Source organism: Neorhizobium populisoli, assembly GCF_019430945.1.
Lineage (GTDB): Bacteria > Pseudomonadota > Alphaproteobacteria > Rhizobiales > Rhizobiaceae > Neorhizobium > Neorhizobium populisoli.
The window spans coordinates 1-57,671 of the sequence record NZ_JAHYCB010000009.1; the positions used below are offsets into that span (position 1 = coordinate 1).

A 57,671-nucleotide genomic window follows, 5' to 3' on the forward strand; every position below is an offset into this window, starting at 1 on the left:
CCAATCCGTGACTAATCACTTTGTTCTGAATCGACGAGAACTCACTCGGTACCAACCGCATCACTGCGCCAGGTACCTGGTGTTCTCATATCAAAACGTGACCGTCACTTTGTCTTCTAGAAGATCCTCGCTAGAGGATCCGCGAGACGCCGCCGACCACGTTTCTCTTTCTTCTCATATTCAATTGTCAAATAACCGACGATCATTCTGCATCAGCAAAAACCGTCTCTATAATCAGCAAAACCACTAAGACAGAGTTACCTTCGAGACCAAACCGTAATCCGGTCCCAGCAGCATCTCAGCCAACTTTTTAGCGATTTTTCCAGAACGAAAGAAGTCGTCGCCTGCAGCGCCGCCGCCCTCGTTCTGTGAAGCGGGTTATAAGGGCCACTCCACACAACGTCAACAACGAAGATTCATAAAACTGAAAAAATTAGATAAGTGCCTGAAATGGAAGAGTTATTCTGATTTTTTTGGGTTTTGGCTGCATTAATAATCGTTAACGACGCGATGCTTGGCATATGTATATAATGTCAATCAAGCCGATCATGCTGAAATGCTCTTCGCCTGGCATTCTTGTGCATCCACGGGGAAACATGCGATAGCGGAGGCATTCCGAAACTCTTCCGAAAGTGGCTGCCGTGCGCGTACTCTCCGATGCCTTCATCCCTGAATTGCCGAACGCCTATCGCGGCAAGGTACGTGAGAATTACGATCTGCCGGACGGCAACCGCATCATTATCGCAACCGATCGCCTGAGCGCATTTGACCGTATCCTGACGTCCATCCCTGACAAGGGCCACATCCTGACCCAGACTGCCCGCTACTGGTTTGAAGCGACGAAGGACATCTGCCCCAATCACGTCGTCGCTTATCCCGATCCGAATGTCGTGATCGGCAAGCGACTGGACATCCTGCCGGTCGAGATCGTCGTGCGTGGTTATCTAGCCGGCACGACAGGCACCTCGCTTCTCACCCTCTATAAGAAGGGAGAGCGCAACATGTATGGCCTGCATCTGCCAGACGGGCTGAAGGACAACCAGATTCTCCTGCAGCCGGTGATCACGCCGACCAGCAAGGCGTTCGACGGTAGCCATGACGAACCGCTCACACCCCAGGAGATCATCGACCACAAGCTGCTGACGGCTGAACAATGGGAGACGTTGTCCCGTTATGCGCTCGCATTGTTCGCGCGTGGCCAGGAACTTGCCGCCAAGCGTGGCCTGATCCTCGTGGATACCAAATACGAGTTCGGCACCGACGAGACAGGCAAGATCATTCTTGCCGACGAGATCCATACGCCCGACAGCAGCCGCTACTGGATTGCCGACGGCTATGACGAGGCCTTCCGCGCCGGCAGCCGGCCGAAAAGCTTTGACAAGGATTTCATTCGTGCCTGGGTCGTCGAGCGATGCGACCCTTATAAGGATGACATTCCGGAAATTCCGGCCGAGCTCGTCGAGGAAACCGCCGAGGTCTATCGCACCGCTTATGAGACGATCACCGGCGAGACCTTTATACCGGATCAAAGCGGCGAAACGGTTCTCGATCGTATCCGCACAAATCTCGCGCCCTATTTCAACGTCCGTTGAAGCGCGATCCCGCAATCCTATCTGGCAAAAAAACACGAGGCGATAGTGCGTAGACCACGGCGCAAGGCGGAAGAGACACGGGAGGATATCCTCTCGACGGCCGAGACCCTGTTTCGCGAACAGGGCATCGCCAAATGCTCGATCGCCGACGTCGCCCATGCGCTTCACATGTCGCCGGCCAATATTTTCAAGCATTTTCATTCCAAGGCGGCCTTGGCGGATGCGATCTGCGATCGGCATATCAACCGCATGATCGGCCGATTCGGCACGCTGGACGAGGTGGCGCCGGCGCCGGAGCGCCTAGTGATCGTCGTGCGCAAGCTGATGGAAGCGCATCTCCAGGACATCAAGGACAACCCTTATCTTTTCGAGATGATCTTCCTGATGTCGGAAGCGGATCTACCGAGCGGCCGGCACTACAAGGAGCTGATCGAGGGGCTTTTCATCAAGCTCGTCCGCCATGGCGTCGAGAGCGGCATCTACAAATGCCGCGACATCGAATCGACCAGCCGGCACGTCTCCGCGGCCTTTGCGAGCGTGCTTCACCCGGTGCTTCTGGTGAAATCCGATGAGGCTGAATTGCACGAGCGATGCGATGGTCTTGCCGAACTTGTGAATGCTGCGCTGCAAAACCCGCTTGCAAAGTGACGATTTGTAATTTACGTCACTTTTAACACATGTGACGCTGGCCGAAGCTTCTCGGCCGGCCGCCACTGTTCTGTCTGCTTAAGACGGGTTAACCTCCTGCATTTCGCCCCGGCAAACGGCCTGGGCGACTATCCCCGACGCTTTGCCTTGGATGAACGCCATGACCGGACGCAAACTGATCCTGCCCCTGATTTTCTCCGTGGCGCTCGCCGCCTGCAGCGATTCGGGCCAGAAGGCCGCCGGTAACGGCCAGGCGGGAGGCGTACCGGCCCGACCGCCGCAGCCGGTCAGCGTTATCGTGATGAAGAAGTCCGATTATCCGATCACCTCGATCCTGCCGGGGCGTGCATCGGCATTCCAGATCGCCGATATCCGGCCCCGGGTGGCGGGCGAAATCAAGGAAATCGCCTTCAAGCAGGGCAACGAGGTAAAGGCCGGCGATCTTCTCTACAAGATCGAAGACAGTACCTATGCGGCCGAAGTTGCGCAGGCTAAGGCTACAGTTTCCAAGGCGGAAGTCAGCATTCCGGCCGCCCAGGCCAACCTCAATCGCTATGAGCGGCTGGTCAACAGCGGCGCGACGCAGATCGAATATGAGAACGCCCGTGTGACGCTCCTGCAGGCGCAGGCGGATGTCGAGCAGGCGAATGCCGCCCTCAACGCTGCACAGATTAATCTGAACCTCACCGAAGTTCGCGCGCCTTTCGACGGCGTGACGTCGATTTCGAATGTCAGCATCGGCAATATCGTTACCGCCAACCAGACGACGGCGCTGACGACGCTGCGCAAGATCGACCCGATCTATATCGACCTGATCGATTCGAGCACCAACCTGCTGGAATTGCGCGCCGCAATGGCGTCGGGCCGTCTCAGCGGTGATCCGCGCAAGGCCGATATCCGCCTTTCGCTGGAGGACGGCACCGAATACAAGCAGACCGGCAAGCTCGACATGTCCGATATGGCCGTCAGCGAAACGACCGGTACCTACCAGATCCGTGCCCTTTTCGATAATCCGAACGACATGATCCTGCCGGGCACCTATGTCCGCGCCACCGTGACGCTCGGCAACGAGAACGGCTACCTCATCCCGCAACGCGCCGCGACCCGCAATGCGCGCGGCGAGCTATCCGCCAAGTTCGTAACCGCCGAAAACAAGGTCGAGACCCGCATTTTCCCAGCCAGCACGGTATCCAACAACAACTGGCTGGTGACGCAGGGCATCAATGACGGCGACAAGCTGATCGTCGATGGTTTCCAGTGGATCGCCGACGGCGCGACGACCGCTCCGGTGGAAGTGACGATCGATGCCAAGGGCCTGGTCGTCGAACCGCCGAAGCCGTGATCATCAGGCACAACAGATAAAAGACGAAACGCGGCAAGGAATTTATTGAATGGCCAAGTTCTTCATTCGGCGACCGGTCTTCGCCTGGGTCATCGCGATCGTCATCATGCTGGGCGGCGCGCTTGCCATCGCGACGCTCTCCATTTCGCAATATCCGGACATCGCGCCCACCACGGTGCGCATCACGGCAAGCTATAATGGTGCGAGCGCCGAGACCGTCGAGAAATCGGTGACATCGATCATCGAGGACGGCATGACCGGCCTCGACGACCTCACCTATATGACCTCGGCTTCCTCGACCGGCCGCGCGACCGTGTCGCTGACCTTCGGCACCAGCATCATGCCCGATATTGCGCAGGTGCAGGTGCAGAACAAGCTGCAGCTCGTGCAATCGCAGCTTCCGGATGTCGTCCAGCAGGCCGGCATTGAGGTTGCGCGCTCGACATCCAGCATCCTGATGGTCGGTGCGCTGGTCTCGACCGACGGCAAGCGCTCTTCCGTCGATCTCGGCGATGTCTTTTCGACCAGCATCGAAGACCAGGTAAAGCGTCTCGAAGGCGTCGGCAGCATCGATATCTTCGGTTCCGGCTACGCCATGCGTGTCTGGCTCGATCCCTACAAGCTGCAGAAATACCAGTTGACGGCGGCCGACGTGACTTCTGCGATCCAGTCGCAGAACACCCAGGTTTCGGTCGGTTCGCTCGGCGGGCTTCCGGCCGTCGAAGGTCAGCAGCTCAACATCACCATGACCGCCCAGAGCCAGCTGACGACGGTCGACGAATTTGAGCGAATCATCCTGAAGGTCGAGCAGGACGGCGCGACCGTGCGTCTTTCCGATGTCGCCCGCGTCGAGATCGGCCAGGAAAGTTACGGTGGCAATTCGCGCCAAAACGGCCTGCCGTCAACGGGTTTTGCCGTCAACCTCGCAACCGGTGCCAATGCACTCGATACCGCCGCGCTCGTTCGCGCCCAGCTGACAAAGCTGGCGCCGAACCTGCCGCAAGGCGTCGAGATTACTTACCCCTACGACACCACGCCGTTCGTCGAACTGTCGATCGAAAAGGTCGTTCACACGCTGATCGAGGCGATCATCCTTGTCTTCGTGGTTCTTCTCATCTTCCTGCAGAACCTGCGTGCGACGATCATCCCGATGATCGCCGTTCCGGTCGTTCTGCTCGGCACGTTCGGCATCCTCGCGGTCGCGGGATATTCGATCAATACGCTCACCATGTTCGCGATGGTTCTGGCAATCGGCCTGCTTGTCGACGACGCGATCGTCGTGGTCGAAAACGTTGAGCGAATCATGGACGATGAGGGATTGAGCCCTCTCGAGGCGACCGAAAAGTCGATGGACGAAATCACCGGCGCCATCATCGGCATCGCGCTGGTTCTGACCGCCGTGTTCATTCCGATGGCCTTTTTCGGTGGCTCGACCGGCATCATCTATCGCCAGTTCTCGATCACCATCGTCTCCGCCATGCTTCTCTCCGCGCTGGTGGCGATCGTGCTGACGCCGGCGCTTTGCGCCACGATGTTGAAGCCGATCAACCACGAGAAGAAGCGCCGCGGCATCGGCGCGATGTTCAACCGCGGATTCGACAAGACCACCAAGGGCTATACCTCGACGGTCGGTTTTCTTCTCAAGTGGCCCCTGCCGGTCATGGTGCTGTTTGCGATCGTCGTCGGCGGTTGCGCCTGGTTCTTCACCAAACTGCCGAGCTCTTTCCTGCCGCAAGAAGACCAGGGCGTTCTACTGACGATCATCCAGACGCCGGTCGGCGCCACGACGCCGCGTACCGACGAAGCCGTCAAGAAGGTCGAGACCTATTTCCGCGAGCAGGAAAAGGACAATGTCGAGACAGTGTTCGGCGTCCTCGGGTTCAGCTTTGGCGGCAGCGGCCAGAACAACGCAATCGTCTTCACCAAGCTGAAGGACTTTGCGCTGCGCACCAAGCCTGAACAGGGGGCGGCAGCCGTCGTGCAGCGCGCCAGCCGTTACTTCTTCACGATCCGCGATGCGCAAGTCTTCGCTCTTCTGCCACCGGCCATCCAAGGCCTCGGCACGTCGAGCGGCTTCTCCATGTATCTGGTCGACAGCGGCAATAACGGCAATGCGGCGCTGACCCAGGCTTCCCAGCAGCTGATGCAGGCAGGCGCGACCAATCCGAACATCAGTTCGCTGCGCAGCAGCACCCAGCGTTCGGAAACCCAGCTGAAGATCCTGCTCGATCAGGAGAAGCTCGGCGCCATGGGTGTCGATCTCGCCTCCGTCAACTCGATGCTGGCAACGATCTTTGCCGGCCGCGACGTCAACGACTTCACGCTGAACAACGAGCTGAAGCCCGTCTATGTTCAGGGGGACGCCCCCTTCCGCATGCAGCCGGACGACCTGAAGCACTGGTTTGCCCGCAACAATGCCGGCGAGATGGTGCCCTTCTCCTCGTTCAGCACGGTGCAATGGATCAGCGGCACACCGCAGCTCGCCCGCTACAACGGAACGAGCGCCATCCCGCTCGACGGCGCGGCAGGCCCCGGCGTCAGCACCGGTCAGGCCATGGACGAGATGGAGCGCCTGACGGCGCAGTTGCCGGGCGGTTATACCGTCGCCTGGCAGGGCATCTCCTATCAGGAGCGGCTGTCCGGCTCGCAGGCTCCGATGCTTTACGCCCTGTCCGTCCTGATCGTCTTCCTTTGCCTGGCGGCACTTTACGAAAGCTGGTCGGTGCCCTTCTCGGTCATTCTGGCTGTGCCTGTTGGCGTGCTCGGCGCACTGACGGCTGCGCATTTCTTCGGGCAGGCGAACGACGTTTATTTCAAGGTCGGCCTGCTGACGACGATCGGGCTAGCGGCGAAAAACGCCATCCTGATCGTCGAATTCGCCAAGGACCGGCAGGAGGTGAACGGGCTGAGCCTGATCGATGCGACGCTGGAAGCGGCCCGCCTACGTCTTCGCCCGATCGTGATGACCTCACTGGCCTTCATTCTCGGCGTGGTGCCCTTGGCAATCGCCACGGGTGCCGGCTCCGCGGCGCAAAACGCGATCGGTATCGGCGTGCTGGGTGGTATGCTTTCTGCAACACTCCTCGGAATTTTCTTTGTACCGTCCTTCTTTGTTGTTGTCCGCCGGTTATCAAACCGTAAAAAACAGACAATATCAGGTTAACGCCGGTCGCCTGACCGGTCACCTATCAGCACCCTGCCAGTTTGGTTCGCTGGCCGGGGCGGAGCGCAAGCGACGCGATCATGACGGTCGTGCTCAAGAACCACCGAAGTGTTTGATCGGACATATGGAATAAGATGATGTTATTCGTTCGTGTTGTGGCTCCCCTTACTACCGCTCTTTTGCTCTCGGGCTGCGTCCTCGGCCCGGACAATTCCCCTCCGGAAATCGCTCTTCCGGGCAAGTTTGCCGAAGCCGGCAAGACCAGCAATGGCGACGTTTCGCAGGTTGCCTGGTGGAAGGCGTTTAACGACAGCCGTTTGAACGGCTACATGCAGCAGGGCGTCGGCCAGAATCTTGACGTGCAGCAGGCGGCCGAACGCATCAATCAGGCCAAGGCGGCTGTCATTTCGGCGGGCGCGGGCGGGCTTCCGTCACTCGATCTCGGAGCTTCCGCCGATCGCAGCGGCACAAAGGGCATCGGCGATACGGCCGACCCGGTCAATGGCCGTCCTGCAACCAACGTGTCCGGCCAGCTGAGCGCCGCCTGGTTCCTCGATCTCTTCGGCCTCTACAAGCGGTCGAGAGAGGCGGCAAACGCCAATCTCGATGCGGCCTATGCCAGTGTCGATGTGGCGCGCCTGTCGCTGCTGTCGCAGGTCGCCTCTGCTTATATCGACGTCCGTTATTACCAGGAGCGCATCGCAATCGCGAATGCGAACCTCAACTCCCGCCGCGAGACGCTCAACCTCACCAAGCTGCAGCTTGATGCCGGCGCGGCTTCCCGCCTGGATGTCGTCCAGTCCGAAGGTCTGGTGAATTCGACGCTGGCCGAACTGCCGGGTCTCGAAACCCAGTTCCGCCGGGCGGCGCATCGCATCGCAACGCTGCTCGGCATGCCGGCTTCGTCGCTCGTCGCCGAGCTTCAGCGCGCTTCTCACCAGCCGACTGCCCGCTTCAACTCCTCCGCGGGCGTTCCTGCAGACCTGATCCGCAACCGTCCGGACATCCGCGCTGCAGAACGTCAGCTCGCCGCAGCCGGCGCCCAGATCGGCGTTGCGGAGGCCCAGCTCTACCCGGCGATCTCGCTCGGTGGATCGATCACGCCTTCCTTCACCAAGACGGCTTCCGGCAAGACCAGCCTCTTCAGCTGGTCCTTCGGCCCGCAGCTGAGCCTGCCGATCTTCGACGGTGGCGCACTCAAGGCAAACCTTTCCTCGCGTGAATCTGAGGCTCGCGAAGCCTATCTGGCCTGGAAGCAAACCGTTCTCAGCGCCGTCGAAGAGGTCGAGAACGCGTTGGCTGCCGTCAACCGCGATCGCCGCACGGTCAGCGCCCTCCAGGCAACCGTCAAGTCCTACGGGGAAGCCCTGCAGCTCGCCACCGCCAGTTATCGCGATGGTGCGTCTTCGCTGCTCGACGTCCTCGACGCCCAGCGCCAGGTCTCGACGGCTCAGGCAAGCCTTGCCCAGGCAGTCCAGCAGGTTGCACAGGATTACGTTGCGCTCAACGTCGCCATCGGCGGCGGTTACGGCTGGGGCGCCACCGCTCCCGCCAAGGCAGCCAACACCAAGCTCGTCCTCAAGGATTGAAACCATGGCCGGGTTTCCTGGCCATCCTTCTTCCTTTTATCCAAAGAAAAACCCTCCGAAGCATCGCTCCGGAGGGTTTTTTATGGATTGAACGCGAATGAACCGATGATCAGTTCTTGGCGCGTTCGACATAGGAATTGTCTTCGGTCGCGATGACCACGCGGGTGCCGGCATCGATATGCGGCGGAACCGCCGTACGAATGCCGTTCGACAGCATGGCCGGCTTGTAGGAGGACGACGCCGTCTGGCCCTTCACGACCGGTTCGGTTTCGACGATCTCGAGCGTGACGTGGCGCGGCAGCTGGATTGCCAGCGCAATACCTTCATGCATCGAAAGGATGCAGGTCATGCCTTCCTGGAGATAGGCCTTCTGATCACCCATCGTATCGACATCCACGACAATCTGGTCGTAGTTTTCCGGGTTCATGAAGTGGAAGCCTTCGCCGTCTTCATAAAGGAACTGGTGGTTGACGTCTTCGACGAACGCGCGTTCGACCTGCTCGGTGGTGCGCCAGCGCTCCGACACCTTTACGCCGTCAACGATGCGGCGCATGTTGACCTGAGTGACCGGGGTGCCCTTGCCAGGGTGGAAGTTCTCGGCGGTGAGAACCACGTAGAGCTTTCCGTCGACGTCGATGACGTTGCCCTTGCGGACAGAAGAAGCGATGATCTTGACCATGGGTTTCCTTATGTGCCTGACGGCTTGTCACTGCCGAAAATGCGTCGTAGAGGACCGAATGATAACCGGCCCAAGGGACGACCCTCGGGATTCAATGTCTGTTTTCCGGGCGCACGTATCCTAAAATCGCGCAAAGTGGAAGCCTTGCCGGGCAGAACCGGCGAAGAAAGCCATAAATGAGTTCCTCTCGCCCTGCCCAATCCCGCTCGCCCTGGTGGCAGACGGATAGCCATGCAGACCGCCGGCCATTCCTGATGGGCCGCAATGCGGTGCAGACGGCGCTGCGCGGATTCTTCAGCACGCAGGATTTCATCGAGGTCTACACCGCGACACTGCAGGTCTCGCCCGGTAACGAAACCCATCTGCATGCTTTCACCACGGAGGCCATCGCGATCGATGGTGGGCGGGCACCGCTCTATCTGCATACGTCGCCTGAATTCGCCTGCAAGAAACTGCTGGCTGCCGGCGAGCAACGCATCTTCACCTTTGCGCACGTCTATCGAAACCGCGAGCGCGGTCCGTTGCACCATCCGGAATTCACCATGCTCGAATGGTATCGGGTCGGCGAAAACTACGAGCAGCTGATGGCAGACTGCGCCGCGATGCTGGCACTTGCCGCCGAGACCGCCAAGACCAAGCGCTTTGCCTTTCGCGGCATGGAAACAGACCCGTTGGCCGAGCCACAGCGCATCACCTTGGCGGAAGCGTTTGACCGCTACGCAGGCATCGATCTGCTGTCTTCCATCGCCGATAATGGCGAAACCGATCGCGACCTGCTCGCGGCCGGCCTTGCCAAAGCTGGGCTCCGTGTCTCCTCTGACGACACATGGGCCGATCTCTTCAGCAAGGTGCTGGTCGAAAAGATTGAACCGCATCTCGGCCAGGGCCGCGCGACAATTCTATGCGAATATCCGGTTTCCGAAGCAGCCCTTGCCCGTCCCTCGGCCCGGGACCCTCGCGTCGCCGAACGTTTCGAGCTTTATGCCTGCGGTGTCGAGCTTGCGAACGCATTTGGCGAACTGACCGATGCCGGCGAGCAGCGCCGCCGCTTCGAGCATGAGATGAGCGAGAAAGCCCGCATCTACGGCGAACGTTATCCGATCGACGAGGATTTCCTCGATGCGCTTTCGGCGATGCCCGAGGCAAGCGGTGCTGCTCTCGGCTTTGACCGGCTCGCCATGCTGGCAACAGGCGCCAGCCGAATCGACCAGGTCATGTGGGCACCGGTAGCAGAGGTGTTCCCATGAGCGCGGCCCGATCCTTGAAGACGGCCGACGACCTGGCATCTGCCGGGCTGGTAACGCCGGACCGGCTCGACAGCATTCGAGACGTTGCCGACCGTTATGCGGTGGCGCTGACGCCGACCGTCGTATCGCTGATCGAACCTTCCGACGAAAGCGATCCGATCGCGCGCCAATTCGTGCCGGATCCGGCCGAATTGCTGACGACACCGGAAGAACGTGCCGATCCGATCGGCGATCACGCCCACACCCAGGTCAAGGGCATCGTCCATCGCTATCCCGATCGCGTCCTGCTGAAGGCCGTGCATATCTGCCCGGTCTATTGCCGTTTCTGCTTCCGACGCGAGATGGTCGGCCCGCAGGGGGATGGCACGCTGGCGGCCGACGAACTGGCTGCTGCCCTCGCCTATATCCGCGACCATTCCGAAATCTGGGAAGTGATCCTTACCGGCGGCGATCCGCTTGTGCTTTCACCGCGCCGGCTCGGCGCGATCATGCGCGGCATTGCGGAAATCCCGCATGTAAAGATCGTCCGCTTCCACAGCCGCGTGCCGGTGGTCGATCCGGCCCATATCGACGCGGCGCTGATTTCGGCACTGAAGGAAAGCGGCAAGGTCGTCTATATAGCCCTCCATGCAAATCATGCCCGCGAGTTGACGCAGGAAGCCCGCACCGCCTGTGCCCGACTGATCGATGCCGGCTTCCCGATGATCAGCCAGACGGTGCTGCTGCGCGGCGTCAACGACGATCCGGCCGTGCTGGGCGAACTGATGAAGGCGTTCGTGGAGACGCGGATCAAGCCTTATTATTTGCACCATCCCGACCTCGCCCCCGGCACAGCGCATTTCCGGCTGGATATTGCCGAAGGACAGAAGATCGTTTCCGCGTTGCGGGGTAATATTTCCGGCCTTTGCCAGCCGACCTATGTCCTGGATATTCCCGGCGGTCACGGCAAGGCGGTCATCGGTAAGAGTGCTGTCAGAACCGAAGGCGGCTGTTATTCCGTCAGCGATTTCCGGGGCGAAGAGCATTGTTATCCTCCGCAATAAACCGGCTTCCGGCCCATGTTGTCGATGCCGGTATGGCTGAAAAACTGATTGTATAGCGGATTTCCGATAGCAAACACCTTGTTATGACAACAATCGCTTGAGGGATTTTACGTAGCCGTTGCTTGTTTAGAGAAACCGGTACACAATCCTCGCACAATAGTTCATCGCAATAATTGAGTATCACGGTGTATCCGAAGGGCGCAGCTCTTTGATTCGCGCTCCTTTTTTACGCACCTATTCCGGACGGTGTAATGCGATCACCAGGCCAGTCCCGTATTGCCGATGCCGAACAACCCTCGAATTCACCCGAGGATGACCATCTGAGACGATTGTCCGTTGCCTATCAGGTAGCGAGCTTCTGCCTGATTGGTCTTGGAGCGCTCTGGCTCACGTGGATGTCGGTCGAGCGTCAATGGCCGCTGGTTTTTTTGAACATCGCCTATCTGATCGCCGGCATCTATCTCTGGCTTCGCATCCGCAGCGGCCGGTTTCGCGTTGCCGCCGGGCTCGTGCACGTCTTCCTGTTTTTCGTCATCACCGAGATCTGCCTTCTCTATGACATTCCCGATCCGGCAGCGCCTCGGGTCACCCATATCTATTTTCTGGCTATGGCTTTCCTTTTTTATGTGACATTCCGGGATATCAAGCCGCGGATGACCTATGCCGGCGTACTGATCTACATCGCCGGCTTCATCATTTTCTCCAGCACGACGTTTGCGGGACCGTTCGCCAGCCCCCTTCCCGATGAATTGCGCGTTTTCGGCGCCTGGATGCATAGCAGCATCGCCGTGGCCATCATGTGCGCCAGCGTCTACATTATGCAGGCCGACCACGCGACGCGCTCCCGTATCGGTGGCCAGCTCGCCGCCGCGCTGGCTGAAGATCAGTTCGAACTGCATTTTCAGCCGCAGGTGACCAAGGAAGGTTCAATCAGCGGCGCCGAGGCCTTGTTGCGATGGAAACATCCCAAACGCGGCATGGTACCGCCCGGGGAGTTCATCCCTGCCGCCGAACAGCTCGGGATCATGACGCTCATCGGCAAATGGGTTCTGGACAGCGCCTGCGCTCAGTTGGCTGCCTGGCATCAAGATCCCAACAAAAGCCGCCTCAGGCTCGCCATCAATGTCAGCCCGCAGCAGTTTCGCGATGAGAACTTCGTTTCCGACGTAACCGGGATTGTCCGCCACCATGGGGTCGATCCCGGCAGTCTGGATCTTGAACTGACGGAAAGCATCGTCGTCGAGGATATCGAAGATGTCATCGCTAAGATGAAGATCCTCGTCGACCTCGGCTTCACGCTGTCGCTCGACGACTTCGGCACCGGCTATTCGTCGCTTCGTTACCTGAAACGCATGCCGGTTTCGCAGGTCAAGATCGATCAGACCTTCGTCCGCGACATGCTGTCCGACGAGCGGGATGCCGTGATCGTCAAGGGCATCATCCAGCTCGGCCACGAGTTGAACCTGTCCGTCATCGCCGAAGGCGTCGAGATCGAAAAACAGCGTGAGTTTCTCATCGAGCTCGGCTGCACGGACTTTCAGGGCTATCTCTTCAGCCGCCCGCTGCCTGCTCCGGAATTTACAAAGCTGCTGGAGGCACGCGCCACTCTTCCCTGAAGAACGTCGGCAAGATCACGCCGCCATAGTCCCGTCGCGGAAATGAACGCATCCGGCCGCGTCGGCCAGCCCGAGTATATCGACCCGATGATCGCTTCGCTGGATCAACGGCCAGCGCCTCGAAGTGCGTGGCGGCATGTCATCCTGAGCTGGAGAACCGCCGAACCGGGGCTTCCGCCGTATTGCCAGCGGAGGCTTTCTGTATCGGCCTGAAGCAGGAAAATCCTTGTTCCTGCGTCCACTGCCCTGCATCCGGCCGATCGTTCGAATTTTACAGAATCCCGCAGCCCTAACTTCAACACGTTTCTTACCGGAATCTTATGCTTTCCGGCGTAGGCATGTTCCCAGCGATGAACGCTTGAGTTCCAACCATCGGGAGATGTCGAGATGAACGAGACCATTCGCGAACTGCTGGCAAAAGTCGGCGGCCTTCCGGTCGCCGTGGAGACGCTGGAAGACGGCGCCGATCTGTATGCGGCTGGCCTTTCCTCTTTCGCATCCGTACAGCTGATGCTCGCCATCGAAGAAAAATTCGACATCGAGTTTCCGGACAATCTGCTGAATCGCAAATCTTTCGCCAGCATCTCGGCGATCGAAGCGACCGTTGCTCAGATCCTGAAAGCTCGCGAGGCCGCGTGATGAGCCTTCCAGCCTTTGCCGCAGACATGACGCTGGGCGCTCGTGCCCACCGCGTCGCAGCGGTGGCGGCGGAGTTCGCCGACCGCGTCGATCGCGACGGCCGCTTCCCGCGCGAAGCCACCGACGCCATGAAGGCCGAGCGCCTGCTCGGCATCCAGATTCCGACCGCTTTCGGCGGCGAGAGCGCTTCGATCCAGGAAATCGCCGAGGTTTGCTCGATTCTCGGTCAGGCCTGCGCCGCCAGCGCCATGGTTTTCGCCATGCATCAGATCAAGGTGTCCAGCCTGGTCGAGCACGGCAGCGAAAGCGAATGGCACAAGGATTTCATGCGGGAGCTCGCCTCTCGCCAGCTTCTCGTTGCGTCTGCAACCACGGAAGCCGGTATCGGCGGCAATATGCGCAATTCGATCTGTGCGATCGAGATTGATGGCGGCACGTGCCGGCTGACCAAGGACGCAACCGTCATTTCCTATGGCGCCCATGCTGATGCGATCATGGTCACCTCCCGCTCCAGCGAAAAGGCTGCGCCGACCGACCAGGTCATGACCGTGTTCAAGCGCGGCCAGTACACGATCGACAAGACGGTCGACTGGGACACGCTCGGCATGCGCGGCACCTGCTCCGACGGTTTCCTGTTCAAGGGCGAAGCGCCGGCAGTACAGATCTTCCCGAAACCGTTTGCCGAGATCGCGGCGCAGTCCATGCTCGCCACCTCGCATCTTTGGTGGAGTTCGGTCTGGTATGGCATCGCCGCCGATGCGGTTCAGCGCGCGCAATCCTTCGTGCGGGCAGCCGCCCGCAAGAGCAATGGCGCCGTGCCGCCCGGTGCGACCCGTCTGGCAGAAGCCTCCAACCTGCTGCAGCTCCTGAAGGCCAATATCGTCGCCGGCCTGAAGACCTATGCGGATGCCAAGGCAGACCCGGACCAGCTGTCCTCCATGGCCTTCTCGATCGCCATGAACAACGTCAAGCTCGCCTCGTCGGAAACCATCCTTGTGATCATCAACCAGGCGATGATCATCTGCGGCATCATGGGTTACAAGAACGGCACGCCTTACAGCCTCGGCCGTCACCTTCGCGACGCGCACTCCGCTCAGCTGATGATTTCCAACGATCGCATTCTCGGCAATACGTCGACCATGCTGCTCGTGCAGAAACCGGACACCAGCCTCATCGGCTGACGCCCCTCAATCTTCAAGTAATTGTCCGTCAAATGAATTGAATGAGGTGAAAGCCATGGACATGCAAGTTTCCTTTCTCGACCGCCTGTTCGATGCAGGCCTGCTGATCGATACCGGCGTCGACGGCCTTTACGGCCGCAGCGGCCAGTTCGAAGACGTCATCGCCGCTTTTGAACGCCTGATCGACAACGTCGGCGGTGCCGATGGCGCGGAAGCCATGCGCTTTCCGCCGGGCATGAACCGCGCCTTCTTCGAGCAGAGCGGTTATATGAAAAGCTTTCCGCAGCTCGCCGGCACCGTTCATTCCTTCTGTGGCAACGAACTCGACCACATGAGCCTCTTGAAATGCATGGAAGTCGGCGAGGAGGACTGGACCGCGGACCAGAAGGCGACCGACATCGTCCTGACGCCGGCCGCCTGCTATCCGCTCTATCCGACCGTCGCGCGCCGCGGCAATCTGCCGAAATCCGGCGGCCTCTTCGACTTGCAGAGCTATTGCTTCCGCCATGAGCCTTCCAAGGATCCAGCCCGCCAGCAGCTGTTCCGTATGCGCGAATATGTCTGCATGGGCACCGAGCAGCACGTCACCGACTTCCGTCAGCTCTGGATGGATCGCGGCGTCGAAATGATGAAATCCGTCGGCCTCGACGTGACGATCGATGTCGCCAACGATCCGTTCTTCGGCCGCGCCGGCAAGATGATGGTCAACAATCAACGTGACCAGAACCTGAAGTTCGAGCTGTTGATCCCGATCACCTCGACCACGAACCCGACCGCCTGCATGAGCTTCAACTATCACCAGGATTCATTCGGCACCAAATGGGGCCTGAATCTCGAGGACGGAAGCGTCGCCCACACGGCCTGCGTCGGCTTCGGCCTGGAACGCATTGCACTGGCGCTGTTCCACACCCACGGGCTCGACACTAAGGCCTGGCCGGAAAGCGTTCGCGCCACGCTCTGGGGATGATCCGATGAAGGTTTTCGCTAACCTCGATCCCGGCGGCTACCAGCCGCATCCGCTGCATTCCGCAGAACGGATATGGCCGGAAACCAATTGTTACGTCGATCTGTGGATCGAAGTGCTTTCGGCTCAAAAACTGCCCCCGGAAGCCATGCTGGGCTTCACGCTCACCCAGGATTTCGAGGGCGACCAGTTCACCTTTTTCAAGGTGCCGCTGGAAGATCTCGAAGCGCTCTACGGTATCCGGGTGACCGAGCTGGCGATCTTCGACCGGCCGGAGCGCCATGTAACCGAGCAGATCGGCCGCGGCCGCCTGAGCCTGCTTGAGCTCGACAGCTATTACCTTCCGGACACCCGTGGCCTTACCTATCGCCAGCAACATGGCAAGACGACGGTAGCCATCAATCGGCTCGACCTCGAAACCCGCGAGCTCGATTATTTCCATAATGGCGGCTTCTTCCATCTGGCCGGCGAGGATTTTGACGGGCTGTTCCAGACGAATGCGGCGCCCAACGCTCTTCCATTCCTGCCTTACACGGAGTTCGCCAAATTCCCGGCGGGTTATCCGGGTTCCAAGGAACTGCGCGAAACCGCATGGAAACTGCTGCGCCACCACTTCATCCGGCGGCCTGCCAAAAACCCGATTCGTGCTTTCGCCGAGGTTTTTCCGGCTCAGGTCGAGAAGGTGGCCGAGCGCGATTTCAGCTTTTTCCACAAATACGCCTTCAACACGCTGCGGCAGTTTGGTGCGAATTTCGAGCTTCTCGCCAGCCATCTCGCCTGGTTGAACAGCAAAAGCTTCTCCGATGCCGAAAAGCAGGCGCTGCGGATTTCCGAGGTCGCAAAATCCACTCAGTTCCAGCTTGCACGTGCGGTAACGCGCAAGAAGTTCGAACCGCTCGCAACGGCGCTCGATCCGGCGGCGGAAGCCTGGGACCTGCTGATGGCTGATCTTGCCGTGACACTTGGACAAGCACGCGAGGCCGCGTGAGCATTCTTTCCCTGATCGATAGCCAGACCAGCCGTCTCGATGATGGCTGGTCTTTGCTTTTGAGCGAACCGGGAACCTATGCATTGCCGGGCAATATTCCGGCCGAAGCGGAAACAATTCCGGCGATCGTACCGGGAACGGTTGCTGCTGCCCTGAAAGCTGCGGGCCGCTTCGACCGCGACAACCCCGAACCGCTGATCGACAAGGATATCTGGTATTGCCGCGCGCTGACAGGTGAAGCGCCGGGACCCGCTGTACTTCGCTTCGAAGGACTGGCGACCATCGCCGAAGTCTATCTGGATGACCGCTTGATTCTGTCTTCGCACAGCATGTTCGAAAGCCACGATATTCCCGTGGAACTGACCGGCATGGAAACCCTGTCGATCTGCTTGCGAGCTTTGAAACCGCATCTGGAGAAAACAGGCCCTCGCGCCCGCTGGCGGCCACGGTTGATGAACAATCAGGGACTACGACTGATCCGGACCACTGCGCTTGGCTTCATGCCGGGATGGAGCCCGGAAATTCAGGCCGTTGGGCCATGGCGACCTGTTTCGATGATCAGAAGCGCACCGCCGCTCTCCCGTGAGGCGCGGGAGATTGGACGGAGCACCATCCCCGCCGACAACCACTTCTCAGCTGGAAAAGAAGGAGGCTTTCGCCTTTCGGCTTCCCTTGGCGAAAATGGCGAAGGCATCCTGAAGGTCATCTTAGCCGGTGAGCAGCCGAGCGACGACCTTCACCTCCTCTGCGCGGGCCAGAAGACCCTCTTCACCTACTCCGAAGAGCGCTATTCCGCCGAACTCCGCATACCGGACGTCGCCCCGTGGTGGCCGCATACACACGGTGAACCGGCCCTCTACGAGGTCATCCTCCGTATCGACGGCAGAGACATGCCCCTCGCCTGCACCGGATTCCGCAATATCTCGATCGACCGTGGTCTCGACGGCAACGACTTCGCGCTCATCGTCAACGGCGAGAAAATCTTTTGCCGCGGCTCGGTCTGGACCACAGCCGATATGGCCAGCCTCCCTGGCGATCGCGCAAGTTACGAACCATGGCTCAGGCTGGCAAAAGACGCCGGCATGAACATGATCCGCATCCCCGGCATCGCCACCTATGAAAGCCCGGAATTCTTTGCGCTTTGCGACGAACTCGGCCTGCTGGTCTGGCAGGACCTGATGTTCGCCAATTTTGATTATCCGGTCGCCGATCCGGATTTCGTGATTCACGTGAAAACCGAGATCGGTCAATTCCTGCAGAGAACGCAGGCCAATCCATCGCTGGCTGTCGTCTGTGGCGGCAGCGAAATCTGGCAGCAGGGCGCCATGCTCGGCCTGCCGGAGCGCATCTGGAAAGGTCCGCTCTGCACGGAAATCCTGCCTGGTGTCGTCGCTGAAAGCCGCTCGGACCTGGCCTATGTCGCAAACTCGCCCTCCGGCGGAGCGCTGCCTTTCTACCCGAATGCGGGTGTCGCGCATTATTACGGCGTCGGCGCCTATAAACGCCCCCTCGAAGATGCCCGCCGGGCGAATATACGTTTTGCCGCCGAATGCCTTGCTTTTTCCAATCTCTCGGACACTGAAACACTAAGCGGCGGCAAGGTCGGCATTCCGCGGGATGCCGGAGCCGACTGGGATTTCGAGGATGTACGCGATCACTATCTAGGCGAACTTTACTGCGTCGATCCACATCAGCTGCGTATTACCGATTTCGAGCGCTATCTGACGCTCTCGCAGACCGTGACCGGCGAGGTGATGGAAGCAACCTTTGCCGAATGGAGAAGACCCGCTTCCACATGCAACGGCGCCCTCACTTTCACATTCCAGGATGTCATGTCCGGTCCCGGCTGGGGCATCGTCGATATGAACGGCCGGCCGAAACTCTCATGGTTTGCGTTGAAACGCGCTTTCCGTCCGGTGCAGGTGTTTTTCGCAGATGAGGGGACCAACGGCCTCGATATCCATCTGCTCAACGAGACTTCGGTAGCCATGCCGATAATGCTGGAAATCGCCTGTCTGCGTGATGGCAAGCTGCCGGTCGTTTCCGGCCGCCGTGATCTCACGCTGTCTCCGCGCAGCACGCAGAGCATCGCCTGCACTGATCTCTTCGGCGCCTTTTTCGACACCAATCATGCCTATCGCTTCGGTCCGCCATCGCATGACTTGACCGTTGCGCGCTTACTGCACGCAGAAACCGGCGCGATCATTGCCGAGGCGTTCCATTTCCCGCTTGGCCGGGCCAATGCAATGCATGACGCGGATATCGCGGTGGCGCTTGTCGAAGATAGTGGGCGGTTCTGGCTGGAGCTTTCGACCGATCTTTTTGCCCAGTCCGTCTCGATCGCCGTCGATGGGTATCGGCCCTCGGACAACGGCTTCCATCTGGCGCCCGGCGCGGTGAAACGTGTCGACCTCACGGCTCTGTTCGGCAAGGTGGCACGTCCAACCGGTTTCGTCCGATCACTCGGCGGCGACCGCAGCACGCGGTTTTGACGTCACCGCATCGTCCAGCACGAAACGAAAGGCCATCTGCCGAAGGGCATTGAAATAGATGTCGCGCGCATGTTCCGGCGTCAGATTATGGTCCGCATCCGGGATGATAGCCGGCAGGACGTTCGGGAAGCGCGCAAGGCCTGCCCCATCATGGCCGAAATAGAAATCGTATTGCTCAATCCCCAGATCGTGCTCGCTATAAAGCAGGCAGACGGGCGTGCCGCGTTCGTTGAGCGTGCGGAATGCGCTGTAGATCGCCCGGCCTTCGGGCATGAAGCCACGGAATATATGCAGCACCTTGTTACGAACCCGCGCGCCGATCCCACCGATGACATTGCGCATCGCTGCAGTCAGGTTGACTTCGCCTCGGACGATGCGCCGGAAGGTTTCGAGCCGCAGCGCCCGGCGGGTATAATCCTCAAGGCTGCGCGAACCATTGACAATCGCCTCGTCCACCGAGCGCCCCGGCTTCCAGCGGAATACGATCGGATTGACCAGGACTTCGCCGGCGATACGGGGTTCGCCAAGTGAGGTCTGGAACGCGAGATAGGCGCCACTGCACCGCCCTGCCGCCACGACCGGCGTCAACCGTCGCGACTCCAGGAAATCGATCGCTTCCGTCACGTCGGCATTTTGCGTGGAATGATACAGAACCTGTTCCGGCCGGCCGGGAACAGGCGGGCTGTCGCCGGCGCTTGCCGTATCGAAACGCAGCGAGGCAATGCCCGAACGGGCGAGCGCCCTCGCCATTTTAACAGTCGCGCGGCCCCAGCCGGCATGGCGATCATAAGCGGATGTTAGAAAAAGCACGGTCGCACCCTTGCGGCCATGCGACGGCTCGCAAAGCATGCCGGAAAGGCGATTGCGGCTACCGAAACGGACCGGGGTCTCGGAAAACCCGTTACCTTCCAAGGGTTCGGCGACGATGGCGCGGCGCACCGGCGACTGATCGGCGGCAAACGGCAGGCCCGCCACCCAATCGGCGAGGTTTTCGGCAACATCGACCGGCAACCGGGCGATGGCCGGGTTGGACACCAATTGCTGGTAACCGCCAAAAGGCTGCTCTTCGACATTGACGCCGAGCGCCTTGAGGTAGATCGCGAACTCCTTGTCTGCCGGCCGATCGGGACGGGCCACGACGAGGGCACGCCTTGCCGGCGCGCGGTCGAGAGACATCAGGTTGAACCTGCGCACTTCCTCAGTGATTTCCGCCGGCAGGGTCAGCGAGGCGATGGAAGCACTATCCTTGCTGCGATATTCTTCACCGAGGCCGAGATTTTCATCCACAACCCGTGACCAGACGGCAAGCTCGCGCAGATGCATACGACCGGAAACGACGGGAGCAAGATAGGCGATCGCCTCAAGCCCTTCGATCCGGTCGGCAGCACCGGTCGCCACGGCGGCACCGAGGCCCTGCGCGATCACGACGATCCGGGAGCAGCCGGAAAAGGCACGAAGCCGCTCGCCCGCCTGGACCAGGCTATCGCCCCAAACGGAAAGACCGGCGTGGAAATCGACCTCGTCCAGCGCGTCGCCCGTGCCGGGATAGTCGAAACGCAGGCTGGCTATGCCTCGATCTGCCAGATTTTCAGCGATGATCCGCCAGAATTTCCGAGTACACATTTCCTCCAGCCCCCAGGGGCTGGCGAAGAGCACCGCGACGGATGAGGGTTTGACACCGGCTGAAGGCGGCGTGAACAGCCCGACGGTCCCGCCAAACGTCAGCGGCTCCGCCGCCGAACGGGGCGGCAAAGGCAGGGCATTACTGCTCAGGCTGATTGTGCTACGGGCGTCCGTCATCGGTGTGTCGGGTTTCCAATCGATGTTCCAGCTTTACGCCGGTCTTCCTTCCGGAACCTTAAGCGAATACCGACAATTTTAGCGGCTGCAGGTCGATTGTTCCGAAAAGACGCGAGAAAGCGTCTGCATTTGTGGACGATCCGCCAGCTTGCCATTCTTCTCGACGGGCTGGATGTTGAGCGGCTCGTCCTCGGGCCACCAGGCACCTCCCGCCCAGTAGGACCAACCCAGCCAGACATCGGCATTCTGCTCGACCGCACGAACCATGTCCACCAACGCAGGCTGGCAGGTTTCATCGGTCGGAACCGCGAATTCACCCAGAAATCCCCTCTGGTGGTTGTCCCTCAGCCAGCTAGCTACATGGCCGACCGCCTTCACCGCATCCGCCGCGCGGGTGCATTCGGCGTTCTTGCCGGAAAAATCGATGTCCAGATATTGGTGAAGCTCATAGGCATAATTGTCTTTCGGATCCGTGACGCCGAGCATGACGGACCCGTTCGGCGTTCCATAGTCACCGGCAACCCAGCTATGGGCACCGGTCCAGGCCGTACCGGGGACCAGAACGAGATTGGCAGCACCCGTCTGACGGATCGCGCCGATCGCGCTGTTGGCCGCTGAAAGCCAATCCTCTGCAGAAATATCGTAAGGTTCGTTCATCAACCCGAAGGCGACGCCATCGACGCCCTGGAAAGCGCCTGCGAGCTTGCGCCAGAAATCCGCAAATGCGCTTTGCGGCACGGCTTCCGAGCCGATCAGTTCGCCGCGAAAACGGGCATAATTGTGCGGATCGAGAATGACGGCCATGCCCTTGGCGCGAATGATCTTCACCGTATCGCGCAACCGCTTCAGCTCCGCCGCATCTAGTCCCTTGTAGAGCTGCGGCTGCAGCCGCTCCCACAGGAACGGCAAACGGACGATATTGAACCCTTTTTCCGCGAAATAGGCGATCGTCGCCTGCGAGGGATAGACGTATCCCTTCTCGTATCGGTCGCCGAGCTTCCCGAATTCCGCACCGGCGAGATTGACGCCGCGAAGACAATCGGTCGCCGCCATTGCCGGTTCGCCAACAAGGCCGAAACAGACAAGGGCACCTGCAAACTGTCGCCCATAACGCCCAGAATTTCGCGATTTCTGAATCAAGACATTCTCCGCATTAGAAATCGCTAACGTTTATTTCGACTTTGAAACAACCTTTGAAGGCGCGAAAGGTTCTCCAAAAGCGGCCCGACGACGGCTATACGCGCCAGAACGGCGTTCTGGGAACGGAATTTTACATCACCCGGCTTAAGGTCAAGCCCCAACAGGTATCGATATTGCAAGTTCGGCAACGGCCTGTACACACAGCGGTGAACAAGCCTATTTAGGCAGCGGCATTTTTCCTGCAAAATCCGGCCTAGATATTGTTCGGTCCTGTTTTTATGTATACACGAAATGGCCACTGAATGGCGGAGGAGGGAGATTTTTGATGAAGAGCTATGTCCTGACCGTTTCCTGCAAGACGACGCGCGGCATCGTCGCGGCGATTTCCGGCTTCCTGGCGGAAAAGGGTTGCAACATCATCGATAGTTCGCAGTTCGACGATCTCGACACGGGCAAGTTTTTCACGCGCGTTTCCTTTATCTCCGAGGAAGGTGTCGATCGCACCGGCTTGACGGAAGGCTTCAAGCCGATTGCTGAGAAGTTCTCTATGGAATGGGACGTTTTCGACACCGACGAGCGCATGAAAGTGCTGCTGATGGTTTCACGTTTCGGTCACTGCCTGAACGACCTCCTCTACCGCTGGAAGATCGGCGCGCTGCCGATCGATATCGTTGGCGTCGTCTCGAACCATTTCGACTACCAGAAACAGGTCGTCAATAACGACATCCCCTTCCACCACATCAGGGTGACGAAGGAAAACAAGCCGCAGGCCGAAGCCCAGCTGATGGACGTCGTCGAGTCGAGCGGCACCGAGCTCGTCGTGCTCGCCCGCTACATGCAGGTTCTCTCCGACCAGCTCTGCCAGAAGATGTCGGGCAAGATCATCAATATCCATCACTCCTTCCTGCCGAGCTTCAAGGGCGCAAACCCTTACAAACAGGCTTATACGCGTGGCGTGAAGCTTATCGGCGCGACGGCACATTACGTCACTGCCGATCTCGATGAAGGCCCGATCATCGAGCAGGACACGGTGCGGATCACGCATGCGCAATCGGCGGACGATTACGTTTCACTCGGCCGCGATGTTGAGAGCCAGGTTCTGGCTCGCGCCATCCATGCGCATATCCATCACCGTACTTTCATCAACGGCAACCGTACCGTCGTCTTCCCGCCAAGCCCGGGCTCATACGCTTCCGAGCGGATGGGCTGACAGACAGCGGGACCTCAAATGAAAAGGCCGGACAAAAACGCCCGGCCTTTTTCATTGCAGGTTGTTTCGGGATCGTCCGAGGATCAGAACTCGGTCCACTCGTTTTCCTTCGCTGCCGCCTGTGCGCCGCCGCCGAACGCGCCGGCCAGCTTCTGGCCAAGAGCACGGGCAGGCGAAGCTGCCGGCCGCGTGGTCGGGGTAGCCGGACGAACGGCTGCACGTACCACAGTATCGCGCGCGGGGGCTGCGGAATACGACATATGCTCGGCGCCGGCAGCCAGCCGGAACTGAGACAGAAGGCCGTTCAGCGCAGTCGCCTCGGTAGCAAGTCCATGGCTTGCAGCGGTGGTCTGCTCGACCATTGCGGCATTCTGCTGCGTGCCCTGGTCCATGGTGTTCACTGCCGTATTGATCTCCTGCAGACCGATCGACTGTTCGCGGGCCGCTTCTGCAATAGCATGAACGTGACGGTTGATCTCCTGGACCTGCGCGACGATCGCTTCCAGAGCCGTGCCGGTCTCTCCGACCAGATCGACGCCGGTCTGCACTTGCGCTCCGGAGGCGTGGATCAGTGCCTTGATTTCCTTGGCAGCATTCGCGGAACGCTGGGCGAGCTCGCGAACTTCCTGTGCGACGACAGCAAAACCCTTGCCTGCCTCACCGGCACGCGCAGCTTCGACACCGGCGTTGAGCGCCAGAAGGTTCGTCTGGAAGGCGATGTCATCGATGACGCCGATGATATTGCCGATTTCGCCGGACGACTTTTCGATCTGCTGCATGGCTGAAACCGCCTTGCGAACGACTTCGCCGGAATGCTCGGCACCCTTGCGGGTACTGGCCACCAGTTCACTGGCTTCTTCAGCACGCTTTGCTGCGTCGCGCACCGTCGTGGTGATCTCTTCGAGTGCCGCTGCCGTTTCTTCGATTGAAGCGGCCTGCTGTTCGGTCCGGCGGGAAAGATCGTCGGCCGAAGAGCGGATTTCATTGGCGCCGGCATTGATCGCCCGCGCATTGACGCCGACGGCGCTCATTGCCTCGTTCAGCTTGTTGACGGAGTTGTTGAAGTCGCTGCGCAGACCATCAAGATCGCCACCGAAAGACACGTTGATACGGCTTGCGAGATCGCCCGAAGCAAGTCGTCCAAGGCCCGCGGCAAGCTCATCGACGGCGCTTTTCAGGACGGCCGCTTCGGCAGACTTGCTGCGTTCGCGATCAGCCCGTTCGGATTCGGTCAGCTGACGATCCTCGGTTGCTTTCGCTTCAAGCCGCACCCGGTCGACTGCATTCTCGCGGAAGACGGCAACAGCGGTCGCCATCTTGCCGATTTCATCGCCGCGATCGAGACCTTCGACTTCGCCCGACGTATCGCCAGCCGCAAGCGTATCCATGCGTGCCCGTAGACGCGCCATCGGCAGCGTAATCCCGGCATGAGCCATGAAAATCGCAAACCCGAGCGCAAGCACGATACCGGCGGTGATCGAAATCGCACTGACGAGAATGATATTGGCCACCGAAATGGTGAGTGCCTTGTTACCCTCGACGATAAGATCCGTCATCGCGGTATTGTTGGCACCTGTTTTCGGCGAAAGCTGTGCCAGCGCATCATCCATCTTCAGCAGCAATGCACGGGCGCCCTGCTGATCGCCAGCCTTCAGCGCCTTGATGACGGCTTCCTGAGATACTCTCAGATTGTCCATCGTGACGCTGATATCCTTGAGCGCTTCCGCGCGGCTCGGAACGAGAGCCGAAACCTGCTGAATCTTCAGTTTTGCGCCATCGTAGTTGCTGGCGACGATCTTTTCAGCGTTTTCGAACTCGGGCGTGCCGGGCTGGATGGCGAGCATACGAAGGCCCCAACCAACCGCAGTCCAGGCACCAGCGGCTGCACGTGCGCCAAGAATGCCGCCCTGCGCTTCACGCTCGATGAAGCTGCCATAGGTCGTGGCTGTATTGCGGAACTGTACGATGACATAGCCGATGCCGGCGAAGGCAATCAGGCCAAGCAGGAAAAAGGCAGAGAGAATTTTGGTTTTGATGCTCAATTGCTTCAGCATGGATGACGCTTCCATAATTTTGCTGCGCGGCAGCAGCAGGGCCGATCAGGCCCTGCATTCGACGGTGGAGATTTGGATGATGGGCGCGTCATGCGCCGGGAGCGTGAGCGGGCTCGCGCTTTGGTTACGGAACCTGAATCAAATTTATTAAACCTTCACTTACCTATGGGTCCCTTATATTCATCATTAAATTTATCTTTTGCTCGCGCTGATGTGAGCGGCCGGGGATCCGAATTCTGCTCCCCGCCTCTTGCTACGAATTGCCGAATGCCTATTTAAGTTCACGGCGAAATGGCGCCCGAAAGCGAATGAATTTTCACAGTTCCGCCTTCTTCTTGTCATCAGCCAGAAAAAAATTCTAGATATACCGATTTTCGTTGATCGAATCGTGACTTTCGTCTAGAGACGATCATCGTCCGGTTTCAGCTCAGTCTGGCCGGGTTGTTGCGCAATGCCAGAAAGGGAGTGTGACATTGTTTAAATTTGTTTCCGTCGCCGCTTTCGGTGAGATTGCGTCCAAAATGATCAGCACGGATCGCCGCTCCCTTCCGTGCTGTCGAATGTAACGCTTTCAGTTTCAATCGTTCCTGAAAAATTTCATTCGCCAGTGCTGCCTTAATTGGCCAGCCAATGCGGGAGTCTGCCATGCAGAAGCAAGTTATTGAATTCGGCGGAGAGCCCGTCGGTATCGTTATCCCGGATGCGGATCGGCTGAAGTTCATCGCCGTGAAGTATCATGTCATAGACCTGGACGAACAGCGTTTCGACACGCCGGACCAGGTACGATTAGCCATTCGCGACCTTGTCCGCTCGCGCAACACGGCGCCTTCGGCACATGTTTGATATCTTTAAGGTATTCGCAAAAAAGCCGCCCATCAGGCGGCTTTTTTGTTGAATGCATTCCAACGGAATTGCACGAAGAACAATAGCGCGAAAGGCTCAGAAAGCGGTGAACGTCATCGTCGTCAGCGAGCGTTCGATACCGGGGATCGACGCGATCTTTTCGTTGACGAAGCGGCCGATCTCGTCATTGTCCTTGATATAGACCTTGAGCAACAGGTCCCAGTCGCCGCTGGTTGAATAGAGCTCGGATGCAAGCTCGGTCTTGTAGATCGCATCGGCAACCTCATAGGTCTTGCCTGGCTTGCAGCGGAGCTGGACGAAAATGGGTTTCATGGACGTCTTCCCGTCGGTCGGACCGCAATCACGGTCGAAATACACATGAGCGACTATTGGCCGATGCGGCCATTATTCGCAAGCTTATCGTCCTCGATCTCTTTCACGATCCAGTTCCGAAACGCAGCAAGGGGCGGATAATTGGCGCGATCCGGCGGACAGGCGAGGTGATATTGACCGGTCTGCATCGACAAACCTTCCACCGCCGGCACCAGCAATCCTTCGCCAAGTTCGCGGCCGATCAGGAAACGCGGCAAGAGCGCCACACCGATCCCGGCGCTCGCCGCTTCGACCATGGTAATGAACTGGTCAAACAACATGCCATGCAATGCGTCGAACGGAATCTGATTCGCTGAAAACCACATCTCCCAAGCGTCCGGTCGGGTATTAAGATGCAGCAGCGGCGCATTCAATATATCAGCCGGCTTTTCCAACCCGTGCCGCGCCTTGAAATCCGGGCTGCAAGCCGGAACCACCTCTTCATCCATCAAAAATGTCAGCGCTGCCCCCGGCCATCGCGCCGCGCCGAAATGGATTGCCGCATCCAGCGTATCGAAGCGGAAATCGAACGGCTCGAGCCGGGTGATGAGGTTTACCACCATGCCCGGATAGGCATCGAGAAACCGGCCGATGCGCGGGGTTAGCCAACGGGTGCCGAAAAACGGCAGGATCGCAAGGTTGAGCGTGCCACCAGCTGGATTGGCTTTCAGGTTGAGCGAAGCATTGGAGATACGCCGCAATGCCTCGCGCACTTCGCGGGCATAGGTATCGCCGGCGATCGTCAGACGAATCGTCTGCCTCTCTCGCAGGAAAAGCGCCACGCCGAGCTGCTTTTCCAAAGCCGAGATCTGCCGGCTCACCGCGCTCTGGGTCAGCCCAAGCTCGTTTGCCGCCGCCGTAACGCTGCCGGTGCGCGCTGCGGCTTCGAAAGCTGAGAGCAGCGAAAAGGATGGCAGAAAGCGCCGGGGCGGCAGCATGTCATTCCTCCTGCGCCAATCATTCCGTTACAGAATGACCTGTTGAGAACAAGTCGATATTCATGGAAGCTATCGCCTTGTAAAGAGTCGAGATACGCCATTTCCGGACAATCCAAGGTGCAGGCCAAATGCTGAACGATCCCCGCTCCCACGGCCTCTGGGAAAAGACCGCGCCTGCCCCGCCCGCAACCCCGCGGCTGACCGCAAAGGTAGCAGCGGACGTGGTGATTGTCGGCGGTGGTTATACCGGCCTTTCCGCAGCACTTCATCTGGCGGAAGCCGGCGTCGATGTGCGGCTGCTCGAAGCAACCGAAATCGGCTTCGGCGGCGCCGGCCGCAATGTCGGCCTCATCAACGCCGGCATGTGGGTCATGCCCGACGATTTCCCCAAGGAACTCGGCCCCGTCTACGGTGAAAAGCTGCTCGATTTCCTCGGCAACGCCCCTTACGTCGTCCGCGAACTGATCGAAAAACACGGCATTGCCTGCGAACTGCAAAAGAACGGCACATTGCATTGCGCCGTCGGCGCCGAGGGCATGACGGAACTGGAAGAACGCGCCCGCCAATGGCAGAAGCGCGGCGCTGCCGTGACCATTCTGGACGCCGCGGAAACCGAACGCCGAGTTGGCACGAAAGCCTATGCCGGCTCGTTGCTCGACATGCGCGCCGGAACCCTCCAGCCGCTCGCCTATGCCCGTGGCCTTGCCCATGCGGCCGCGAAAGCCGGCGCCAAACTGCACACCGGCAGCGGCGTGACAGCCACCAGCGAAGCCAACGGCAAGAAGATCGTCACGACTGCGGAGGGTGAGGTTTCCGCCGACTGGATCATCGTCGCGACCGACGCCTATAGCCACGGCCCCTGGGCAACGGTGAAAAAAGAGCAGGTCTTCCTGCCCTATTTCAATCTCGCGACCGCCCCGCTCAGCGACAACCTGCGCCGCTCCATCCTGCCCGGCCTTGAGGGCTGCTGGGACACCAAGGAAATCCTCTCTTCCTTCCGGATGGACCGGGCCGGTCGCCTCGTGTTCGGTTCGGTCGGCGCATTGCGCAATACCGGCGGCGCCATTCACAAGGGCTGGGCGCGGCGTTCCCTGAAACGGCTTTTCCCGCAGCTTGGCGAAATCGAATTCGAGGCTGAGTGGTACGGCAAGATCGGCATGACCGATAACGCGTTGCCCCGCTTCCACAAGTTCGGCCGCAATACGATCGGCTTTTCCGGCTATAATGGACGTGGCATTGCGCCGGGCACCACCTTCGGCCGCCTGCTTGCGCATCATATTCTCGGCCAAGTCCCGGAAGGCGATTTCCCGCTGCCGCTGACCGACGTCAAAGAGGCCGCCTTCCGTAATGTGAAGGAAGCCTATTACGAGGCCGGAGCCCAGATTGCCCATTTCACCGGCGAGCGGTTCTGATTGCGAAATCGCCGCCGAACTGTAGATTGCCACATTTCCAGCCACTGGAATTCTGATCGGAGACATCAATGACGCTCGCCAAACTCGATCTCGCCGCCGAGGTGAAAACCATCCTCTCCGATCTCGGCGTGAAAGCCGATACCTATACCGGCGGCACGCTCGCCGTCCGTTCGCCGATCACCGGCACCGAAATCGGCAAACTGCCGGAAATCAGCGCCACAAACGCCGCCAGGGCGATCGACGCCGCGCATGAAGCCTTCCTCGAATGGCGCCTCGTGCCGGCCCCGAAGCGCGGCGAACTGATCCGCCTTCTCGGCGAGGAACTGCGCGCCGCGAAAACCGCGCTCGGCCGCCTCGTTTCGATCGAAGTCGGCAAGGTCACCTCCGAAGGCCTTGGCGAAGTACAAGAAATGATCGACATCTGCGATTTCGCAGTCGGCCTTTCCCGCCAGCTTTACGGCCTGACGATCGCCACCGAACGCTCCGAACATCGCATGATGGAAACTTGGCATCCGCTTGGCGTGATCGGCATCATCTCCGCCTTCAACTTCCCGGTCGCCGTTTGGTCCTGGAATGCTGCGCTTGCCCTCGTCTGTGGCAACTCCACCGTCTGGAAGCCGTCCGAAAAAACGCCGCTGACCGCGCTCGCCACCCAGGCGATCTTCGAAAAGGCGCTCGCCCGCTTCGTCGCCGATGGCGGCAAGGCTCCGAAGAACCTATCGACCGTGCTGATCGGTGGTCGCGAAATCGGCGAAGCGCTGGTCGACCACGAAAAGGTACCGCTGGTTTCCGCCACCGGCTCCACCCGCATGGGCCGTGAAGTCGGCCCGCGCCTTGCCAAGCGTTTCGCTCGCTCGATCCTTGAACTCGGCGGCAACAATGCAGCGATCGTCGCTCCGACCGCCGATCTGGATCTGACGTTGCGCGGCGTTGCCTTCTCAGCCATGGGCACAGCCGGCCAACGCTGCACGACGCTTCGCCGCCTTTTTGTGCATGACAGCGTCTACGACACGCTCGTGCCACGCCTCGCCAAGGCCTATCAGTCCGTCTCGATCGGCTCACCGCTCGACGACAACCTCGTCGGCCCGCTGATCGACAAGGCAGCTTATGAAAAGATGCAGACGGCTCTCGACGCGGCCAAGTCCGAAGGCGGCAAAGTGGTCGGCGGCGAACGCGTTCTCGGCAACGAAGCGGCCGACGCCTATTATGTTCGCCCGGCGATCGTCGAAATGCCGGCCCAGACCGGACCGGTGAGGGACGAAACCTTCGCCCCGATCCTCTATGTGATGAAATATTCGACCTTCGACGAGGCAATCGACCTGCACAACGACGTGCCGCAAGGCCTGTCTTCATCGATCTTCACCAATGACATGCGCGAAGCCGAAACCTTCGTTTCCGCCCGCGGCTCCGATTGCGGCATCGCCAACGTCAATATCGGCCCGTCGGGTGCGGAAATCGGCGGCGCATTCGGCGGCGAAAAGGAAACCGGCGGCGGTCGCGAATCGGGTTCGGATGCGTGGAAGGCCTATATGCGCCGCGCCACCAACACGATGAACTACGGCCGCACTCTGCCGCTGGCGCAGGGCGTCAAGTTCGACATCGAGTGATCGCCTTATGGCGACGCTGAATCTGCTCACCGACATTGAGGGCGTGGCCGTTGGCCATGCCACCGATCTCGCGCTCGGTTCCGGCGTCACCGCCATCGTCTTCGACAAACCGGCCACCGCTTCGGGCACCGTACTCGGCGGGGCACCGGGCGGCCGGGATACGGCTCTGCTCGACCCATCGATGACGGTGCAAACGGTCGATGCCTTCGTTCTTTCAGGTGGTTCGGCCTTCGGGCTCGATGCGGCCGGCGGGGTGCAATCCGGCTTGCGGGAAATCGGCCGCGGTTTCGAAGTCGGGCCGGTTCGCGTTCCGATCGTCCCCCAGGCGATTCTGATGGACCTGTTGAACGGCGGCAACAAGGACTGGGGCCTGCATTCGCCCTACCGAGACATGGGGTATGAAGCCTTCAAGGCCGCCGGCCAGGGTACGTTCGCCCTTGGCACCGTCGGCGCCGGCACGGGCGCCACCACGGCGACGCTCAAGGGTGGCCTTGGTTCGGCAAGCGCAATCACACCCTCCGGCCACGTGGTCGCGGCCCTCGTCGCCGCCAATGCGCTGGGCTCGGTGACCGTCGGAGACGACCCACATTTCTGGGCCGCTCCATTTGAAGAAAATAACGAATTTGGCGGGCTCGGCCTGCCGCAAAATTTCGACAACCGCCTTCGCCTCAAGGGACGCGCAACTCCATCGACGACGATCGGCGTGATCGTTACCGACGCGGTACTGACCAAGGCGCAGGCACATCGCCTTTCGATCATGGCCCATGACGGCCTCACCCGCGCCATCCTGCCCGCGCATCTGCCGTTCGACGGCGATACGATCTTCTCGGCTGCGACTGGCGCAAAACCACTCGAAAACCCGTCGGACTTTATGGATATCTGCCATCTGGCGACATTGGTAACAGCCCGCGCCATTGCACGTGGCATCTACGAAGCGACAGCTCTGCCTGTACCGAATGCGCAACTCGCCTGGCGGGATAAATTCCCTTCGCCGGCTAAATAGCTCTCAACACCTCTTCAACTCGCACCCAATCCGCATCACCGGGCAGCCCGATCCGCAGATCGTCCGACCGTTCTTCGAAACGGCGCGTGATGATACCTCGCTCGCCGAGATGCCGGAACAGGACCTGCGCACGCGGATCACGGATGAAGCGGAAAAGCGACGTACCGCCGAAGACGGTAATTCCCGCTGCGGCCAGAAGTCCGTCCAGCCGCAGTGCTTCAGCGTTCAGTTTCGCGCGCATCGCCTGCTGCCAAGCACTATCCGCCAAAGCCTCGCTTGCCACATGCAGCGCCGGCCCGGAAACGGCCCAGGGGCCGAGCCGGCTCTCGATCTTTTCGACGATATCGGGCGTTGCCATCGCAAATCCGAGCCGAAGCCCGGCCATGCCGTAGAATTTGCCGAAGGAGCGAAGCACGACGAAACCACCTTGATCGACGGCACTGGCAACGCTCTCCGCTTCGGACACATCCATGAAGGCTTCGTCGATGACAAGCAGACCGCCCTTTGCCCGCATGACCGACGCCAGCGATAGGAGATCGCTTTTCGAGACGATACGGCCGCTCGGGTTGTTCGGATTGACGATGACGGCCAGCCGCCCCTCGGCAATCCGATTGAGATCGTCCGTTTCGCTCACCTCGAAACCAGCGAGCCGCGCCGCGCGGGCGTGTTCTGCATAGGTCGGCGATAGCACACTCGCTGCCTCTCCATTCGCCTTTCCCAAGAGGCCGGCAACGATCGGAAGAAGAATTTGCGTGCCCGGTCCTGCGGCGACATGCTCTGACGAAGGCGCGCTATAAGCTTTCGCCGCAATTGCTTTCAGCCTTTCCGCCGCCGCAGGCTCCGGCAGTCGCGCGAAGGCATTGCCGGGAATGGGCGAGTGCGGATAGGAATACGGACTGATACCGGTGGACAGATCGATCCAGGGTTCGGGTGCATGTGGAAACAGCGCCCGGGCACGGAATAGATTGCCGCCGTGAGGGATTAAACCCGCAATCGGACCACCGCCGCGATTTCCAGTTTCAATATCAGTCTCAAGGCCTGCCACAGCAATGTTCCTTCTCGCATTCGCCGCGCTGATCGTCGAGCGCATCGTCGGCTACCCGGACTGGGTTTACCGCCGCATCGGCCATCCCGTCACCTGGATCGGCCGACTGATATCCCGGCTGGATCGGGACTGGAACCGGGAGACTGATAGCTTCGCCAAGCGCAAATCCATGGGTGTCGCAGCCCTGCTGGTCATCCTCATCCTGGTCACCGTGCTGTCTCTGGCGATCGAATGGGATCTGCGCATCTTCACGCTCGGCTGGATCCCGCTGATTGTTATCGCAGCCAGCCTGCCGGCTCAAAAAAGCCTCGAACGGCATGTGGAAGCCGTGGCAGATGCGCTCCAGAAAAGTGGACTTGCGGCCGGCCGCAAGGCGGTTTCGAGGATCGTCGGCCGCGATCCGGAAAAGCTCGACGAAGCTGCCGTCTGCCGTGCGGCAATCGAGAGTCTTGCCGAAAACTTTTCTGATGGCGTCGTGGCCCCGGCCTTCTGGATGGGTATCGGCGGGCTTGCTGGCGGGGCGGCCTACAAGGCGGCCAACACCGCCGACAGCATGATCGGCCACCGCAACGCCCGCTTCGAGGCCTTTGGCTGGGCAGCAGCGCGTTTCGACGACCTGATCAACCTGCCGGCGTCCCGCTTGACGGCTCTTCTGTTCGTGATGGCGGCGGGCTTCATGAATAGCGCCTCGCCGGAAAATGCCATCAAAGCCATCCGCCGCGACGCCAAGCACCACCGCTCGCCGAATGCCGGCTGGCCGGAAGCGGCGATGGCGGGTGCGCTCGGTATAGCGCTGGCCGGCCCGCGCAGTTATGGTGGCGTAATGATCGAGGCCCGCTTCATGGGCGAGGGTGGCCGCACCGAACTGACCCACAGGGATATCCGCCACGCGCTGAAGCTCGCGCGCATCGCGGACGCGCTTCTGATCGGCCTTTTCGGCTTGCTGGCGTGGACTATCTGGCAAAAGTGAGCAGCCCGTCGAGATCGAGATGCCGCTCCATATGGGCGGCCAACTGGTCCAGCACCTCGTCTACACCGGCCTCGTAATCCAGCCCCGAAACCGTGCCGCCGAGCCGGGTCAGCCAGGCCGAGCGTTGCCGGTCATCGGCAAAAAGCCCGTGCAGATAGGTGCCCCGGACCCGTCCATCCGCCGAACCTGCGCCATCCGCCGTGCCGCCGACCGTCGAAAATCGCCGGGCGCAATCCGCACCGATCGTCCGGCCGACATGCATCTCGTAGCCGGACAAGGAAATTCCGTCGAAACTTGTTCCGGAAACCGCTTCCAGCCGCTTGTCGCCGGTCAGCACTGTTTCGACGTCGAGCAAGCCAAGCCCTTCCACCGAGCCTGGCGGGCCTTCGATGCCTTCCGGATCGGAAATACGCGTGCCCAGCATCTGATAGCCGCCGCAAAGACCGAGCACCTGCCCGCCACGCCGCACATGTGCAGCGATATCCACGTCGAAACCGGCAGCCCTGAGTGCCGCCAGATCGGAAATCGTCGCCTTTGAGCCGACGAGCAGCACCAAATCGCAATCGCCGGGGATCGCCTGCCCGTTGCGCACGCGGATCACGTCCACATCCGGCTCCGCTTCCAGCGGATCGAGATCGTCGAAATTCGAGATATGCGCCAGGATCGGCACTGCGATGCGGATTTTCGCGTCCGGCTTTCGCACCGTTGGCCCATTGAGCCCCAGCGCATCCTCCGCCGGCAGCCGCGCCGCATCGGCAAAATGCGGCAGCAGCCCGATGGACTGCCACCCCGTTCGCTCGGCAATCATTCGCATTCCGTCCGCAAACAGCGCCGGATCGCCCCGAAAACGGTTGACGATAAACCCGCGGATCATCGCCGCGTCCTGCGGTTCCAGCACCAGTTTCGTGCCCGCAAGACTGGCGATCACTCCGCCGCGATCGATATCACCGATCAGCACGACGGGCACATCGGCGGCACGGGCAAAACCCATATTGGCGATATCGTTGTGGCGCAGATTGATTTCCGAAGCGCTGCCGGCGCCTTCGATCAATACGAGATCGGCTTTGCTACGCAAAAGCTCGAAACTTTCCAGCACCCGCGGCATCAGCTTCGGCTTTAAATGCTGATACTCGGCCGCCTTGGCATTTCCCTCGACCCTGCCCTGCACCACGACCTGAGCGCCAACATCACTCTGCGGCTTCAATAGAACCGGGTTCATGTGGACGCTGAGCGGCACTTTCGCGGCACGCGCCTGCAGAGCTTGCGCCCGGCCGATCTCGCCGCCGTCAGCGGTGACGGCTGCATTGTTCGACATGTTCTGCGGTTTGAACGGCAGGACTTTCAGTCCACGCATGGTGAAGGCGCGGGCAAGTCCGGCAACGACCAGCGACTTGCCCACATCCGAGCCCGTTCCCTGAAACATGAGAGATCGGGCGGTCATATCTGGTTTGTCCGCATGTCGTTATCGCAAAACCGCTGCCCACTTTTGCGCGACATGCTCTAGAACTCGATGCCGGCCTGGGCCTTCACGCCGGCCTTGAAGTGATGCTTCACCAGCGTCATCTCGGTCACCATATCGGCTGCCTCGATCAGCGCCGGCTTGGCATTGCGGCCGGTGACGACCACATGCAGATCCGGCCGCCTCGCCTGAAGTTCGGCAACGACCTTGTCGAGATCGAGATAATCGTAGCGCAGCGCGATATTCAACTCATCGAGGATGACTAGGCCGATCGTCTCGTCGGCCATCAGGGAAAGCGCCTTTTCCCACGCCTTTTCGGCCGCAGCGATATCCCGCTTCAAATCCTGCGTTTCCCAGGTGAAGCCTTCGCCCATCGTGTGCCAGACGATCCGGTCACCGAACACGGCCAGTGCCGGCTGCTCGCCGGTCGACCAGGCACCCTTGATGAACTGCACGACGCCGACACGGCGATTGTTGCCGAGCATGCGAAGCGCCAGACCGAAGGCGGCAGTGGATTTACCCTTGCCCGGTCCCGTATTGACGATGAGAAGACCCTTTTCGAGGGTCTTCTCCGCCACTTCTGCGTCCTGAACCGCCTTGCGGTTTGCCATCTTGGCGCGATGGCGCTCCTCGGCGGTCTGGTCGATCTCCTTCACCGGGCACCGAGCCCGGCAGCGGGGCGAACGGCGACATCTTCGCCGGCCCGGAATTTTTCGCGCACGATCGCCGTCAGAGCACCGAGTACGGCCCAGAATACCAGGTTCGTAGCATAAACGGCATTCACGAAGCGGGCATACAGTTCCATCGGCACATCCGTCTCATGCGACGGCGGCAGCGGCGCACCGACGAGATGCGGAGCGACCAGAAGCACGATGGCCAGAGCGGCCAGTGCCGCCGAGCGCGTATAGGCCAGCAAGCCAAGGCCGATCGCAGTGCAAAGCGCCGTGGAAATCCACCAGATCTGGCGCGGGCCAAGCTCGGCCGCCGGCATGCCGGGCAATTCCGGCGGCAGGCCGAGACCGGGAGCCAGGCTGACCGTCAGGAAGCCGGCAATGCCGAACATCAAGCCACGGCGCCAGCCGCCGAAACCGCCAAAAGCTTCGGCAATGGCGACCAGGACGAGACCGAAGCCGATCGCTGACAGAATGTCGGCAGCGGCCGTGTAGATGAAGCGCTCGGCGCCGTCGGCCGGCGACCAGGCTTCTGCGTCATGATGATGATCGGCAGCAGGGGCCGCCGCACCGCCGGCAGGGGTGGCCTCATGGCTGTGGCTATGAGCTGCCGCAGGCTCGGCCTTTTCATAGGTTTCCGCCTGCAGGATCAACGGTACGGTGGAGAAATGCTGCATCACGGTCATCAGGAGACCGGACAACAGACCGGCGATCACCGCCGTGAAGACGATGTTGCGAAACAACGACATTGGGAAATTCCTCTTAAACTACCCGTGATCTCAATGGCAGGGGAAAGCCAGAGAATGGCGCGTATCGTGGGCGGCGTTATGAACGACTTCCAGAGGCGAGAAGCCGACAAAGCCGACGATGAACAGGCCGAGAATGGCCGTCATGCTGAGAGGAATGATCTTCGAAGCGGAAACGCTGACTGCAACTGCAGCAGAATTCGTAACCATTGTCTTTTCCTTTCGCCCTCCACCCGAGGGCATATTTTAAGTTTCATCGCCTTTGGCAGGTCTCCTGGCTCGCGGATCAGACGCCCCGACCCGCCTTCCCAGACTATCCTTGGCCGGATAATTCCAGTGGCGTGACGGCCGAACGGCCGTTTTGGATCAGGACTTTCCGCTTACAGTTGCGGGGGCAGCCACGGGTTTGACGAAAAATTCGCCGCACCGCATTCCCTCAAAAACCCTTTCGGGCACCATAGGCCTGACGAACATACACCAATTCGACGTGGTCGCAATCGCCTTTGCGACATTGACAGTTCACCGCGACAGGGCTTAGTTGAACACGTACGGTCCCTTTCCGGCAACGGAGGGGGCTAAGAGAGAATGCGGTGCGGACGTTTTATCGTTCAATGCCGCGGCTGCCCCCGCAACTGTAGGCGGCGAGCCGTCCTGCCAAAAACGCCACTGGAGAAATCCGATCAAGGATTCTCTGGGAAGGCTGGCAGGTGGCAACGACCCGCGAGCCAGGAGACCTGCCGTTCGACAGACAAAGCTCACCGGGCGGGGTGCTCCGGAGAGGTTCTCTCATTGCAGGCGGTCCCAACCTCCTGTACCGCGCCCCGATTTTCGATACCCCGGCGGTAACGCGGCCAGATGATGAGCGACGACAAGAGCACTAATTCCGATATCGACGTAACCATCTTCGTCTGCACGAACTGCCGTGACGAAGCGGACAATGCCGTGCGTCCGGGCCTGGCGATGATCGAGGCGCTGAAGACCGCGACCGCCGGCAAGCCGCTTGCCGTCAAGCCGGTCACCTGCCTTGCCAATTGCGAAAAGAGCCCGAGTGCTGCCTTCAACCACCGTTCCGGCTGGTCTTATCTCTTCGGCCACCTGACGCTCGACAATATCGACGATATCGTCACCGGCGCCATGATGCTGGCTGCCGACGAACGTGGTTTCCTTCCGCTTCGCGGCCGTCCGACCTGCCTGCGCGGCAAGGGCATGACGGCCCGCATTCCCCCCTTTCATCATCACGAGGACATGCCCCAATGAGCGTCAATTTCGATCGCGTCCCCTGCACCGTCGTTACCGGCTTTCTCGGCGCCGGCAAGACGACGCTGATCCGCAACCTGATCGAAAACCTGAAGGGCAAGCGGCTGGCGATCATCGTCAACGAATTCGGCGATGTCGGCATCGACGGCGAGGTGCTGAAGGGCTGCGGCATCGAAAGCTGCCCGGAAGACAACATCATCGAGCTTGCCAACGGCTGCATCTGCTGCACCGTCGCCGACGATTTCGTGCCGGCAATCGACCAGATTCTTTCGCTCGAGCCGCGCGTCGACCATATCCTCATCGAAACCTCCGGCCTCGCTTTGCCCAAGCCGCTCGTTCAGGCCTTCCAGTGGCCGGACGTCAAGGCGCGTGTGACGGTCGATGGCGTCATCGCGGTCGTGGATGGCGTGGCACTGGCGGAAGGCCGCGTCGCCGACGACCATGATGCGCTGGAAGCCCAGCGTGCACAGGATGATTCCATCGATCACGATGACCCCGTCGAGGAAGTGTTCGAGGATCAGGTCGCCTGCGCCGACATGATCGTGCTGACCAAGACCGATCTTCTGGATCAGGCCTCTCTCGCCGCTGCCAAGGGCCGCGTTCAGGCCCATCTGCCGCGCGCGGTCAAGATCGTGCCGGCCGCCAATGGCGTGGTCGATCCGGCCGTCCTCATCGGCCTGGGCCTCGCCGTCGAGGACGACATCGAAAACCGCAAGACCCATCACGACGACGAACTGGACCACGATCACGACGATTTCGACAGTTTCGTCATCGATCTTGCCGCCGTAACCGATGCCGAAGCGCTTGCCGCCCGCATTTCCGCCACCGCCGAAGCCCAGAACGTCCTGCGCATAAAAGGCTTCGTGGAAGTCGCGAACAAGCCGATGCGCCTGCAGGTTCAGGCGGTAGGATCACGCGTGAACCATTATTTCGACCGCGCATGGGCTCCCGGCGAAACTCGCCAGAGCCGCCTCGTTGTGATCGGCGAAAAGGGTATCGACCGCGAAGCGATCGAAAGGATGCTGGCCGCCTGATCGGGCGGTAGAGAGAAGAGGATGCACATACTCGCCACCACATCGTCGTCGCTTGACGACCTGATAGAGCCGGTCGACCTCAACCAGTCGCCCGCCGATGTGGTGGTGCTGTCCTTTTCCGGCAGCGATCTAAACGGGATTGCGGCAGCGTGGGATTCGGCTACGTTCGGCGGGATTGATACCCCCCTCTGGCCTGCCGCGCGCGACGGCGCCAACGCCCCCTCTCTCGCCCTCACCAACCTCTCCGATCTCCGCCATCCGATGTCCGTAGACTTGTGGCTGGAAAAAACCGCCTCCCACGCTAAGGTCATCCTCGTCCGCATCCTCGGCGGCTACGACCGTTGGGCCTATGGCGTCGACCAACTCCTCCGCCTGGCCCTCCGCAGGGGCATTATGGTCGCGCTTCTACCCGGCGAATGCAGCATCCGCGACGAGCGCCTAGCCGCCGCCTCAACGGTTTCGGAAGATACCCTTTCCGCCATCCTCACCTGCTTCCGCGAAGGCGGGCCGGACAATATGCGGCTTCTGGCCAGACAACTGGGCGCGCTGGCAAACGGCAACACCGAAGTCCTGCCCAAAGCGACACCGATGCCCAAAGCCGGCTTCTACAGGCCGGGCCAAGGCATTATCAGCTCCGACCTTCTTATGGCAGATTCGGCCTTCGATGCGCCTCGCCTGCCGGTTCTTTTCTATCGCTCCATGCTGCTGGCAAACGATGCCGCTCCGATCGATGCGCTGTTCGAGGCGTTGTCCGCCAAAGGCTTCGCCCCGCTGCCGATCTTCGTGAGCGGTATGAAGGATGCAGAAGCGATTGCCTTCGTCGAACAGGCAATCACCGATTTCCAGCCCGCGGCGATCATCGCAACCACCGCCTTCGCCAGCAGCACGGATGACAAAGGCGAGACCATTTTCGACCGCACCGGCATCCCGGTTTTCCAGGTCGTCGTCGCCACAACCCGGCGCGAGGGCTGGGTTGAAGGCAAGCGCGGCTTGAACCCTGCCGATCTCGCCATGCATGTCGTGCTGCCGGAACTCGACGGCCGCATCCTGGCCGGCGCGATTTCCTTCAAGGCTGGCGAAACTTCCTCCAACCTGATCAACAAGCCGGAAATGAACCGCGTTGAGCAGGTCGCAGACCGTATCGCTGCTTTCCTACGTTTGAAGCTGACAGCGCGCGCTGAGCGGAAAATCGTCATCCTGCTGCCAGACTATCCGAGTGCACCAGGCCGCACCGGCTATGCCGTCGGGCTGGATGTGCCGCAGAGCGTAATCGGGATGCTGCGGCAACTGTCTCTAGCCGGCTACTCGGTTTTCGATATTCCGGAGACGCCCCGTGAACTTCTCGATCTGCTGAGTCGAAAATCTGGTGCGCTGCCGCTCTCCGAATACGTGTCGGCGCCCGGCTCCGAGGCCGCTTGGGGTTCGCCTCGACAAGATACGGACGTCGAGGAGAATGCCTATCGCTTCCGTGCCGCCCAGTTTGGTAACATCACCGTCGCACTCGCTCCGGATCGTGGCCGCAACGCTGACCGTCGCGCCGACTACCACAGCCCCGACCTGCCCCCTCGTCCTGCATTGGTCGCCTTCGGCCAGTGGATGCGCCAAACCCTCGGCGCACATGCGATCGTACATGTCGGCGCACACGGCACACTGGAATGGCTGCCGGGCAAAACGGTCGCACTCTCCAGGGATTGCTTCCCGGAACTCGTAGCCGGAAACCTGCCGGTCATTTATCCCTTCATCGTTTCCAATCCGGGCGAGGCAGCCGTCGCAAAGCGCCGGATTTCTGCTGTCACGATAGGGCACTTGCCGCCGGCGCTCACCGGCGCCGGCCTTTCCGACGAACAGAAGAAGCTCGAACTGCTGGTCGACGAATATGCCCAGGCAGACGGTCTCGATCGCCGCCGTCGCGACCGGCTTGCCAAGCTGATCGTCGAAACGGCCCGTAACACCGATCTTGCTGTCGAAGCGGGTGTTTCCCGCGACGATGATCCGGATACCGCACTCAGCCGCATCGATGCCTTCCTCTGCGATCTCAAGGATTTCGCGATCAAGGACGGGCAGCATATATTCGGCGAGGCAGCCGAAGGCGACGACGATCCGCTGCGCATCGCCAGTGCTGAGACCGAACGGCAATCCCTTCTCGACGCATTGGATGGTAGCCACATCCGCCCCGGACCTTCGGGTGCTCCGGCACGCGGGCGCCGCGATGTCATGCCGACCGGTCGTAATCTCTTCGCCAGCGATCCGCGCACTCTGCCGACACAGACCGCCTTCGAACTCGGCAAACGTGCCGCGGACGAAATTCTGCGACGTTACCTTCAGGATCACGGTGACTGGCCCAAAAACCTCGTTTTCGATCTCTGGGGCAGCGCCTCGCTGCGAAGCGGCGGCGAGGAAGTCGCTCAGGTTCTGGCCCTAATGGGTGCCCGACCGGTGCAGGATGCCGCGACGGGGCGCGTGACTGGTATCGAGGTCCTGCCGCCCGCCCAACTCGGCCGGCCGCGCGTCGATGTGACCCTGCGCATTTCCGGCCTGTTCCGTGACATGTTCCCGGCTTTAATCGCCTTGCTCGACGCGGCCACACGCGCCATCGCAACCCGCGAGGAGGCGCAGGGGGACAATCCCCTCGCCGAAGAGGCTGCCAAACTCGGCCAGATACCGCCTCGCATCTTTGGCTCGGCCCCGGGCACTTATGGTTCCGGTATCGAAGAGAAACTGGCCGACGGGACTTGGAATCAGCGCGAAGAACTCGGCCGTGTCTATCTCGACGCCACCAGTCACGCCTTCGGCGGTGCGGAGGGGGAGGCAAGCCATGTGCCCGGGAAATTCGCTCAACGCATCGGCAGCGCCGATCTTCTGGTCCATACCGGCGACGACCCCGGCCGCGACCTTCTGGACGGCTCCGCGGATGTCGCCTTCATCGGCGGCTTTTCGGCGGCAGTCGCGGTTCTCGGCGGCAAGGCAGATGTTATCGCGCTCGATACGACCGATCCGCAGAAGCCGAAGGCCCGCTCGATATCCGAAGCCGTGACCCGCGTCGTGCGTGCCCGCGCCGTCAATCCTCGCTTCATTGCCGGCCAGATGCGCCATGGTCCGCGCGGCGCCGCCGAACTGGTGGAAACCGTCGACCGGCTGATCGGGTTTGCAGAGACCACCCACGCCATTCCGCAATCGCTGATCGACGCCACATACGACGCCTATCTCGGCGATGAGGCGGTGCGCGACTTCCTGCTTTCGCAGAATCCTGAAGGCATGCGCTACATGGGCGAGCGTTTTCGCTCGGCGCTGCGCCGTGGCCTCTGGCATCCACGCCGCAACGCGGTCGATGCGGAGCTGGAAATGCTTGCTGCGGAATGCGAACGGAGGAATGTCGCATGACCGCCTCTCGCTTCAACCAGCCCATTGCTTTTTCGACGTCCGACATGCAACGCGGCGCTTGCCCAGCCCTTTCGGCTCCCATGATGACCGGCGACGGCCTGCTCGCCCGAATTGTGCTAACCAGGGCCATATCGCCCGCCGAACTCGCCGAAATCGGGCGTCTCGCGCGCCTGCACGGTAACGGCATTATCGATATCTCTGCCCGCGGCAATCTGCAGGTACGAGGGCTGACCGAAGCCACTGCGCCGCTGCTCGACGCCGACGTCCGAAATATGAACCTGCCGCTGCGCGACGGGCTGGCCATCGAAGTCCCTCCACTGGCGGGCCGCGACGAAACGGAGATCGCCGATCCCCACCCGCTTGCGGAAGCGATTTGCAAGGGCGCTCGCGGCCTTACGGGACTGGCACCCAAAATGTCGATCGTCGTTGACGGAAATGGTCGGCTGAGGCTCTCGGACCTGTTGGCTGACATCCGGCTGATTGCTGTTCGCATCAGCGATGAAATCTTTTGGAAGGTATTGCTCGGCGGCACGGAAGAGTCCGGGCGTGTTTTCAATGTTTTACGTGAAACACAGGCGGTGGAAGCAGCGATGGATCTGCTCCGCCAGCTTTCGGAGCGCGGACCTAAGGCGCGCGGGCGCGATTTGGCAAATGGCCTCTCAGCAGATATCTCGGTTGATATGTATGAGATGCGACAGCGTGCAGCCGCCTTCTCTGCCGCAAGCGCGGAGATAGGGCATTTACTGCACAGCTCAAACCCCGCCTACGACGAGAATACAACGTCACCGTTTGATTTGTTCAACCTAACCGAAGGCCTCCACGCCACCGGCATCGGCCCGGCCTTCGGCCAGATCGAGGCTGAAGATCTCATCGCCCTTTGTGACGAGGCCGTACGCCTGGAAATCAAATCCCTCAAACCCGCCTTCGATCACTCTCTGATCTTTTTCGGGTCTTCCGAAGCCTGCGGGTTGCTCAATAAATTTGCCGCGGCAAACGGCTTCATCACATCGGCAACCGATCCGCGCAGCCATATCGCGGCCTGCCCCGGCAGCCCGGCCTGTGCTTCGGCAAACATCGCCACGCATGATATCGCAGCCCACGCCGCGGCAGAATGCGGCGACCTGCTTGACGGTTCTTTCAAGCTCCACGTCACCGGCTGCGCCAAGGGTTGCGCCCATCCGCAAGCCTCTGCACTCACCCTTTGCGGCACCTCAACCGGGCTTTCGTTCATTCACCAGGGAAAAGCTTCGGATCAACCCTTTGCGACGACCGCTTTTGCCGATACCAACGCCACGCTTCGACATCTTGCCTATCTCGTCAAATCGGAACGGCATGCGGGTGAAAATTCCGCCACCTGCCTTGCCCGGCTCGGGTCCGAGCGACTGGTAGCGGCAGCCATGCCAAGGGGCACATCAGGACGATCATGAACAATTACGACTATATCCGCGAAGGCGATGCAATCTACGAAAAGTCCTTTGCGATCATTCGCGAAGAGGCCGATCTTTCGACTTTTTCCAGCGAGCAGGCGGATATCGCGGTGCGCATGATTCATGCATGCGGACTGGTGGAATCGGCGGCGCATTTCCGTTTCTCGAAGGACTTTGTCTCACAGGCACGCGGCGCGCTCTACGACGGGCGCCCGATTTATTGCGATGCCGAGATGGTTTCGCATGGCATCACCCGCGCCCGCTTGCCTGCTCATAATGACGTCATCTGCACATTGCGCGACAGCCGCACGATCGAACTGGCAAAAACGATCGGCAACACCCGCTCGGCCGCAGCACTCGATCTGTGGGATGAGATGGAAGGCGCCGTGATCGCAATCGGCAATGCGCCCACCGCCCTCTTCCGCCTGCTCGAAATGCTGAATGCCGGCGCCCCGCGCCCTGCGGCGATCATCGGCATGCCGGTCGGCTTCGTCGGTGCCGCCGAATCGAAGGAGGCGCTGATGGAATCGACCCTTGGAATCCCTTACGCCATCGTCCGCGGCCGCATGGGCGGCTCCGCGATGACGGCCGCCTGCGTCAATGCGCTTGCGAGGGCAGGCCTGTGAACGCGGTCATTCTCAAGGGCAAGCTCACCGGCGTCGGTACCGGCCCCGGCGATCCGGAATTGCTGACGCTGAAAGCCGTCCGTGCCATCAGCGATGCAGACGTCGTCGCCTTCTTCTGCAAGAAGGGCTCGACCGGCAATGGCCGCGCTATCGTCGAGGCGCATATTCGTCCCGGCACGCTGGAACTGCCGCTCATCTATCCCGTCACCGTCGAGACCCAGAAGGACGAGGCCGATTACAAAGGCCCGATTTCCGATTTCTTCGACAAGTCGGCTGAAGATATCGCTGTGCTGCTCGATGCCGGCAAGAATGTCGTCGTGCTGAGCGAAGGCGACCCGCTGTTCTACGGCTCCTACATGCACCTGCATCTGAGGCTGCAGAACCGTTACCAGGCCGAAGTCGTGGCTGGCGTTACCGCCATGTCGGGCTGCTGGTCGATGACCGGCCTGCCGCTGGTGCAGGGCGACGATATCCTGAGCGTGCTGCCGGGCACACTGTCGGAAGAGATGTTGACCGAACGGCTGGCCAATACGGACGGCGCCGTCATCATGAAGGTCGGCCGCAACCTGCCGAAAATCCGTCGCGCACTTGCCTCGGTCGGAAAACTCTCCGGCGCGCTGTATGTCGAGCGCGGTACGATGGCGAACGGCGCTGCCCAAAGGCTGGACGAGCGCGACGAGAGCCCCGCACCCTATTTCTCCATCGTACTGGTTCCCGGCTGGAAGACACGCCCCGGAGAGGTGAAGTGACCGGCTCTCTGACCGTTGTCGGCCTTGGCCCGGGCAATCCGGACCAGATGACGCCGGAAGCGCTTGCCGCAATCTCGGCTGCCGAGGATTTCTTCGGCTATTTTCCCTATATCGACCGCCTGAACCTGCGCGCCAACCAGCGCCGCCACGCCTCCGACAACCGCGAGGAGCTTGTTCGCGCAAAGACCGCGCTGGAAATGGCGGCAAAAGGCGGCAAGGTCTGCGTCGTTTCCGGCGGCGATCCGGGTGTGTTCGCCATGGCCGCCGCCGTCTGCGAGGCGATCGACGAAGGTCCGGTCGAGTGGCGCGAGATCGAGTTGTCCGTCGTTCCGGGTGTCACCGCCATGCTGGCCGTGGCGGCCAAGGCTGGTGCGCCGCTCGGGCATGATTTCTGCGCAATTTCCCTGTCGAACAACCTGAAGCCCTGGGATATCATCGAAAAACGGCTGATCGCCGCGGCGCAGGCCGGTTTCGTGATGGCTTTCTACAACCCGATCAGCAAGGCCCGCCCGCGTCAACTCGGCGAGGCTTTCGATATTCTGCGTGCGCATCTTCCCGGCACCGTGCCGGTTATCTTCGGCCGCGCCGCCGGCCGGCCGGATGAAGCTATCCGCATCGTTCCGCTCGCTGAAGCCCAAGGCGACATGGCCGACATGGCCACCTGCGTCATCGTCGGCACGGCGGAAACGCGGATCATCGAGCGCGATGGAAACCGTCCGATCGTATATTCGCCGCGTTACTTCAAGGGTAACGCATGAGCCAGCCAAGCCAGCACCTCATCGACCGTCTCGACCGATTGCACCTCCGGCAGATCCGGACGGCGCACGAGAACGACGTCGATGCCGAGCGCTCGCGCCGCAGCGATTTTGCCGTAACTTGCCGGCCCGCCGCTGTTCTTGGCGACGATCACCTCGACATGATGTTCTCGAAGCAAACGGGCTTCGTCCGCCTCCGCAAAAGGCCCGCGCGCGGTCAGATAAACCGCATGCGGTATATCGAGCGGCGGCTCCACCGGATCGACACTGCGAATAAGATAGCTGTGCTGCGGGGCGGCCTCAAACGGCAAGAGCTCCTGCCGGCCGAGCGTCAGGAAAACGGTTCGCGCCTTTTCTCCAACCGCGATCACCGCTTCGGCAACGTTATCGACTTCGATCCAGCGATCATCCATTTGGCGCGGCCAAGGCAGGCGACGCAATGCAACCATCGGCACACCGGCGTGCCTGGAAGCCTCCACGGCATTGCGGGAAATCTGCGCGGCATAGGGATGTGTCGCTTCGATCAGGATCGAAACGCCCTTCTGCCGAAGGTAATCGGCAAGACCTGCCGCACCACCGAAACCACCGATGCGAACCGGTACCGGCTGTTCGGCCGGAGCCCGCGTTCGGCCGGCGAGCGAAAGTTCGGTGTCGAATCGCGGATCGTTGGCCAGCTTTTCTGCCAGTTTCCGGGCCTCGGCCGTACCGCCCAGAATGAGGATGGAGTGTCTCAAATTGCCTCCTGAATCAGTCGAAAAACCTTTAGCGGAAAGCCGCTGGCTGTCCATCGTCGGCATCGGCGAAGATGGGATAAAAGGGCTCGGTGAAAACGCCTGCGCGGCGATCTCGTCCGCATCGATAATCTTCGGCGGCAAGCGCCATCTTGAGCTTGCAGCAACATTGATCACCGGTGAAGCAAGACCATGGCCAACGCCCTTCGACGCAGCAATGCGTGATGTCGTGGCGCTGCGTGGCAAAAGCGTCTGCGTGCTCGCTTCCGGCGATCCGTTTTTCTTCGGTGTCGGCGCAACGCTGTCCCGTCATTTGTCAGCGGAAGAGTTCATCGCCTATCCTGCGCCCTCGGCTTTTTCGCTTGCAGCCTCTCGGCTTGGCTGGCCGCTGCAGGAGATTGAAACCGTCTCGCTGCATGGCCGACCGCTCGAACTCATCCGACCCCTACTGCATCCCGGTCGGCGCGTCATTGCCTTGACGTCGGATGAAAACGGACCGGCGGAATTGGCGGCTCTGCTGACCGCAACCGGCTTCGGCCAGTCACGCCTGACCGTTCTGGAGGCGGTCGGCGGATATCAGGAGCGCATTCGGTCGACAAAGGCCGACGAGTTTGCATTGCAGGATATCAATGTTCTAAACGTCGTTGCGGTCGAAGTTGCTGCCGCATTGTCTGCCCGCATCCTTCCCCGCGGTTTCGGGCTGGATGACAGCTTGTTTGAGCACGATGGCCAAATCACCAAACGGGAAATCCGCGCCCTGACAATCTCGGCTCTCAGCCCCCGCCGTGGTGAATTGCTCTGGGATATCGGCGCCGGTTCCGGCTCGATCAGCGTCGAATGGATGCTCGCCGATCCATCCCTGAAGGCGATAGCAATCGAAGCTCATCCTGAACGCGCCGCCCGTATCCGTCGCAATGCGATCGCTTTGGGCGTGCCGGGGCTGACGCTCATTGAAGGACAGGCACCGGCCGCACTCGCCGGATTGCCGCAGCCGGACGCGATCTTTATTGGCGGCGGAGGCAGCGAGCCGGGTGTTTTCGATGCCGCAGTCGATGCTTTGAAGCCGGGTGGCCGTCTTGTCGCCAATGCCGTGACATTGGAGATGGAAGCGGTTCTGCTCGCCGCGCATGCCAAACATGGTGGAGACTTAATCCGCATCGAAGTCTCCCGCGCCGCACCCATCGGCTCCATGTCCGGCTGGAAGCCGGCCATGCCGGTCACGCAGTGGAGTTGGGTAAAACAATGATCGCCGCGGGGCTCGGTTGTCGGAAAGGAACGTCGGCGGAAGCTCTGCTTTCCGCAATCGACATGGCCTGTGACAGTGCCGGCATTTCACGTGAATCGATTGCCGCGCTCGCGACGGGGGAAATCAAACGCCATGAAAAGGGCTTGAATGAACTTGCGGCCCAGTTGGGCTTGCCGCTGCATGTCTTCGGCGAAGCGGCTTTGAAACAGGCAGAAGGCCGCACGCAAACGGTTTCAAAACATAGCCTTGCACAGACATCCACCCCCAGCCTTTCGGAAGCTGCGGCACTTGTGGCTGCCGGGGAAGGCTCAGAACTCATCGTCGCCCGGCTGATTGCCGATGGTGCGACCTGCGCCTTGGCGCGATCCAGGGATAATTCATGACCGTGCATTTCATCGGCGCCGGACCGGGCGCCGCCGACCTCATCACTGTCCGCGGCCGCGATATTCTCGCCCGCTCGCCTGTCTGCCTTTACGCCGGCTCGATCATGCCGAAGGAATTGCTCGACTGGTGCCCGAAGGATGCGCGCATCGTCGATACTGGCTCGCTGTCACTGGACGAGATCGAGGCTGAATATGTCGCAGCCCACAAGGCCGGCAGGGACGTGGCGCGGCTGCATTCCGGCGATCTTTCCGTCTGGAGCGCGGTGGCCGAACAGATCCGTCGGCTGGAAAAGCACGGTATCGATTATACGCTGACCCCCGGCGTGCCGTCCTTTGCCGCCGCGGCTGCGGCGCTGAAACGCGAACTGACAATCCCTGAAGTGGCGCAGAGCCTCGTACTGACCCGCGTTTCCGGCCGCGCTTCGAAAATGCCGGAGGGCGAAACGCTTGCGGCTTTCGGGAAGACCGGTGCAACGCTGGCAATCCATCTTGCCATTCACGCGCTCGGTAAAATCGTCGCGGAACTGACCCCGCTTTATGGCGCCAATTGTCCGGTTGCAATCGTCGTACGCGCCTCCTGGCCTGAAGAGCGTATCATCAAGGGCATGCTTGCCGACATCGAAGCCAAACTGGCTGAGGAACCGGCAGAAAGAACAGCCCTGATCTTCGTCGGCAAGGGGCTTGGCGCAACGGACTTCGTTGAGAGCCAACTTTACAATGCCGACTATGTGCGCCGTTTCCGGCCCGGTTGGGATCAGATGGTCCAGGATCAGGCAAGCGATCAGGCGGGCAAGGATTCCGAATGATCGGTTTGCGTAAACGGTGCGCGGCCGACCAGCCGGCCTTCGCGGTCGAAGACCAGGATTTCCAGCGCCACCGCCGGATCCTTGAGCGCTTTCGCGGCCGTTTTCCAGGCAAGCGCCGCAATGCGATCCCCGAGAACCAACCCGCTTTCGCCCGCAAGCGTAAAGGCATGCGAAACGGTGTTGGCCGAGGATATGCGCTCGACCAGAGCCTTGTCCGCCCCGGCGTCCGCCGCAAGTTTCGCCAGAGCCTCCAGATCGGCCAGTCCGCGCTTGGAATGCACGTCCAGCATGCCCTGGGCAAGCTTGGTCATCTTGGCAACACCTCCGGCGATCGTCACCTTGGGCACTGGATGATCGCGCAGGTATTTCAGCATGCCGCCTACGAAGTCGCCCATGTCGATCAGCGCGATCTCGGACAGCCCGTGGTACGCCTGCGCCGCCTTTTCAGACGTATTGCCGGTGGCGCCGGAGACGTGATCGAGGCCAGCGGCGCGCGCCACATCGATGCCGCGCCAGATGGAATGGATCCAGGCCGAGCAGGAAAACGGAATGACGATCCCCGTCGTGCCGAGGATCGATATGCCGCCCAGGATGCCGAGCCGGCCGTTCATCGTCTTCACGGCGATCTTCTCGCCGTCAGCGACGGAAATTTCCACTTCGAAATCGGTCTCGCCACCGGCCACTTCGGCGATCGCCTGCGCGATCATCTTGCGCGGGACCGGGTTGATCGAAGGCTCACCCGGCGGCAGAGGCAGGCCGGGAAGAGTAACCGTGCCGACACCCGGACCAGCCTTGAATTTGATACCGCTGCCAATCGCTCCGCGCCGCACGGTGCTCATGATCAGCGCCCCATGCGTGACGTCCGGATCGTCGCCGGCATCCTTGACAATGCCGGCCTTGGCGACCCCCTCTCCGATCTCTTCCAGCGCAAGCGCAAAGCTCGGCTGCTGTCCGCCGGGAAGCGTCACCTCAACCATTGTCGGAAATTGGCCAGAAAGCAGCGCAAGACAGGCCGCCTTGCTGGCCGCCGCCGCGCAGGTTCCCGTGGTCCAGCCACGACGCAGGTTCTTGCCATCTGTTTCCGGGGCTGCTTCCATAGCCGTTTCTATATCCCGACCAGGCTGACGCGTCACCGGTCAAAGGTTCGCATATGAATACGAGTATCGAAACAATTGTCGCAGCCCCCGAATTCCAGTCTGGTCATGTCTGGCTGGCCGGCGCCGGCCCCGGCCATCCGCGGTATCTGACGCTGGAAGTGGCCGATGCGCTGGCCAAGGCGGACGTGATCGTCCACGATGCGCTGGTCTCCGACGGCGTCTTATCTCTGGCGAAAACAACCGATCTGATTTTCGTGGGAAAACGCGGCGGCAGGCCCTCCGTCGCGCAGGACGATATCACCACCAAGCTGATCGAACTCGCCAAGGCAGGAAAGCGCGTGCTGCGGCTGAAGGGCGGTGATCCCTTCGTCTTCGGCCGTGGCGGCGAGGAGGCGGAGGCTCTGGTCAAGGAAGGCATTCCCTTCCGCATCCTGCCCGGCATGACCTCGGCATTGGCGGCGCTTGCCGCCGCCAATATCCCGGCAACGATGCGAGGCATCAGCCGCTCCATCACACTCGCCACCGGCCATGCTGCCGGCACCGAAGGCGATCTCGACTGGAAGGCGCTGGCGAAGACCGGCGAACCGATCGTCGTCTACATGGGCGTCAGCACGATCGGCACCATCGCCCGGCTGCTGATCGAAGGCGGACGCTCACCGGATACGCCAGTTGCGGTGCTGATGGCGGCCACCACGCCGGACGAGCGGTCGATGACCGCGACGCTCGAGACGGTCGAGGCCGAGGTGAAGCGGCAGAATTTTGCCGCTCCCGCCCTGATCGTCATTGGCAGGATCGTTTCCATGCAGGCTATTCTTTCCGGATCTGCCCAATGACCCCCCGCGCCCTCATCATCGGCGCCCCGCGCTCCGGTTCCGGCAAGACCAGCGTCACGATCGGCCTGTTGCGCGCCTTTGCCCGCCGCGGCGTCAAGGTGCGCGGCATCAAGACCGGGCCGGACTATATCGATCCCGGCTTCCACGAGGCGGCAACCCACCTGCCTGGCCTCAATCTCGACAGCTGGGCGATGGCGCCGGATCTTCTTCGGCATCTGGCCCGCGAACAGGCCGAGGACGCCGAACTGATCCTGATCGAAAGTGCCATGGGCCTGTTCGACGGCATCGTCACCGAGCCGAACCGCTCCGGTGCAGCCTCCGATCTCGCGCGCCTTTTCGGCCTGCCGGTGCTGCTGGTGCTGGATGTTTCCGGCCAAAGCCAGACGGCCGCTGCCGTCGCCTGCGGCTTTATGCATTACGATCCGGCGGTGAAGATCGCCGCCTGCATCCTGAACCGCGCCGGCAGCGAGCGGCACAAGAAGCTCTCCGGCGACGCGATCGAAGCGATCGGCCTGCCCGTCGTCGGTACCGTCCTGCGCGATCCAACGCTGATCCTGCCCGAACGACATCTTGGTCTCGTACAGGCCAGCGAACATCCGGAAATGGATGCCCATATCGAGCGACTGGCGGATGCTATGGAACGCTCTCTCGACCTCGACGCAATTCTTGCCGCCGCGAAACCTTTCGAAATCCCTGAAGGTTCTGTGGAAAAGGCCCTATTGCCACCCGGCCAGCGGATTGCGCTGGCGGAAGATGCGGCTTTCACCTTCCTCTACCCGCATATCAAGCGGGAATGGCGGGCCATGGGCGCCGAGATTGTGCCTTTCTCGCCGCTTGCCGATGAAGCGCCGCCTGCTGACTGCGAGATCTGCTGGTTACCGGGCGGATACCCCGAACTGCATCCGGGCAAGCTTGCCGCAGCAGAAAACTTCAAGGCTGGCCTTAAGGCATTTTCCGAGACGAAACCGGTTCACGGCGAGTGCGGTGGCTATATGGTGCTCGGCGAGACGCTGGAGGATGCGGACGGCATCACCCATGCCATGACCGGAATGCTTTCCCACCGCACCAGCTTCGCCAAACGCAAGATGAACCTCGGTTACCGGCAGGCAACGCTCCGTTCCGCCTGCCCGATCGGACAACACGGCGAAACCATCCGCGGCCATGAGTTTCATTATGCCAGCACCGTCTCGCAAGGAACGGACGAGCCGGTGGCGACGATCGCCGACGGCACAGGCAAGGAGATAGGCCCCTCCGGCGGCCGGCGGGGCCTCGTCAGCGGAACCTTCTTTCACGCGATTGCTCGCGGCTGAAAGAGCCAAGCCATCACCCTGAGTTGCAATCAATTCTCTAATGAAAAACAGCCGTCGCATCGACGTCACTTTATGTCGCTTAGAATGCAGCGCATTATCGGGATACACACCTTAATCCCGACAGGCATTGCCATGCGGCAGGCAGAACAGTTCCGGTGCGACCTCGAGGCGCAAAACGCTTTGATTCTCGTTCCTTCAGAAAGGAAGAAGGCCGGCAGCAACCGGAGCATTTCCCAATATCGATAAGAGGCCGAACCGATGGGAGAGGAAACCCGCGGCAAGGACCTAAATAATGCAGTTTCAACGCGCAACGATAAGAGGAACAGGGGAATGAACGATTTTACCAAATATCTCGCAGGCCGCGTGACCGCAGGTGGTATGAACCGCCGCGAGTTCATGGGCCGCGCCATGGCCGCCGGCATGACGCTGAGCGCAGCCGGCAGTCTTTTCGCCACCAGCGCGTCCGCCCAGACTCCTAAGAAGGGCGGCACGATCAAGCTCGGCCTCGAGGGCGGCGCAGCAACCGACAGTATCGATCCCGCCAAGGCGACCTCGCAGGTGATGTTCTGTGCCGTCCGCACCTGGGGCGACACGCTGGTCGAAACCCATCCGCAGACCCGCGCACCGCTTCCGGCACTCGCCGAATCCTGGTCGCCGTCACCGGACGCCAAGATCTGGACCTTCAAGATCCGCAAGGGTGTGCAGTTCCACAACGGCAAGGAAATGACCACCGACGACGTGGTCGCAACCCTGAAGCGCCACAGCGACGCCAAGGCCGAATCCGGCGCGCTCGGCGTCATGAAGGCGATCACCAGCATCGAGAACAAGGGCGGTGACCTGGTCGTCACGCTCGATTCCGGCAATGCCGACCTGCCGCAGATTTTTACCGACTACCATCTGGTCATCCAGCCGAACGGCGGCATCGACAACCCGACCGCCGGCATCGGCACCGGCGCCTATAAGGTCACGAGCTTCCAGCCCGGCGTGCGCATGACCTTCGAGAAGAATGCCAACGACTGGCGCTCCGATCGCGGCTTCGCCCAGAATCTCGAATTCATCACCATGAACGACGCGACGGCGCGTATCGCCGCGCTCTCCTCCGGTCAGGTGCATTACATCAACCGCGTCGATCCGAAGACCGTGCCGCTTCTGAAGCGCGCGCCGAATGTCGAGATCCTGACAACGCCGGGCGGCGGCCACTACGTCTTCATCATGCATTGCGACACGGCGCCGTTCGACAATAACGACCTTCGGCTGGCGCTGAAATACGCGATCGACCGCGAGGAAATGGTCACCCGCATTCTCGGCGGCTATGGCAAGGTCGGCAACGACTTCCCGATCAACGACACCTATGCCCTCTTCCCCGAGGGCATCGAGCAGCGCAAATACGATCCGGACAAGGCGGCTTTCCACTACAAGAAGTCCGGCCATAGCGGTTCCGTCCTACTGCGCACTTCGGAAGTCGCCTTCCCGAGTGCCGTCGATGCCACCGCCCTTTTCCAGCAGAGCGCCAAGAAGGCCGGCATCAACATCGAAATTCGCCGCGAACCGGGTGACGGCTACTGGACCAACGTCTGGAACAAGCAGCCTTTCTCGGCTTCCTACTGGGGCAGCCGCGCCACGCAGGACCAGTTCTATTCCGGCGCTTACCTCTCGACCGCCGACTGGAACGACACCCGCTTCAAGCGCCCGGATTTCGACAAGCTGCTGATTGCCGCGCGCTCGGAACTCGACGAAAAGAAGCGCAAGGACATGTATCGTCAGATGGCGATGCTGGTCCGCGACGAAGGCGGCGTCATCCTGCCGATGTTCAACGACTATGTGAACGCCTCCACCAAGCAGGTGAAGGGCTACGTCAACGACATCGGCAACGACATGTCGAACGGTTACGTCGCAACGAGAATCTGGCTCGACGCCTGATCACCGGTCGGATTACTCTCCTGTAATCCAGCTCGGGCCGCGAACCTTAAATTTCGCGGCCCGCCTTCTCGTTCCAGAACCGGGATTTTGCGCTGATGTCCAACCCACCCGAGACCGGCACATTGCCAGGCCTGAGATTCAGGTCGCGCTTTCCGTTGCTGGCCCTGATCCTCGAGCGGTTTCTCCTGTCGCTCGCATTGCTGCTGGCCGTTTCCGTGCTGATCTTCGGCGGCATCGAAGCCCTGCCGGGCGACTTTGCCTCGACCTATCTCGGCCAATCGGCGACACCGCAGGCGATCGCCAATATCCGCGCGGATCTTGGTCTCGATCGCTCGGTCGTAACCCGCTATTTCGAATGGCTGGGTGGGGCCGTGCAAGGCGATTTCGGCACGTCCTGGGCCAGCAAGAACTCGGTTTCCGAACAGGTCGGAAACCGGCTGGGCAATTCGCTGTTTCTCGCCGCCTTCGCGGCGATCATTGCCGTACCGCTCGCCGTCGGGCTCGGCATGCTCTCGGTACATTTTCGCAATCGCATGCCGGACAAGATTATCAACGTCATCTCTCTGGCCGCGATCTCGCTGCCGGAATTCTTCATCGGCTACCTGCTGATCCTCTGGTTCGCGGTCAATTTCGGCATCGCCACTTTCCCGGCGACCGTCTTCGACGGCATGGGCTTTTTCGATCGTATCAAGACGATCGCCCTGCCGACCGCAACGCTGGTCCTCGTCGTGCTCGCCCATATGATGCGCATGACCCGCGCCGCCATCCTCTCGGTCATGTCGTCCGCCTATATGGAAACGGCCGAGCTCAAGGGGCTTTCCGCCTGGCGGGCGATCGTCAAACATGCCGCTCCGAACGCGCTGGCGCCGATCATCAACGTCGTGGCGCTCAACCTCGCCTATCTCGTGGTTGGCGTTGTGGTGGTGGAGGTCGTCTTCGTTTACCCCGGCATGGGCCAGTACATGGTCGATGCGGTGACGGTGCGTGACATGCCTGTCGTGCAGGCTTGCGGCTTGATCTTCGCCGCCGTCTACATCTTCCTCAATATGCTCGCCGATATTCTCGCGATCGTCGCCAACCCCCGTCTGAGGCATCCGCGATGAGAGCACGCGATATTCCCATCACCGCCTGGATTGGCATGGCCGGCATCGTGCTTGCCGTCATCTGCGCCATCTTCGCACCGCTGCTGGCGCCCTATAGCGAAACGGAAGTCGTCGGCGCCGTCTGGCAACCGGCGGATCAGCAATTCTTCTTCGGCCTCGACAACCTTGGCCGCGATATCCTTTCGCGGCTGATCTACGGTGCCCGCACGACGCTGTTCGTGGCGCTCGCGGCCACCGTCATCTCGTTTTCGCTGGGCATCATGCTGAGCTTCATCGCCGCCGTCACGGGCGGTATCGTCGATACGGTCTTTTCCCGCTTCAACGACCTGATGATGTCGATCCCAACGCTGATCTTCGCGCTCGTCGTGCTTGCTGTCCTGCCGCAGCACCTGATCGTGCTGATACTCGTCATGGCGATCCTCGATTCCACCCGCGTCTATCGCCTCGGTCGCGCCGTAGCGCTCGACGTGGCGGTGATGGAATTCGTCGAGGCGGCCAAGCTGCGTGGCGAAGGCACGACCTGGATCATTTTCCGCGAAATCCTGCCCAATACCCTTTCGCCGCTGCTGGCCGAATTCGGCCTGCGCTTCGCCTTCTCGATCCTGTTCCTGTCGACGCTTTCCTTCCTCGGCCTCGGCATCCAGCCGCCGACTGCCGACTGGGGCGGCATGGTGAAGGAAAACAAGGACGGCATCATCTTCGGTATTTCGGCCGCATTGGTGCCCGGTTCGGCGATTGCAGCGCTTGCCGTCTGCGTCAATCTTGTCGTCGACTGGCTGCTGAAACGAACCTCCAGCCTCAAGGGAGGACGCGGCGATGCTTGAGACTTCGAACCATCTCCTATCCGTCCGCAATCTCAAGATCGAGGCGACCAGCTACCCGCCTGGCGAGCCACCGAAACGAATCACCATCGTCGATGGCGTCTCGTTCGATCTGCAGCGCGGCAAGGTGCTCGGCCTGATCGGCGAATCCGGCGCCGGCAAATCGACGATCGGCCTTTCGGCGCTCGCCTATGGCCGCGGCGGCGCCGAAATCACCGGCGGCGAGGTCTCGCTGAACGGCAGCGATATCCTGACGCTCGGCAAGGGTGGCATCCGCTCCATCCGCGGTGCCAAAGTCTGCTATGTGGCGCAATCGGCCGCCGCTGCCTTTAACCCCGCTCATAAGCTCGGCGACCAGGTGATCGAGGCCTCGGTCAAACACGGGCTGATGACGAAGGAAGATGCCCGCAAGCGCGCGCTCTACCTCTTCCGCGTGCTCGGCCTGCCGAACCCGGAAACCTTCGGCGACCGTTTTCCGCACCAGGTCTCCGGCGGCCAGTTGCAGCGCGCCATGACCGCGATGGCGCTCTGTTCCAACCCGGAACTGATCGTCTTCGACGAACCGACCACCGCACTCGACGTGACTACCCAGATCGACGTGCTGGCCGCGATCAAACACGCGATCGAGGAGACTGGCACCGCCGCGCTCTATATCACCCACGATCTCGCCGTGGTGGCACAGATCTCCGACGACATGATGGTGCTGCGGCACGGCAAGACGGTGGAATACGGCTCCGTCCAGCAGATCATCGAGGCACCGACACAGGACTATACGCGAGCACTCGTCAACGTCCGCCAGGAAATCCGCCACGAAGCGCCCGACCAGTCGAAACCGCTCCTGAAGGTCGACAATATCAGCGCCCAATATTCAAACGGTTTCAAGGTGCTGCACGGAGTCTCGCTGCATCTCTGCAAGGGTCAGACGCTGGCGATCGTCGGCGAATCCGGCTCGGGAAAATCGACGCTGGCACGCGTCATCACCGGCCTCCTGCCCCCAAGCGACGGAAAGATCACCTTCGAAGACAAGCCACTTACGCCGAGCCTCAAGAGCCGCCCGCGCGACGATCTCCGCCGCATCCAGCTCATCTACCAGATGGCCGATACGGCGATGAACCCGCGCCAGACGGTACGCGACATCATCGGCCGGCCGCTGACCTTCTATTACGGCCTGCGCGGCAGCGCGAAAACCGCCCGCGTCGCAGAACTGCTCGACCAGATCGAGATGGGCAACGGCTTCCTCAACCGTTACCCGGCTGAATTGTCCGGCGGCCAGAAACAGCGCGTCGCCATCGCCCGGGCGCTTGCCGCCAAGCCGGAACTCATCCTCTGCGACGAGCCCACCTCGGCGCTCGACCCGCTGGTGGCGGAAGGCATTCTGAAGCTCCTGATGAAACTGCAGGAAGAGCAGCAGCTCTCCTACGTCTTCATCACCCACGACATTGCCATTGTCCGCGCGATAGCCGATTCCGTCGCAGTCATGCATCGCGGCAAGCTGGTGCGTTTTGGGCCGAAATCGCAGGCGCTGTCGCCACCCTTCGACGACTATACCGATCTACTGCTGAAGTCAGTTCCCGAGATGGAGATCGGCTGGCTGGAACGGGTGCTGACGACGCGGCGGATGGAAAGTGCGGGGAATTGATGGACCCAAGCCGCAGCCCGTCATCCGCCCGCCGTCACCTCTCCCCGTAAAGACCGGGAGAAGGGAGCAAGCTGCAAGCTCTGAAGTCCCCTCTCCCCGC

49 protein-coding genes and 2 riboswitches are annotated in these 57,671 nt (G+C 60.9%); of the genes, 35 read left to right on the forward strand and 14 right to left on the reverse strand.

Going from position 1 to position 57,671, the window contains the following annotated elements; translation table 11 throughout:
- Positions 1-641: 641 nt before the first annotated feature.
- The 5 genes from KX729_RS23445 (at position 642) to KX729_RS23465 (ending at position 8,334) form a co-directional block, all read left to right on the forward strand.
- A complete protein-coding gene (locus KX729_RS23445) occupies positions 642-1,592 on the forward strand; it encodes a phosphoribosylaminoimidazolesuccinocarboxamide synthase (RefSeq protein ID WP_219744915.1) in 951 nt (316 codons plus the stop codon).
- A gap of 42 nt (positions 1,593-1,634) precedes the next feature.
- Entirely contained in the window at positions 1,635-2,240 is a 606-nt protein-coding gene (locus tag KX729_RS23450; RefSeq protein ID WP_219745089.1) for a TetR family transcriptional regulator, read from the forward strand.
- 160 nt (positions 2,241-2,400) lie between these two features.
- Positions 2,401-3,582 carry an efflux RND transporter periplasmic adaptor subunit gene (locus tag KX729_RS23455; RefSeq protein ID WP_219744916.1) on the forward strand — a complete coding sequence of 394 codons (1,182 nt, stop codon included), beginning with the start codon at positions 2,401-2,403 and terminating at the stop codon, positions 3,580-3,582.
- Positions 3,583-3,631: 49 nt separating this feature from the next.
- Positions 3,632-6,745, forward strand: coding sequence for an efflux RND transporter permease subunit (locus tag KX729_RS23460; RefSeq protein WP_219744917.1), 3,114 nt, complete (start codon positions 3,632-3,634; stop codon positions 6,743-6,745).
- A 137-nt stretch (positions 6,746-6,882) separates the two neighbouring features.
- The gene (locus KX729_RS23465) at positions 6,883-8,334 is read left to right on the forward strand and encodes an efflux transporter outer membrane subunit (RefSeq protein WP_219744918.1); all 1,452 of its coding nucleotides are present in this window, start codon (positions 6,883-6,885) and stop codon (positions 8,332-8,334) included.
- 109 nt (positions 8,335-8,443) lie between these two features.
- Here KX729_RS23465 and efp read toward each other — a convergent pair whose 3' ends face one another.
- The gene (gene efp, locus KX729_RS23470; protein WP_219744919.1) at positions 8,444-9,013 is read right to left on the reverse strand and encodes an elongation factor P; all 570 of its coding nucleotides are present in this window, start codon (positions 9,011-9,013) and stop codon (positions 8,444-8,446) included.
- 176 nt (positions 9,014-9,189) lie between these two features.
- On the opposite strand from efp, the gene epmA reads away from it, so the two are divergent.
- The 8 genes from epmA (at position 9,190) to KX729_RS23510 (ending at position 19,183) form a co-directional block, all read left to right on the forward strand.
- Positions 9,190-10,260 (forward strand): EF-P lysine aminoacylase EpmA, encoded by a 1,071-nt coding sequence (epmA, locus tag KX729_RS23475; RefSeq protein WP_219744920.1) that lies wholly within the window; start codon positions 9,190-9,192, stop codon positions 10,258-10,260.
- Complete coding sequence (locus tag KX729_RS23480) at positions 10,257-11,303, forward strand: lysine-2,3-aminomutase-like protein (RefSeq protein ID WP_219744921.1); 1,047 nt, start codon at positions 10,257-10,259, stop codon at positions 11,301-11,303. The genes epmA and KX729_RS23480 overlap by 4 nt, the downstream gene beginning before the upstream one ends.
- Positions 11,304-11,554: 251 nt before the next feature.
- Positions 11,555-12,919: a putative bifunctional diguanylate cyclase/phosphodiesterase gene (locus KX729_RS23485; RefSeq protein ID WP_219744922.1), complete on the forward strand. Its 1,365-nt coding sequence runs from the start codon at positions 11,555-11,557 to the stop codon at positions 12,917-12,919.
- 387 nt (positions 12,920-13,306) lie between these two features.
- A complete protein-coding gene (locus KX729_RS23490) occupies positions 13,307-13,558 on the forward strand; it encodes an acyl carrier protein (RefSeq protein ID WP_219744923.1) in 252 nt (83 codons plus the stop codon).
- The gene (locus KX729_RS23495; protein WP_219744924.1) at positions 13,558-14,739 is read left to right on the forward strand and encodes an acyl-CoA dehydrogenase family protein; all 1,182 of its coding nucleotides are present in this window, start codon (positions 13,558-13,560) and stop codon (positions 14,737-14,739) included. Before KX729_RS23490 ends, KX729_RS23495 begins: the two co-directional genes overlap by 1 nt.
- Positions 14,740-14,794: 55 nt before the next feature.
- Positions 14,795-15,706 (forward strand): amino acid--[acyl-carrier-protein] ligase, encoded by a 912-nt coding sequence (locus tag KX729_RS23500; protein ID WP_219744925.1) that lies wholly within the window; start codon positions 14,795-14,797, stop codon positions 15,704-15,706.
- Between the two features lie 4 nt (positions 15,707-15,710).
- Entirely contained in the window at positions 15,711-16,691 is a 981-nt protein-coding gene (locus tag KX729_RS23505) for a DUF1839 family protein (RefSeq protein ID WP_219744926.1), read from the forward strand.
- Entirely contained in the window at positions 16,688-19,183 is a 2,496-nt protein-coding gene (locus KX729_RS23510) for a glycosyl hydrolase 2 galactose-binding domain-containing protein (protein ID WP_219744927.1), read from the forward strand. The genes KX729_RS23505 and KX729_RS23510 overlap by 4 nt, the downstream gene beginning before the upstream one ends.
- On the opposite strand, the gene KX729_RS23515 is transcribed toward KX729_RS23510, so the two are convergent.
- Positions 19,151-20,983: an alpha/beta hydrolase family protein gene (locus tag KX729_RS23515; protein ID WP_219744928.1), complete on the reverse strand. Its 1,833-nt coding sequence runs from the start codon at positions 20,981-20,983 to the stop codon at positions 19,151-19,153. The genes KX729_RS23510 and KX729_RS23515 overlap by 33 nt on opposite strands.
- Before the next feature lie 78 nt (positions 20,984-21,061).
- Positions 21,062-22,036 carry a glycoside hydrolase family 5 protein gene (locus KX729_RS23520; protein ID WP_219744929.1) on the reverse strand — a complete coding sequence of 325 codons (975 nt, stop codon included), beginning with the start codon at positions 22,034-22,036 and terminating at the stop codon, positions 21,062-21,064.
- A gap of 412 nt (positions 22,037-22,448) precedes the next feature.
- On the opposite strand from KX729_RS23520, the gene purU reads away from it, so the two are divergent.
- Entirely contained in the window at positions 22,449-23,333 is an 885-nt protein-coding gene (purU, locus tag KX729_RS23525; protein WP_219744930.1) for a formyltetrahydrofolate deformylase, read from the forward strand.
- Between the two features lie 83 nt (positions 23,334-23,416).
- Here purU and KX729_RS23530 read toward each other — a convergent pair whose 3' ends face one another.
- The gene (locus tag KX729_RS23530) at positions 23,417-25,387 is read right to left on the reverse strand and encodes a methyl-accepting chemotaxis protein (protein ID WP_219744931.1); all 1,971 of its coding nucleotides are present in this window, start codon (positions 25,385-25,387) and stop codon (positions 23,417-23,419) included.
- A 422-nt stretch (positions 25,388-25,809) separates the two neighbouring features.
- Positions 25,810-26,034: a hypothetical protein gene (locus KX729_RS23535; RefSeq protein WP_219744932.1), complete on the reverse strand. Its 225-nt coding sequence runs from the start codon at positions 26,032-26,034 to the stop codon at positions 25,810-25,812.
- Between KX729_RS23535 and KX729_RS23540 the strand changes: the two genes are divergently transcribed.
- Entirely contained in the window at positions 26,033-26,230 is a 198-nt protein-coding gene (locus tag KX729_RS23540) for a hypothetical protein (RefSeq protein ID WP_219744933.1), read from the forward strand. The genes KX729_RS23535 and KX729_RS23540 overlap by 2 nt on opposite strands.
- A gap of 96 nt (positions 26,231-26,326) precedes the next feature.
- On the opposite strand, the gene KX729_RS23545 is transcribed toward KX729_RS23540, so the two are convergent.
- Together KX729_RS23545 and KX729_RS23550 are read right to left on the reverse strand one after the other, a co-directional pair.
- On the reverse strand, positions 26,327-26,563 hold the full coding sequence (locus KX729_RS23545) for an Lrp/AsnC ligand binding domain-containing protein (protein WP_007765628.1): 237 nt from the start codon (positions 26,561-26,563) through the stop codon (positions 26,327-26,329).
- A 53-nt stretch (positions 26,564-26,616) separates the two neighbouring features.
- The gene (locus KX729_RS23550) at positions 26,617-27,540 is read right to left on the reverse strand and encodes a LysR family transcriptional regulator (protein WP_219744934.1); all 924 of its coding nucleotides are present in this window, start codon (positions 27,538-27,540) and stop codon (positions 26,617-26,619) included.
- A gap of 128 nt (positions 27,541-27,668) precedes the next feature.
- On the opposite strand from KX729_RS23550, the gene KX729_RS23555 reads away from it, so the two are divergent.
- The 3 genes from KX729_RS23555 to KX729_RS23565 all read left to right on the forward strand — a co-directional run bounded on the left by KX729_RS23555 (position 27,669) and on the right by KX729_RS23565 (position 31,562).
- On the forward strand, positions 27,669-28,952 hold the full coding sequence (locus tag KX729_RS23555) for an NAD(P)/FAD-dependent oxidoreductase (RefSeq protein WP_219744935.1): 1,284 nt from the start codon (positions 27,669-27,671) through the stop codon (positions 28,950-28,952).
- 68 nt (positions 28,953-29,020) lie between these two features.
- A complete protein-coding gene (gene amaB, locus KX729_RS23560; protein WP_219744936.1) occupies positions 29,021-30,559 on the forward strand; it encodes an L-piperidine-6-carboxylate dehydrogenase in 1,539 nt (512 codons plus the stop codon).
- A 7-nt stretch (positions 30,560-30,566) separates the two neighbouring features.
- A complete protein-coding gene (locus KX729_RS23565; protein WP_219744937.1) occupies positions 30,567-31,562 on the forward strand; it encodes a P1 family peptidase in 996 nt (331 codons plus the stop codon).
- Here the strand turns inward: KX729_RS23565 and cobD are convergent.
- Entirely contained in the window at positions 31,555-32,544 is a 990-nt protein-coding gene (gene cobD, locus KX729_RS23570; RefSeq protein ID WP_312991865.1) for a threonine-phosphate decarboxylase CobD, read from the reverse strand. The genes KX729_RS23565 and cobD overlap by 8 nt on opposite strands.
- Positions 32,545-32,611: 67 nt before the next feature.
- Between cobD and cbiB the strand changes: the two genes are divergently transcribed.
- The gene (cbiB, locus tag KX729_RS23575; RefSeq protein WP_219744939.1) at positions 32,612-33,577 is read left to right on the forward strand and encodes an adenosylcobinamide-phosphate synthase CbiB; all 966 of its coding nucleotides are present in this window, start codon (positions 32,612-32,614) and stop codon (positions 33,575-33,577) included.
- Here cbiB and KX729_RS23580 read toward each other — a convergent pair.
- Genes KX729_RS23580 through KX729_RS23595 form a run of 4 tightly spaced genes read right to left on the reverse strand, consistent with a single transcriptional unit; the run spans position 33,561 to position 36,663 of the window.
- Complete coding sequence (locus KX729_RS23580; protein WP_219744940.1) at positions 33,561-35,018, reverse strand: cobyric acid synthase; 1,458 nt, start codon at positions 35,016-35,018, stop codon at positions 33,561-33,563. The two genes, cbiB and KX729_RS23580, sit on opposite strands and share 17 nt — an antisense overlap.
- Positions 35,019-35,077: 59 nt before the next feature.
- Positions 35,078-35,692: a cob(I)yrinic acid a,c-diamide adenosyltransferase gene (cobO, locus tag KX729_RS23585; RefSeq protein ID WP_219744941.1), complete on the reverse strand. Its 615-nt coding sequence runs from the start codon at positions 35,690-35,692 to the stop codon at positions 35,078-35,080.
- The gene (locus KX729_RS23590) at positions 35,689-36,456 is read right to left on the reverse strand and encodes a CbtA family protein (RefSeq protein ID WP_219744942.1); all 768 of its coding nucleotides are present in this window, start codon (positions 36,454-36,456) and stop codon (positions 35,689-35,691) included. The genes cobO and KX729_RS23590 overlap by 4 nt, the downstream gene beginning before the upstream one ends.
- A gap of 30 nt (positions 36,457-36,486) precedes the next feature.
- Complete coding sequence (locus KX729_RS23595) at positions 36,487-36,663, reverse strand: CbtB domain-containing protein (protein WP_219744943.1); 177 nt, start codon at positions 36,661-36,663, stop codon at positions 36,487-36,489.
- 37 nt (positions 36,664-36,700) lie between these two features.
- Positions 36,701-36,928: riboswitch (cobalamin riboswitch) on the reverse strand.
- 57 nt (positions 36,929-36,985) lie between these two features.
- A riboswitch (cobalamin riboswitch) is annotated at positions 36,986-37,209 on the forward strand.
- Between the two features lie 102 nt (positions 37,210-37,311).
- Here KX729_RS23595 and KX729_RS23600 point away from each other — a divergent pair.
- From KX729_RS23600 to KX729_RS23630, 7 genes are read left to right on the forward strand one after another with little or no spacing between them, the layout of a single operon-like run.
- Positions 37,312-37,710: a DUF1636 family protein gene (locus KX729_RS23600; RefSeq protein ID WP_219744944.1), complete on the forward strand. Its 399-nt coding sequence runs from the start codon at positions 37,312-37,314 to the stop codon at positions 37,708-37,710.
- The gene (gene cobW / locus KX729_RS23605; RefSeq protein ID WP_219744945.1) at positions 37,707-38,744 is read left to right on the forward strand and encodes a cobalamin biosynthesis protein CobW; all 1,038 of its coding nucleotides are present in this window, start codon (positions 37,707-37,709) and stop codon (positions 38,742-38,744) included. Before KX729_RS23600 ends, cobW begins: the two co-directional genes overlap by 4 nt.
- A gap of 21 nt (positions 38,745-38,765) precedes the next feature.
- Positions 38,766-42,125 carry a cobaltochelatase subunit CobN gene (cobN, locus tag KX729_RS23610; RefSeq protein WP_219744946.1) on the forward strand — a complete coding sequence of 1,120 codons (3,360 nt, stop codon included), beginning with the start codon at positions 38,766-38,768 and terminating at the stop codon, positions 42,123-42,125.
- Complete coding sequence (gene cobG, locus KX729_RS23615; RefSeq protein WP_246617802.1) at positions 42,122-43,552, forward strand: precorrin-3B synthase; 1,431 nt, start codon at positions 42,122-42,124, stop codon at positions 43,550-43,552. The genes cobN and cobG overlap by 4 nt, the downstream gene beginning before the upstream one ends.
- Positions 43,549-44,178, forward strand: coding sequence for a precorrin-8X methylmutase (locus tag KX729_RS23620; RefSeq protein WP_219744947.1), 630 nt, complete (start codon positions 43,549-43,551; stop codon positions 44,176-44,178). Before cobG ends, KX729_RS23620 begins: the two co-directional genes overlap by 4 nt.
- Complete coding sequence (locus tag KX729_RS23625; RefSeq protein ID WP_219744948.1) at positions 44,175-44,927, forward strand: precorrin-2 C(20)-methyltransferase; 753 nt, start codon at positions 44,175-44,177, stop codon at positions 44,925-44,927. The genes KX729_RS23620 and KX729_RS23625 overlap by 4 nt, the downstream gene beginning before the upstream one ends.
- Positions 44,924-45,685, forward strand: a complete 762-nt coding sequence (locus KX729_RS23630; protein ID WP_219744949.1) for a precorrin-3B C(17)-methyltransferase — start codon at positions 44,924-44,926, stop codon at positions 45,683-45,685. The genes KX729_RS23625 and KX729_RS23630 overlap by 4 nt, the downstream gene beginning before the upstream one ends.
- Here KX729_RS23630 and KX729_RS23635 read toward each other — a convergent pair.
- Positions 45,664-46,416: a cobalt-precorrin-6A reductase gene (locus tag KX729_RS23635; protein ID WP_219744950.1), complete on the reverse strand. Its 753-nt coding sequence runs from the start codon at positions 46,414-46,416 to the stop codon at positions 45,664-45,666. The genes KX729_RS23630 and KX729_RS23635 overlap by 22 nt on opposite strands.
- Between KX729_RS23635 and cbiE the strand changes: the two genes are divergently transcribed.
- Genes cbiE through cobM form a run of 3 tightly spaced genes read left to right on the forward strand, consistent with a single transcriptional unit; the run spans position 46,403 to position 48,848 of the window.
- Positions 46,403-47,659 carry a precorrin-6y C5,15-methyltransferase (decarboxylating) subunit CbiE gene (gene cbiE / locus KX729_RS23640; protein ID WP_219744951.1) on the forward strand — a complete coding sequence of 419 codons (1,257 nt, stop codon included), beginning with the start codon at positions 46,403-46,405 and terminating at the stop codon, positions 47,657-47,659. The two genes, KX729_RS23635 and cbiE, sit on opposite strands and share 14 nt — an antisense overlap.
- Positions 47,656-48,042, forward strand: coding sequence for a cobalamin biosynthesis protein (locus tag KX729_RS23645; RefSeq protein WP_219744952.1), 387 nt, complete (start codon positions 47,656-47,658; stop codon positions 48,040-48,042). The genes cbiE and KX729_RS23645 overlap by 4 nt, the downstream gene beginning before the upstream one ends.
- Entirely contained in the window at positions 48,039-48,848 is an 810-nt protein-coding gene (gene cobM / locus KX729_RS23650; protein ID WP_219744953.1) for a precorrin-4 C(11)-methyltransferase, read from the forward strand. Before KX729_RS23645 ends, cobM begins: the two co-directional genes overlap by 4 nt.
- On the opposite strand, the gene KX729_RS23655 is transcribed toward cobM, so the two are convergent.
- On the reverse strand, positions 48,824-49,945 hold the full coding sequence (locus KX729_RS23655; RefSeq protein ID WP_219744954.1) for a cobalt-precorrin-5B (C(1))-methyltransferase: 1,122 nt from the start codon (positions 49,943-49,945) through the stop codon (positions 48,824-48,826). The two genes, cobM and KX729_RS23655, sit on opposite strands and share 25 nt — an antisense overlap.
- Positions 49,946-49,998: 53 nt before the next feature.
- Between KX729_RS23655 and cobA the strand changes: the two genes are divergently transcribed.
- The 6 genes from cobA to KX729_RS23685 all read left to right on the forward strand — a co-directional run bounded on the left by cobA (position 49,999) and on the right by KX729_RS23685 (position 57,571).
- A complete protein-coding gene (cobA, locus tag KX729_RS23660) occupies positions 49,999-50,778 on the forward strand; it encodes a uroporphyrinogen-III C-methyltransferase (protein ID WP_219744955.1) in 780 nt (259 codons plus the stop codon).
- On the forward strand, positions 50,775-52,088 hold the full coding sequence (locus KX729_RS23665) for a cobyrinic acid a,c-diamide synthase CobB (RefSeq protein WP_219744956.1): 1,314 nt from the start codon (positions 50,775-50,777) through the stop codon (positions 52,086-52,088). The genes cobA and KX729_RS23665 overlap by 4 nt, the downstream gene beginning before the upstream one ends.
- A gap of 330 nt (positions 52,089-52,418) precedes the next feature.
- Entirely contained in the window at positions 52,419-54,008 is a 1,590-nt protein-coding gene (locus KX729_RS23670; RefSeq protein WP_219744957.1) for an ABC transporter substrate-binding protein, read from the forward strand.
- 95 nt (positions 54,009-54,103) lie between these two features.
- The gene (locus tag KX729_RS23675) at positions 54,104-55,111 is read left to right on the forward strand and encodes an ABC transporter permease (protein WP_219744958.1); all 1,008 of its coding nucleotides are present in this window, start codon (positions 54,104-54,106) and stop codon (positions 55,109-55,111) included.
- Positions 55,108-55,935, forward strand: coding sequence for an ABC transporter permease (locus KX729_RS23680; RefSeq protein WP_219744959.1), 828 nt, complete (start codon positions 55,108-55,110; stop codon positions 55,933-55,935). The genes KX729_RS23675 and KX729_RS23680 overlap by 4 nt, the downstream gene beginning before the upstream one ends.
- The gene (locus KX729_RS23685) at positions 55,928-57,571 is read left to right on the forward strand and encodes an ABC transporter ATP-binding protein (RefSeq protein WP_219744960.1); all 1,644 of its coding nucleotides are present in this window, start codon (positions 55,928-55,930) and stop codon (positions 57,569-57,571) included. Before KX729_RS23680 ends, KX729_RS23685 begins: the two co-directional genes overlap by 8 nt.
- Positions 57,572-57,671: the final 100 nt, after the last annotated feature.

Bases quoted from the DNA above. Each gene is read 5' to 3' on its own strand.
- KX729_RS23620 (WP_219744947.1), top strand. From the start codon at position 43,549: ATGAACAATTACGACTATATCCGCGAAGGCGATGCAATCTACGAAAAG.
- KX729_RS23665 (WP_219744956.1), top strand. From the start codon at position 50,775: ATGACCCCCCGCGCCCTCATCATCGGCGCCCCGCGCTCCGGTTCCGGC.
- KX729_RS23535 (WP_219744932.1), bottom strand. From the start codon at position 26,034: ATGGCAGACTCCCGCATTGGCTGGCCAATTAAGGCAGCACTGGCGAAT.
- KX729_RS23455 (WP_219744916.1), top strand. From the start codon at position 2,401: ATGACCGGACGCAAACTGATCCTGCCCCTGATTTTCTCCGTGGCGCTC.
- KX729_RS23550 (WP_219744934.1), bottom strand. From the start codon at position 27,540: ATGCTGCCGCCCCGGCGCTTTCTGCCATCCTTTTCGCTGCTCTCAGCT.
- cobA (WP_219744955.1), top strand. From the start codon at position 49,999: ATGAATACGAGTATCGAAACAATTGTCGCAGCCCCCGAATTCCAGTCT.
- amaB (WP_219744936.1), top strand. From the start codon at position 29,021: ATGACGCTCGCCAAACTCGATCTCGCCGCCGAGGTGAAAACCATCCTC.
- KX729_RS23600 (WP_219744944.1), top strand. From the start codon at position 37,312: ATGAGCGACGACAAGAGCACTAATTCCGATATCGACGTAACCATCTTC.
- KX729_RS23465 (WP_219744918.1), top strand. From the start codon at position 6,883: ATGTTATTCGTTCGTGTTGTGGCTCCCCTTACTACCGCTCTTTTGCTC.
- KX729_RS23480 (WP_219744921.1), top strand. From the start codon at position 10,257: ATGAGCGCGGCCCGATCCTTGAAGACGGCCGACGACCTGGCATCTGCC.
- KX729_RS23515 (WP_219744928.1), bottom strand. From the start codon at position 20,983: ATGACGGACGCCCGTAGCACAATCAGCCTGAGCAGTAATGCCCTGCCT.
- KX729_RS23530 (WP_219744931.1), bottom strand. From the start codon at position 25,387: ATGCTGAAGCAATTGAGCATCAAAACCAAAATTCTCTCTGCCTTTTTC.
- cbiB (WP_219744939.1), top strand. From the start codon at position 32,612: ATGTTCCTTCTCGCATTCGCCGCGCTGATCGTCGAGCGCATCGTCGGC.
- cobM (WP_219744953.1), top strand. From the start codon at position 48,039: ATGACCGTGCATTTCATCGGCGCCGGACCGGGCGCCGCCGACCTCATC.
- KX729_RS23590 (WP_219744942.1), bottom strand. From the start codon at position 36,456: ATGTCGTTGTTTCGCAACATCGTCTTCACGGCGGTGATCGCCGGTCTG.
- KX729_RS23505 (WP_219744926.1), top strand. From the start codon at position 15,711: ATGAAGGTTTTCGCTAACCTCGATCCCGGCGGCTACCAGCCGCATCCG.
- KX729_RS23545 (WP_007765628.1), bottom strand. From the start codon at position 26,563: ATGAAACCCATTTTCGTCCAGCTCCGCTGCAAGCCAGGCAAGACCTAT.
- cobW (WP_219744945.1), top strand. From the start codon at position 37,707: ATGAGCGTCAATTTCGATCGCGTCCCCTGCACCGTCGTTACCGGCTTT.
- KX729_RS23580 (WP_219744940.1), bottom strand. From the start codon at position 35,018: ATGACCGCCCGATCTCTCATGTTTCAGGGAACGGGCTCGGATGTGGGC.
- KX729_RS23595 (WP_219744943.1), bottom strand. From the start codon at position 36,663: ATGGTTACGAATTCTGCTGCAGTTGCAGTCAGCGTTTCCGCTTCGAAG.
- KX729_RS23675 (WP_219744958.1), top strand. From the start codon at position 54,104: ATGTCCAACCCACCCGAGACCGGCACATTGCCAGGCCTGAGATTCAGG.
- KX729_RS23685 (WP_219744960.1), top strand. From the start codon at position 55,928: ATGCTTGAGACTTCGAACCATCTCCTATCCGTCCGCAATCTCAAGATC.
- efp (WP_219744919.1), bottom strand. From the start codon at position 9,013: ATGGTCAAGATCATCGCTTCTTCTGTCCGCAAGGGCAACGTCATCGAC.
- cbiE (WP_219744951.1), top strand. From the start codon at position 46,403: ATGGAGTGTCTCAAATTGCCTCCTGAATCAGTCGAAAAACCTTTAGCG.
- KX729_RS23485 (WP_219744922.1), top strand. From the start codon at position 11,555: ATGCGATCACCAGGCCAGTCCCGTATTGCCGATGCCGAACAACCCTCG.
- KX729_RS23555 (WP_219744935.1), top strand. From the start codon at position 27,669: ATGCTGAACGATCCCCGCTCCCACGGCCTCTGGGAAAAGACCGCGCCT.
- KX729_RS23655 (WP_219744954.1), bottom strand. From the start codon at position 49,945: ATGGAAGCAGCCCCGGAAACAGATGGCAAGAACCTGCGTCGTGGCTGG.
- KX729_RS23565 (WP_219744937.1), top strand. From the start codon at position 30,567: ATGGCGACGCTGAATCTGCTCACCGACATTGAGGGCGTGGCCGTTGGC.
- KX729_RS23680 (WP_219744959.1), top strand. From the start codon at position 55,108: ATGAGAGCACGCGATATTCCCATCACCGCCTGGATTGGCATGGCCGGC.
- cobN (WP_219744946.1), top strand. From the start codon at position 38,766: ATGCACATACTCGCCACCACATCGTCGTCGCTTGACGACCTGATAGAG.
- epmA (WP_219744920.1), top strand. From the start codon at position 9,190: ATGAGTTCCTCTCGCCCTGCCCAATCCCGCTCGCCCTGGTGGCAGACG.
- KX729_RS23670 (WP_219744957.1), top strand. From the start codon at position 52,419: ATGAACGATTTTACCAAATATCTCGCAGGCCGCGTGACCGCAGGTGGT.
- purU (WP_219744930.1), top strand. From the start codon at position 22,449: ATGAAGAGCTATGTCCTGACCGTTTCCTGCAAGACGACGCGCGGCATC.
- KX729_RS23540 (WP_219744933.1), top strand. From the start codon at position 26,033: ATGCAGAAGCAAGTTATTGAATTCGGCGGAGAGCCCGTCGGTATCGTT.
- cobG (WP_246617802.1), top strand. From the start codon at position 42,122: ATGACCGCCTCTCGCTTCAACCAGCCCATTGCTTTTTCGACGTCCGAC.
- KX729_RS23520 (WP_219744929.1), bottom strand. From the start codon at position 22,036: ATGGCGGCGACCGATTGTCTTCGCGGCGTCAATCTCGCCGGTGCGGAA.
- KX729_RS23495 (WP_219744924.1), top strand. From the start codon at position 13,558: ATGAGCCTTCCAGCCTTTGCCGCAGACATGACGCTGGGCGCTCGTGCC.
- KX729_RS23645 (WP_219744952.1), top strand. From the start codon at position 47,656: ATGATCGCCGCGGGGCTCGGTTGTCGGAAAGGAACGTCGGCGGAAGCT.
- KX729_RS23460 (WP_219744917.1), top strand. From the start codon at position 3,632: ATGGCCAAGTTCTTCATTCGGCGACCGGTCTTCGCCTGGGTCATCGCG.
- KX729_RS23500 (WP_219744925.1), top strand. From the start codon at position 14,795: ATGGACATGCAAGTTTCCTTTCTCGACCGCCTGTTCGATGCAGGCCTG.
- KX729_RS23490 (WP_219744923.1), top strand. From the start codon at position 13,307: ATGAACGAGACCATTCGCGAACTGCTGGCAAAAGTCGGCGGCCTTCCG.